The organism is Kineococcus gynurae (assembly GCF_042433995.1).
GTDB classification, from domain to species: Bacteria; Actinomycetota; Actinomycetes; order Actinomycetales; family Kineococcaceae; genus Kineococcus; species Kineococcus gynurae.
This window is the reverse complement of record NZ_JBHLUI010000008.1, coordinates 375,516-432,061: the sequence shown is the minus strand read 5'-3', so window position 1 is coordinate 432,061 and position 56,546 is coordinate 375,516. Positions and strand designations below refer to the sequence as shown.

Sequence of the window (56,546 nt, the reverse complement as noted above, 5' to 3'; positions counted from 1 at the left end):
GCGAGCACCGACGGCGGCGCCGGGATGCTCCAGGCGCTCGGCGCCCGGCTGCTCGACGCCGCCGGGCGCGAGCTGCCCGGGGGCGGGGGCGCCCTGCTCGACCTGGCCCGGGTGGACCTCGACGGTCTCGACCCGCGACTGGCGGGGGTCGGGTGGACCCTGGCCGCCGACGTCGACAACCCGCTGCTCGGGCCCCGGGGGGCGGCCGCCGTCTTCGGACCGCAGAAGGGGGCCGACCCCCGCGACGTCGAACGTCTGGACGCCGGTCTCGCCCGCCTCGCCGACGCCCTCGCCGCAGCGGGGGTGCCCGAGGCGCGCGACCTCCCGGGGGCGGGGGCGGCCGGAGGTCTCGGGCTCCCGGCCCTCGGGTTGTTCGGCGCCCGGCGGCGCCCCGGGATCGACGTGGTGCTGGAACTGGCCGGTTTCGCCGGACGAGCCGCCGACGCCGACCTCGTCGTCACCGGCGAGGGCTCCTTCGACGAGCAGTCCCTGGGCGGCAAGACACCGGTCGGGGTGGCCCGGGCCGCGGCGGCCGCCGGCGCGCCGGTGGTGGTGCTGAGCGGGCGGCGCGCGCTCACCGAGGACCGCTGGCGGGCCGCGGGGTTCGCCGCCGCGATCGCCCTCACCGACCTGGGCGAACCCGCCGAGACGTGCGTGGCGCAGGCGCGCCCGCTGCTGCACCGGGTGGCCCTGGACCTCGCCCGGGACCTGCTGCGGCCCTGACCCCTCCGGCCGGAGGCCCGCCCCGGACCGGCGCCGACCCGGTCGGTTCAGACCGGGCGCGGCTCCTGGCGTCGGACCAGGCAGGCCGTGCGGTCGTCCGACTCCCCGGGGGCGAAGTCGTCGACGAGGCGGGCGAGGAAGGTGCCGTCCCGCGGGTCGGGCTGGCGACCCAGTTCGACGGCCAGTCGTCGGATGCCCTCCTCCAGGTCGGCGTCGCGGTGCTCGACCACCCCGTCGGAGTAGACGAGCAGGGCGTCGCCCGGGTCCAGGTGCAGCCGGGTCACCGGGAAGGGCGGGTCGGGCAGCAGGCCGAGGGCAGGCCCCGCACCGGGCAGCTCGAGCACCGAGGGCCGTCCGGACACCAACCGGACCGGGGGCGGGTGGCCCGCGGTGGAGACGACGACGTCACCGCGATCGAGGTCGACGGAGAGGTGCACGGCGGTCGCGAAGCCCTCCGTCCAGCGTTGGCGCAGGACGTAGCGGTTGGCGGCCGTGAGGAACGATCCCGGGGCGACCGCTCCCAGCAACCCGCCGAAGGACCCGGCCAGGAGCAGGCCGCGCACCCCCGCGTCCTGCCCCTTGCCCGAGACGTCGACGAGGCAGATCTCCAGGGTCCGTCCGTCCGGGGCCAGGGTCGACAGGAGCACGTCACCGGAGAACGCGTCCCCGTGGGCCGGACGGCGCAGCCCCTCCACCGACCAGCCCTGCGGGGTCGCCTCCAGCGCGGACTGGTCGAGCAGACGCTCGCGCAGCTCCACCAGCATCGCCTCGCCGAGGAACCCGGCCAGCCCGAGCCGGCCCCGGCTGCGCGCGAACGCCAGCGCGAACCCGAACGTCAGGACCAGCGTGACGATGAGGCTGAGCTGCACCGGACGGGCGGTTCCCCACCGACCGTGCGTGACGAGGGCCAGGGCCAGCAGGGCGACGCCCACGAGCAGGAGCATGCGCTCCAACCGCAGGAGCGAGGCGCCGAGCAGCACGACCGGGATGAGCGCGGTGAGCGGGACCAGCTGGGTGCGGCTCGCGCCGAGACCGATGAGGACCGTCAGGACGGCGAGGACGACGACGGTCGGGTTCTGGGGCGGTCGGGCGAGCACGCGCCGGCCCCGACGACCCCAGGCGCGGACCTGGCGCACCACCGGGCGCCATCGCTCTGCGTGCACATCTGAACACTAACCGCGATCGGTCCGCGGGGTGGTCCGGCGGTCACCCCGGTTGGCAGCGCGGGCACCAGTAGAGGTGGCGACCGGCCAGGTCGGCGTGCGCCACCGGGGTCGAGCAGACCCGGCACGGCTCTCCCGTGCGTCGGTAGACGTAGTGGGCGTCGGCGCGGGTGACCCGCCCCGTCGGGCGGGACCGGTGCTCGGGCCGCGTCGTCACGATGCGCCCCGCCCGGACCCCGGTGCGCAGCAGCTCGCGCAGGTCGGACCAGAGCTCACCGAGGGTCTCCTCGCCGACGGCCCGACCGGGACGGTAGGGGTCGAGTCCCGCCCGGAAGAGCGCTTCGGCGCGGTAGACGACCCCCACGCCCGCGACGACCTCCTGCTGCATGAGCAGCCCGGCCACGGGGGCCCGCGACCGTCCGATCCGGGCGAGGGCCGGCCCCGGGTCGTCCCCGCGCAACGGGTCGGGACCGAGGCGCTCGTGGACCGCGGACACCTGTTCGGGCTCCAGCACCTCGCAGGCCGTGGGACCGCGGAGGTCGGCCCAGTGCTCGCCGTTCTCGAGCCGGGCACGCACCAGACCGCGCGGGGCGGGCGGTTCCCCCGTGCCGAAGGTCCATTTGCCGTAGAGCCCGAGGTGGACGTGCAGCGTGCGGGCCGGCTCGTCGGCCTCGTGCGCCACGTCGAGGAAGAGGTGCTTGCCGTGGGCGTCGGTGCCCACGACCTCCCTGCCGTCCAGCGCCCGGGCCCCGTCGCCGAAGCGGCCCTGCGGACTGCTCACCCGGACCGGGGCACCTCGGAAGCGCCGGGCCAGCTCCCGGGCGTGACGGTGGACGGTGTGGCCCTCGGGCATGGCACCCCTCGCGGGTCGGGCCCGCCCGGGTCAGGGCTGGGGCAGCGGCGGCAGCTCCCCCGTCTCGGCGTAGGCGGTGAGCAGGTCGATGCGGCGCTGGTGCCGGGCCTCGCCCGAGAACGGGGTCGTCACGAACGCCTCGGCGATCAGGGCCGCCTCGGCGAGAGTGTGCATGCGCGCCCCGATGCCCGCGACCTGGGCGTCGTTGTGCTCCCGGGCCAGCCGGGCCGTCTCGACCGACCAGGTCAGGGCGGCCCGGATGCCGGGCACCGCGTTCGCGGCGATCTGCTCGCCGTTGCCGGAACCGCCGAGCACGAGGCCGAGGCTGCCGGGCTCGTCCACGACCGCCTGCGCGGTGCGCAGGATGAAGGGGGGGTAGTCGTCGACGGCGTCGTAGACGAGGGCGCCGTGGTCGACGACGTCGTGCCCCAGCCCCCGCAGGTGGGCGACGAGGTGCTCCTTGAGCTCGAATCCGGCGTGGTCGGTGCCGATGTGGACGCGCATGGCGGGAGCCTCCCAGAGCGCGGGCCCCCGCCCTGCGGCGGGGTGTCAGTCGAAGATCGGGTCCTGCGTGCGGGTGCGCTTGAGCTCGAAGAAACCGGGGGTCCCGGCGACGAGCAGGCAGCCGTCCCACAACCGCCCGGCCGCCTCGCCCTTCGGGGCGGGGGTCACGACGGGGCCGAAGAAGGCGACGTCGTCGAAGGCCACGACGGGGGTGCCGACGTCCTGCCCGACCTTGTCGATGCCCTCCTGGTGGGAGGCGCGCAGGGCCTCGTCGTGCTCCTCGGAGGTGGCGGCGGCGGCCAGCTCGGCGGGCAGGCCGACCTCGGCCAGCGCCTCGGCGACGACCCGGTCGAAGTCCTTGTCCCCACCGGGGTGGATGCGGGTGCCCAGAGCGGTGTAGAGCGGCAGGACGACGTCGTCGCCGTGCGCGGCGCGCGCCGCGGTGACGACGCGGACCGGGCCCCAGCCCTTGGTCATCAGCTCGCGGTACTCCTCGGGGAGGTCACGCCCCTCGTTGAGCACCGACAGGCTCATCACGTGCCAGCGCACCTCGACGTCGCGGACCTTCTCGACCTCGAGCATCCAGCGGGAGGTCATCCAGGCCCAGGGGCACAGCGGGTCGAACCAGAAGTCGGCGGTGGCAGCACTCATGAGGGTCATCCTGCCCCCGCCCGCGCGGGGGGACACCCCGGGCCGGAGCACGTGTCGCAGGGGCGTGGCAGAGTGCGCAGCTGTCGCCGAGGAGAGGTGGCGGCACCGACCTCCAGGGCGGTGCCGGTCGGAGGAGAGGACGTGGGTGTGCCCGGGGAGAATCTGACGCGCGAGGAGGCGCGCCAGCGCGCCGGGATCGTGCGCGCGCAGTCCTACGACGTCGAGCTGGACCTGACGGTGGGGGCGGAGACCTTCCGCTCCCGCACGACGATGCGCTTCTCGGCCACCCCGGGGTCGGCGACGTTCGTCGACCTGATCGCCCCGCGCGTCGAGACGGTCCGGCTCAACGGGACCGAGCTGGAGGCCGCGGCCGTGTTCGACGGCGCCCGCATCTCGCTCGAGGGCCTGGCCCAGGACAACGAGCTGGTCGTGGTGGCCGACTGCGCCTACATGAACACCGGGGAGGGGCTGCACCGGTTCGTCGACCCGGTCGATGACGAGGTGTACCTGTACTCCCAGTTCGAGGTCGCCGACTCCCGGCGGGTGTTCGCGGTCTTCGAGCAGCCCGACCTCAAGGCGGAGTTCCGCTTCGACGTGACCGCCCCCGCGCACTGGCAGGTGTTCTCCTGCATGCCGGTCGCCTCCGTCGAGACTGTCGGCCCCCGCGACGGCGGGGACGCGCGGCGGTGGCGGTTCGACCCCACGCCGCGCCTGTCCTCCTACGTGACCGCGGTCGTGGCCGGGCCCTACGAGGGCCGCACCGGGGAGCTCACGAGCGCCGACGGTCGCACCGTCCCGCTGGGCGTCTACTGCCGTCGTTCCCTGCTGCCGCACCTGGAGGCCGAGGCGGTCATGGACGCGACCCGTGCCGGGTTCACGTTCTACGAGCGCGAGTTCGACCTGCCGTTCCCCTTCCCCAAGTACGACCAGATCTTCGTCCCCGAGTTCAACGCCGGGGCGATGGAGAACGTCGGCGCGGTCACCTTCACCGAGGCCTACGTCTTCCGGTCCAAGGTTCCCGAGGCCACGGTGGAACGTCGGGTGGTCACGGTCCTGCACGAGCTGGCCCACATGTGGTTCGGCGACCTGGTGACCATGCGCTGGTGGAACGACCTGTGGCTCAACGAGTCCTTCGCGGAGTTCGCCAGCACCCTGGCCACGGCCGAGGCCACCGAATGGACCGGGGCCTGGACCACCTTCGCCTCGCTCGAGAAGTCGTGGGCCTACCGGCAGGACCAGCTGCCGACGACCCACCCCATCGTCGCGGCGATCAACGACCTCGAGGACGTCGAGGTGAACTTCGACGGGATCACCTACGCCAAGGGCGCCAGCGTCCTGCGCCAGCTGGTGGCCTACGTGGGCCGCGAGGAGTTCCTGGGCGGGGTCCGCGCCTACTTCCGCAAGCACGCCTACGGCAGCACCGAGCTGCGCGACCTGCTGGTCGAGCTCGAGGCCACCTCGGGCCGCGACCTCGGCGTGTGGTCGCAGGAGTGGTTGGAGACGGCCGGGGTCGCCACCCTGCGCCCGGTGCTGGAGGTCGACGCCGACGGGGTGATCACCGCGGCCCGTCTGGAGCAGACCGCGCCGACCGCGCACCCGCACCTGCGCTCGCACCGGCTGGCGCTGGGCGCCTACGACCTGCAGGACGGTCGGCTGCACCGGACGCGGCGCATCGAGCTGGACGTCGCGGGGGCGGTGACCGAGCTGCCCGACCTGGTGGGGACCCGGCGTCCGGACCTGCTGCTGGTGAACGACGACGACCTCGCCTACGCCAAGATCAGGTTGGACCCCGCCTCGCTGACCACGGCGCTCGACCGGCTCAACGCCTTCGAGGACTCGTTGCCGCGGGCCCTGGTGGCGGCGGCCCTGTGGGACATGACGCGCGACGGGGAGTCCCCCGCCCGGTCCTACGTCGACCTGCTGCTGTCGACGCTGCTGCCGGGCGACCCGGGCAGCCGGCCGGACTCGACGGTGCTCCTGGTGCTGCTGCGCCAGCTGCGGACGACGGTCGACCTGTACGTGGCCCCGGCCGCCCGGGCCGAGGTCTCCGCCCGCAGCGCCGAGGCCCTGCTCGAGCTGCTCCGGACGGCCGAGCCGGGCAGCGACACGCAGCTGCAGTTCGTCCGGGCCCTCGCGGCGGCGGCCCGGGACGGGCAGCCGCTGGACACCGTGGCCGGGCTGCTCGCCGGGACGACCAGCCTGCCGGGGCTCGACGTCGACACCGACCTGCGCTGGGTGCTGCTGACCTCGCTGGTGGCCGCCGGGCGGATGGGTGAGGCGGAGATCGCTGCCGAGCAGGCGGCCGACAACACGGCCAACGGGGCGCGGGCCGCGACGGCCGCCCGCGCCGCGATGCCGACGGCCGAGGCGAAGCAGGCCGTCTGGGACCGGGTCGTCGAGCGGGGGGACCTCCCGAACGCCATGGCCGCCAGCGCGATCGCCGGGTTCACCCGCGTCGCCGATCCCGAGCTGCTGCGCGGTTTCGTCGAGCCCTACTTCGCCTCCCTGACCCGGGTCTGGGCGGACCGGACCAACGAGATGGCCCAGCAGATCGTGACCGGTCTCTACCCGCTGGAACTGGCCGACGCGGACCTGCTGGACCGGACGGACGCGTGGTTGGAGGAGCACCCCGACGCCGCGCCGGCCCTGCGCCGGCTGGTCCTCGAGAACCGTGACGGCGTCGCCCGGGCGCTGCGGGCCCAGGAACGCGACGTCTGACCTGAACGACACCGGCCCGCACCTCCGGAAGGAGGTGCGGGCCGGGTGCGTCGTGGGCCGCGTCGCCGGCCGCGTCGTCAGCCGGATGTCGGGCGCGGGCCGTCAGGCCGGCCGGACCGCCTCGTCGACGGCCTTGGCCAGCGACCGGGCCCGGGCGTCCGTCCCCAGGTCGTCCAGCAGGACGACCGCGCCGTCGGGGCCGCAGAGCGGCATCCGCCAGTTCGGGTACTCCAGCGCCGTCCCGGGTTGGTTCTGCGTGCGGTGGTCACCCACCATGTCGACCAGGGAGACCCCCAGCATCAGCGAGGGTGACGTCGCCAGGTACCGGTGCAGGGCCTCGACCACGGACTGCTCGTCCGGCCCCCCTTGACCGTCCGGGTCCGGGAGCGTGTCGAGGAAGCCGCTGCGCCGCACCCGTTCCAGGATGCGTTCCTGCTCGGCGCGATCGCGCGAGCGCTCCTCCTCGACGGGTCGCGTCAGCAGCCCGAGCCGTTCGCGCAGGGCCACGTGCTCCTGGGCGAGGTATCCCGCGGTGGGCGGGAGGTCGTGGACCGTGACCGTGGACAGGGCCAGCTCCCGGTAGCGCCGGGGGTCACGGGGTTCGTCGCCGTCGAACTCGAACCACAGCACCGAGGTCCCGAGCACCCCGCGCTCGGCCAGGTAGTCCCGCACCCACGGCTCGACCGTGCCGAGGTCCTCCCCGACCACGACGGCCCCGGCCCGCTGCGCCTCGAGGGCCAGGATGCCGATCAGCGCGTCGTGGTCGTAGCGGACGTAGGTGCCCTCGGTGGGCGGAGCGCCCTCGGGGATCCACCAGAGCCGGAACAGGCCGATGACGTGGTCGACCCGCAGGCCCCCGGCGTGGCGGAGGATGGTGCGCACCATGTCCCGGAACGGGGTGTAGGCCTGCTCGGCCAGGGCGTCGGGCCGCCACGGCGGTTGCGACCAGTCCTGCCCCTGCTGGTTGAACGGGTCCGGCGGCGCGCCGACCGTGACCCCGCGGGCGAGGGCCGGACCCAGCGTCCACACGTCCGCCCCGTCGGGGTGCACGCCCACGGCGAGGTCGTGCACGATGCCCGGTCCCGTCCCGGGCGCGGTGGCCGAGTCCTGGGCGTCGCGCAGCTGCTCGTCGCACTGCCACTGCAGCCACCGGTAGAAGTCGACCCGGTCGGCGAGGTCGTCCAGCGCCCCCGACGCCGCGGCGGCCTCCGGGGTCCGGGCCGTCGCGGGCCAGTCGGCGGTGGACAGCCCGTGGGTCTCGGCCAGCGCGCACCACTGCGCGAACCCGGTCAGCCCCGGGTCCTCCGAGGTGCAGTAACGACGGAACGCGGCCTCCCGGGCCGGACTGCGACCGTGGTCGAAGAGGATCTGCAGGGCCTCCCGCTTCGCCGTCCAGACCCGGTCCCGGTCGATCTCACCGGGATCGGCGTTGAGCGGACGCAGCTCGCGGGCCAGCGCCTCCACGGCGCGGCGGTCCTCGGGTCGCAGGTAGCCGTACTCCCGCACGTCCTCCACCCGCAGGTAGAGCGGGTTCACGAAGCGTCGGGTGGTGGGCAGGTAGGGCGAGGACTCCATCGGGGGGACCGGTTGGGCCGCGGCGAGCGGGTTGACCAGGACCCATCCGGCTCCCTGACCGGCCGCGGTGGCGGCGAGGTCGGCCAGGTCGGCCAGGTCGCCGACGCCCCAGGAGGCCCGGGAGCGGACGGAGTAGAGCTGGGCCTGGACCCCCCAGACGCGGCGCGTCTGCAGCAGGTCCGGCAGCTCCAGGACGTCGGGCGTCACCACGAGCGGGCAGGTCACCTCCCCGGCCGGGGAGTGCGCCCGCAGGACGTGCCAGCCCAGGGGCAGGTCGTCGGGGACCTCGAAGGTCGCCCGGCCGGTCAGTCGTCCGTCGACGTGGACGGGGTCGACCCAGCGCTCGACCTGGCGCAGGGGAGCCCACCCCTCGTCGTCCTCGATCTCGACGACGAGCTCCACCGGATCCCCGTGCGGCACGTGGACGGGGACGAGCGCGAGCTGTCCCTCCCGGACCACGACGATCGGCGGCAGGGTGCGTCGCCAGGGCCGCAACCGGACCTCCTCGGCGCTGGCCGCGACCGCGGCCGGGTCCGAGACGTCGAGGCCCATCGCCGTGAGCACGGCGGTGACGGTGCCGAGGGAGGCCTCGGTGGTGCGGCCCTGCCAGTCGGTGAAGGAGGTGGCCACGCCGAGGGACTCGGCCAGGGCGCTGAGCTGGGCGGAGGGACGTTCGGAGACGTCGGCGGCGGACGGCGATCCGGACCAGGCGTGCGACACGCGACGACTCTGCCAGAGCGACCCCGCAGCGGCGCGCCCAGCCCGCGCGGCGGCCGGGCGTGTCCCCGGTGAGGGAACCGGACGCGGCCGTGGTGTCGGGCCCCCTGCCTACAGTGACCGGGGTGAGCCAGCCCCAGGACACCCCCGCACCGCAGGACACCCCCCTCGCACCGCGCTCCGACCTCGTCGAGGAACGGCACGGGCACGCGGTGGCCGACCCCTACCGGTGGCTGGAGGACGCGACCGGTCCCCGCACCCGCGCCTGGGCGCAGGAGCAGGACGAGCGGTTCGCGCGGGCGATGGAGGGCCTTCCCGCCCGCGAGGCCGTGGAACGCCGGGTCCTCGACCTCATGGCGACCGGGTCGGTGGGCGCCCCGGTGCACCGCGGCGGACGCGTGTTCCGGACCCGGCGCGAACCGCAGGCCGAGCACGCGGTGCTGCACGTCGAGGAGGCCGACGGCGACTCGCGGGTGCTGGTCGACCCGATGGCGATCGACCCGGCCGGCACGACCACGCTGGACTCCTGGCGGCCCGACGTCGAGGGCGACCTGCTGGCCTACCAGGTCTCCGAGGGCGGCAGCGAGGAGAGCGTCCTGCGCGTCCTCGACGTGGCCACCGGTGAGCACGTGGGTCCCGCGCTGGACCGGGCCCGCTACTCCCCCGTCGCCTGGCTGCCGGTGGCCGCGGACGGCACCCGGGCCTTCTTCTACGTGCGCCGTCGACCCCCGGAGGAGCTGCCCGAGGCGGAGCGGCAGTACCACCGTCGGGTGGTGCTGCGCCGCTTCCACCCGCAGCGCCCGGAGGAGGCCACCGAGACCGAGGTCTTCGGTGCCGGGCGGCCGATGACCACCTACTACGGGGTCTGGACCTCGCGCGACGGACGCTGGCTCGTGGTCAGCGCCTCCGACGGGACGGCCCCGCGCAACGACGTCTGGATCGCCGACCTGGGGGCGGGCGACGCGGCGCAGCCCGTGCTCACGGAGGTGGTGGTCGGTCGCGACGCCCAGACCGGCGCCTGGGTGGGCCGCGACGGTCGGCTCTACGTCGTCACCGACCTCGACGCACCGCGCGGGCGGCTCGCCGTGGCCACCCCGCAGCGCCCCGGTCCCGAGCACTGGCGCGACGTCCTGGCCGCCGACGCCCCCGACCGCGACCCCGCGGCCGTCCTCGACGACGTCGCCGTGCTCGACGGTCCCGACCTCCCCGAGCCGCTGCTGGTCGCGGCCTGGACCCGGCACACCGTGGCCGAGCTGACCGTCCACGACCTGGCCACCGGCGAGCGCCGTCCGGGTCGCGCCGGCACGGTCGCGCTGCCCGGGGCCGGATCGGTCGGCGGTCTGCTCACCCGGCCCGAGGGCGGGCCCGAGCTCTGGTTCGGCTGGAGCGACACGACCACCCCGGCCGCGGTGCACCGCTTCGACGCCCGGACCGGTGTGCTCGAGGTGGTGGCCCGCCCGCCGGGGGCGGTGCGGGTGCCGGACGTCGTGAGCCGACTGGTGGAGTTCCGCAGCCGCGACGAGACGGTGGTCCGGATGCGCGTGGTGGCCCGGGCCGACGCCCTGACGGCCGAGGGCGGGCCCCCCCGACCCGCCCCGACCATCCTCTACGGCTACGGGGGCTTCGGGATCAGCCTGGCCCCCCACTACGCCCCCGACGCGCTGGCCTGGGTCGAGGCCGGCGGGGTCTACGTGGTCGCCAACCTGCGCGGCGGCGGCGAGGAGGGGGAGGAGTGGCACCGGGCCGGCATGCGCGAGCACAAGCAGAACGTGTTCGACGACTGCCACGCGGCGGCCCGGGCGCTGGTCGCGGGCGGTTGGACGACGCCCGAGCAGCTGTGCGTCTCCGGCGGCTCGAACGGGGGGCTGCTGGTGGGGGCCGTCTGCGTCCAGGAGCCCGCGCTGTACCGGGCCGTCCTGTGCTCGGCGCCGCTGCTCGACATGCTCCGCTACGAGGAGCACGGCTTGGGCGCGACGTGGAACGACGAGTACGGTCGGGCCGCGGACGCGGAGGAGTTCGGGTGGCTGCTCGGCTACTCCCCCTACCACCACGTCCGGCCCGGGGTCCGCTACCCGGCGGTGCTGTTCACGGTCTTCGACGGTGACAGCCGGGTCGACCCGCTGCACGCGCGCAAGATGTGCGCGGCCCTGCAGCACGCCACCACGGCCACGGCCGAGGAGGCGCCCGTCCTGCTCCGGCGCGAGGCCGACGTGGGGCACGGGTCCCGGTCCCTGACTCGCGGGGCCCGCCTGGTCCGCGACACCCTGTGCTTCGCGGCCGACCGGACCGGCCTGGACCTCTCGGTCCGACGGGACTGAGCGGGCCGGGAGCCGGCCACCCCCGAACGACCGGACGACCGCACGCACGACCGCACGCACGCACGCACGACCGAACCGACGACGCACCAAGGAGAACCCTCGACCGTGCTCGGCCTGACCCTGCCCGACGGAGTCCTCACGGGGACCGCCAGTCCGCTGGCCAACGACGTCTGCACCACCGACTCGCCCAACATCTGCGGGGTGGTCCACGGCTGGACCGGATCGAGCTGGGCCGGGTTGATCTCCTCGGTCCTGGTCCAGGTCCTGCTCATCCTCGTGATCGGTTTCGTCGCCCGCTACCTGCTGCTCAAGGTCATCGACCGCACGGTGGCCGGGATCGCGGCCGGCGGGGCGCGGGTGACCCGCAACGCCGGGCGCCGCAACGGTCTGATGGAGAGCTCCCCGCTGCTCTCGGAGCGCCGCCACCAGCGCGCCGAGACGCTGGGCTCGGTCCTGAAGAGCACGGCCACCCTCGTCATCGGGGTGCTCGTGGTCCTCATGGTGCTGGCCCAGCTCGACCTCAACATCGCGCCGTTCATCGCCTCGGCCGGGATCGTCGGGGTCGCGCTCGGGTTCGGGGCGCAGAGCCTGGTGAAGGACTTCCTGTCCGGCATCTTCATGCTGGCCGAGGACCAGTACGGCGTCGGCGACGTCGTGGACCTCGGGGACGCCTCGGGCACCGTCGAGGCGGTCGGGCTCCGGGTGACGCGGGTGCGCGACGTGAACGGGACCGTCTGGTACGTCCGCAACGGCGAGATCCTGCGGGTCGGCAACCAGAGCCAGGGCTGGGCCCGCGCGGTCATCGACGTCTCGGTGACCTACGAGTCCGACCTCTCCCACGTGCACGAGGTGCTGCAGCGCGTCGGGGACAAGCTCGCGGCCGAGGACGAGTGGAAGGCCCTGGTCATCGGCCCGGTCGAGGTCTGGGGCGTGGAGGCCATGGACACCGGCGGGGTCGTCCTGCGCCTGGTCGTGAAGACCGCCCCCCTGCAGCAGTGGGCCGTGCAGCGGGAGCTGCGCCGGCGCATCAAGGCGGTCTTCGACGCCGAGGGCATCGAGATCCCCTACCTGCAGAGCACCGTCTGGTTGCGCAACGAGGAGCGTCACCCGCCGCGGGCCCCGCGGGCCGGCGCGCGCGCCGCGAGCACCGTGCACGACGAGTGCCACCCGCCGCCGCCCAGCGAGGCCGACGTGGCGGCCGAGTCCGCCCAGGCCCCCGGCGGCCAGGGTCCTGCCGCGGGCGCGGGGTCGGCGGGCGCGAGCACCCCGACGGCCGACCGCGAGACCCCGGCGCCACGCCGCGGCTGAGCGGCGCCACCGGAGGCCGCGACGGGTGAGGACCGTCCCCCGTCGCCGCTGATCGTCTCGGCTCGCGCCCCGCGCGGGCGCGGCCGAGACTTCCGGCATGAGTTCGTCCCGGACCGCCAGCCTGGAACCCTTCGTCGACGGGGCCGGCCGTCTCGCGCTCGTGACCGGCGTGACCGGCTACATCGGGGGCCGTCTGGTCCCCGTGCTCCTCGAGAACGGGTTCCGGGTCCGGGCCCTCGCCCGGCGCCCGGAGTCCCTGCGCGACCGGCCGTGGATCGACGACGTCGAGGTCGTGCAGGGCGACGCCTCCGACCCCGAGCAGCTCCGTCCCGCGCTGGAGGGGGTCGACGTCGCCTACTACCTCATCCACGCGATGAGCGGGGGCGACCACTTCTCCTCCCGCGACCGGCGGACCGCGCGCACGTTCGCCCGCGCGGCGGCCGAGGCCGGGGTCGGCCGGATGATCTACCTGGGCGGGCTCTACCCCGAGGGCGAGGAGCTCTCGACCCACCTGGAGTCGCGACGCGAGGTCGGGGAGATCCTGCTGGACTCCCCGGTGCCGACCACCGTGCTGCGGGCCGCGGTCATCCTCGGCTCCGGCTCGGCGAGCTTCGAGATGATGCGCTACCTCACCGAGCGGCTCCCGGCGATGATCTGCCCGCGCTGGGTGAAGAACCGCATCCAGCCCATCGCCGTGCGCGACGTGCTGCGCTACCTGGTGGGTTCGGCCGACATGCCGCCAGAGGTGAACCGGGGCTTCGACATCGGGGGTCCCGACGTCGTCACGTACCTGGACATGATGCGCGGCTACGCCGCGGTGGCCGGCCTGCCCAAGCGCTACATCCTGCCGATCAACGTGTTGACCCCCCGCCTGTCGAGCCACTGGGTCGGCGTGGTCACGCCGGTGCCCAAGGAGATCGCCCAGCCGCTGGTCGAGAGCCTGGTCCACGAGGTGGTCTGCAAGGAGCACGACGTCGCCCGCTACGTCGCCGACCCGCCGGACGGGCTGATCGGCTTCGAGGAGGCGGTCGGGCTGGCCCTGCAGAAGATCTCCGAGGCCCAGGTCGTCACCCGCTGGTCCTCCGCCTCGGTCCCGGGTGCGCCGAGCGACCCGCTGCCCTCCGACCCCGACTGGGCCGGCGGCAACCTCTACGTGGACGAGCGCACGACGGTGGTGGACGCCCCGCCCGAGGTGCTGTGGTCGGTGCTGGAGGGGATCGGTGGGGAGTCCGGCTGGTACTCCTGGCCCACCGCCTGGTCGCTGCGCGGGATCATGGACCGCTACGCCGGTGGGCCGGGGCTGCGCCGCGGCCGCCGCGACCCCCAGCACCTCATCGTGGGCGACGCGGTCGACTGGTGGCGGGTCGAGGAGCGGGTGGAGAACCGGATGATCCGGTTGCGCGCCGAGATGCGGGTCCCCGGGCTCGCCTGGCTGGAGCTGCACGTCGAGCGGGACGCGCTGGGGCGCACCCTGTTCCGCCAGCGGGCCCTGTTCCACCCCCGTGGACTCGCGGGTCAGGCCTACTGGGCGGCGGTCACCCCCTTCCACGGCATCGTGTTCGGGGGCATGCAGGCGAACATCACCAAGACCGCGGAGGCCCGGTCGCGCGCGCTGGCCACCGGCGCCACCGACGCGGGGCAGCGGTCGGCGAGAATGGCCGGGTGAGCCTTCCCTCCCGCCCGCAGAACCTCCTCGGCCGCACGCCCGGCGGCGCCGGGGGCCGGACCGTCTCGTTCTACGACGAGGTCGGGGGGCACGACACCTTCGTGACCCTGGTCGACCGGTTCTACGACGGGGTGGACGGAGAGGGCGGGGTCGCGGCCGACGAGGTCCTGCGCCCCATGTACCCCGAGGCCGACCTCGGACCCGCGAAGCAGCGTCTGAGGATGTTCCTGGAGCAGTACTGGGGCGGGCCGGGGACCTACTCCGAGCAGCGCGGACATCCGCGCCTCCGGATGCGTCACGGGGGTTTCAAGGTCAACCCCGACGCGCGCGACCGGTGGCTGACCCACATGCGGGCGGCGGTCGACTCCCTCGACCTCTCCCCCGCCGCCCACGGCGTGCTCTGGGACTACCTCGACCGGGCCGCGCACTCGCTGCTGAACACCTTCGAGGACTAGGAGGACCTGCCCTCAGCGCGGGGCGTGGGAGTCCAGGAACGTCCAGACGTCGTTGTCGTCGACACCCGGGTGCGACCCCGAGGGCAGCGGCGCCAGGATCTGGCTGTGCAGCCGCGCGCTGGGCCAGGACCGACCCGCCCACCGCGCGGCGAGCTCGCCGTCGGGACGGCGGCAGCAGCTCGCGTCCGGGCAGGAGCTCTTGGCCCGGACCCGGGTGTCGCGGCCCCGGAACCACTTGGCGTGCACGTAGGGCACGCCGATCGTGATCGAGAACTCGCCCTCCCGGGTGGCCCCGGTCTGCGAGGAGCACCAGAACGTCCCGGCCGGGGTGTCGGTGTACTGGTAGTTCTCGGTCGTGCGGTTGCGCACCGAGAACACCTCGCGCGCGGTCCACCGGCGGCACACGGGTTGTCCCTCGATCGCCCCGTCGTTGTCCTCGACGAACGGGACGCCGTCGTTCTCGTAGCCGCGGTAGAGGACGCCGTCGTCGTTGACCCGGAGGAAGTGCACCGGGATCCCGAGGTGCGACGTCAGCAGGTTGGTCAGCCGGTGCGCCGCCGCCTCGTGGGTCACGCCGAACGCGTCGCGGAAGTCCTCGACGGCGAGGTCCTTCTCGGCCTTGGCGTTGGAGAGGTACTCCACCGAGGCCGACATCGGCATCAGGCAGGACGCGGCGAAGTAGTTGATCTCCAGCCGTTGCCGCAGGAAGTCCGTGTAGCTGCTCGGACGCTCGTGGCCGAGCACCCGGTGGGCCAGGGCCTGCAGCGCGAGCGAACGCAGCCCGTGGCCGCCCGGGATCGAGGCCGGCGGGAGGTAGATGCGCCCGTGGGCGAGGTCGGTGACCGTCCGGGCGGAGTGCGGCAGGTCCTCGACGTGGACGATGGTGAACCCCAGGTCGGCCGCCATCCGCGCGACCGTGCGGTGGGTCAGCGCCCCGCTGGTGTAGCCGGCGCTGCGCACGAGCTCCTCGGCGACCTCCTCGATCTCGGGGAGGAAGTTGTCCACCCGGCGCATGAGCTGACGGATCTCGATGTTGGCCCGTCGGGCCTCCTCCGGGGTCGCGTTCGCCGCGTCGTGCCGGCGGACCAGCTCCCGCTGCAGGGCCACCAGGGCCTCCAGCGCGTCGGTGGGCAGCTTGCGACTCAACCGCACCTCGGGGATGCCGAGCGTGCGGAACAGGGTGCTGCGCTGGCTGCGCTCCAGCTCCAGCTCCAGCGCCGTGCGGCGGTCGGTCGGCGGGGCCGCGTCGAGCAGGTCGGAGGCAGTGATCCCGAGGGCCTGGGCGACGGCGGTGATCAGGGACAGCCGGGGTTCGCGCTTGCCGTTCTCGATCTGCGACAGCCGGCTCTGCGCCGCGCCGATGCGGTCGCCCAGCTCGGCCAGCGTCAACCCCGCCGCCTGCCGGTGCTGCCGGATGCGCCGCCCCACGCTGAGGGCGTCGACGTCGGTGGGAGGCGCGACCACCTCCCGGTCCGGGGGTTCGGTCAGGCTCTCGAGGGCGGCGACGCGCAACGGCATGGCTTCACGATAAGTGAAGATCGGTCGATCTTCACCCCCCATCCGCCTTGTTCGGGGCTTGCGCTGACGTCAACGTTGAAGTCAAGCAACCGAACGACCGCCCGAACGACCAGGCAACCGACCGAGGGGACCCGCTGACGTGACGACCATGGCCGAGCGCACCACCGCCCGTACCGACCGCGAGCAGTCCTTCGAGGACTCCTCCGACCGGCCCACGCTCTCCGCGGCGCCGACGAGCAACCGGCGGCTGCTGGCCTGGGTCTCCGACGTGGCCCGCCTCACCCAGCCCGACCAGGTCGTCTGGTGCGACGGCAGCCAGGAGGAGTTCGACCGCCTGACCGCCGAGATGGTGGCCGCGGGCACCCTGATCCCCGTCCCCAAGCGCCCGGGCAGCTTCCTCGCCCGTTCCTCCAGCAGCGACGTCGCCCGGGTGGAGTCGCGCACCTTCATCGCCGCGGCCACCCAGGAGGAGGCCGGCCCGACCAACAACTGGCGCGAGCCCAACGCCCTGCGCGAGGAGCTCAACGGCGTCTTCTCCGGCTCCATGCGCGGCCGCACGATGTACGTCGTGCCCTTCTCGATGGGCCCGGTCGGCGGCCCGATCTCGCAGCTCGGGGTGCAGCTCACCGACTCCCCGTACGCCGTCGTCAGCATGCGCATCATGACCCGGATGGGCCAGGCCGCCCTCGACGCCATCACCGAGGACACCGCGTGGGTCCCCGCACTGCACTCGGTGGGCTACCCCCTGGTCGACACGCTCGGCCGCTCCCGTCCGGACATGGCCTGGCCGTGCAACGAGCACAAGTACATCGCCCACTTCCCCGATACCCGCGAGATCATGTCGTTCGGGTCCGGCTACGGCGGCAACGCGCTGCTCGGCAAGAAGTGCTTCGCCCTGCGCATCGCCTCGGTGATGGCCCGCTCGGAGGGCTGGCTGGCCGAGCACATGCTCATCATCAAGGTGACCTCCCCCGAGGGCCGCGTGCACCACCTGGCCGCGGCGTTCCCCTCGGCCTGCGGCAAGACCAACCTGGCCATGCTGCAGCCGACCATCCCGGGGTGGAAGGTCGAGACCATCGGCGACGACATCGCCTGGATGCGCCCCGGCCCCGACGGCACGCTGCGCGCCATCAACCCCGAGGCCGGGTTCTTCGGCGTGGCGCCCGGCACCGGCTGGTCCACCAACCCCACCGCGATGCAGATGATCGGTGAGAACACCATCTTCACCAACGTCGCGTTGACCGACGACGGCGACGTGTGGTGGGAGGGCATGACCGACGAGGTGCCCGAGCACCTCACCGACTGGCGCGGCAACGACTGGACCCCGGAGTCCGGGACCACCGCGGCCCACCCGAACGGCCGGTTCACCGTCTCCGCGGCCCAGTGCCCCTCGATCGCCGACGACTTCGACGCCCCCGAGGGCGTCGTCATCGACGCGGTGCTCTTCGGCGGTCGTCGCCGCAGCAACGTCCCCCTCGTCCTCGAGGCGCGCGACTGGGAGCACGGCGTCTACCTGGGCGCGACCATCTCCTCGGAGCAGACCGCGGCCGCCGAGGGCACCGTCGGGGAACTGCGGCACGACCCGTTCGCGATGCTCCCGTTCGCGGGCTACAACATGGCCGACTACTTCGCGCACTGGCTCTCGGTCGGTTCGTCCCTCCCGGACGACAAGCGTCCCAAGGTGTTCGGGGTGAACTGGTTCCGTCGCGGTGACGACGGCCGGTTCCTCTGGCCCGGGTTCGGCGAGAACTCCCGCGTCGTGGAGTGGATCTGCCGCCGCGTGGAGGGCTCGGCCGGGGCCGAGGAGATCCCGCTCGGCCTGGTGCCGGGGGTCGACGCGCTGAACCTCGAGGGTCTGGACGTCCCGGTCGGGGACCTCGAGGAGCTGTTCTCGGTCGACCCGACCTCCTGGAACGCCGAGCTCGACCAGCTGGAGCAGTGGTTCACCACGTTCGGCGAGCGGCTGCCCGCCGAGCTGCCGACCCAGCTGCAGACCCTGCGCGACCGCCTCCCCCGCGGCTGACCCTCCCCCGGGGAGACGAACGGCCCCCGCACGCCTGGCGTGCGGGGGCCGTCGGTCGTCCGGGGGCCGCCGTCCCGGGAGGGCGGTGCCGGCGGATCAGGCCACGAGGTTGCGGATCCGGGTCAGACCCTGCCGCATCTGGTCCTCACGACCGGCCTGACGCAACGCCCGCGCGGCGAACTGGGGCAGGTCCACCCCCACGGTGTGCCCCAGGTGCAGGGTGGGGTTCTTCCGGAGTTTCTGGGCCTCGGTGCCGCAGAAGGCCACCACGCACAACCGTGGCAGCAGCGGCAGCAGGTCCTTGAACGCCTTGAGCCCGCGGATGCGGCCCGCCGCGTCCGGGGCCTTGTCCGACCACCACGGGTACGCGTTCCACATCAGGACCCGGGTCTCGTCCAGCCCGGCCTCGTGCCGGAACGACCAGGTCAGCTCGGCCGCGTCGTCGTCGTTGTCGACCGACACGAACCCGGACCCGTCGGGCTTGGCCGCCCCCTGGGGCCGGTCCATCACGAACAGCACCTGGGCCCCGACCCCGGCCTCCGCCGGGTCGAACTCGGGCATCCCCTCCCCGACCCACCGGGCGTGCCACTCCCGCAGGGGTTGCACCTCCTCGCGGGTCTCGAGCAGCTGACGCCGCTCGTCCAGTCGATCTCCGACGAGTTGGCGCGGTGCGTCCAGGAACACGTCTTCCTCCTACCCCTTCGTCCCGGGGAGCGTCAAGACGACCTTCCCGACGGCGTCACCGGACTCCAACCGGGCGAAGGCCTCCCGGGCCTCGGTCAGCGGGTGCACGGAGTCGATCTCCGGCCCCAGGTCGGCGGTCTCGCAGAACCGGAGCAGGCGCCGGAACTCCGCCAGCGTCCCCATCGTCGAGCCGAGCACCCGCAGCTGGCGGAAGAAGACGTTCTCCAGCATCGCCGACGGGTCACCGCCGCTGGTGGCCCCGGCGACCACGATGCAGCCCCCCGGGACCAACGACTGCACGGAGTGCTTCCAGGTGGCGCGACCGACGGTCTCCACCACGACGTCCACGCGCTCGGGCAACCGTTCCCCGGTCGCGAAACCCTGCGCCGCCCCCCAGGCGAGCGCACGCTCGACCCGTTCGTGGGAGCGCCCGGCGACCCACACCCGCAGACCGGCCGCCGCACCCAGCGCCACGGCCGCGTTCGCGACCCCACCCGCTGCGCCCTGGACCAGCACGGTCTGCCCCGGCACGGCTCGCGCCTGCGTGAAGAGCATCCGGTACGCGGTCAACCATGCCGTCCCCACCGAGGCCGCCCGCTCGAAGGTCCACCCGGCGGGCTTCGGGAGCACGTTGCGGGCCGGGACCCAGACCTCCTCGGCGAGGGTCCCCGGGTGGTGCTCGGACAGCAGGGTCCGGCGTGGGTCCAGCGTCTCGTCGTCGCGCACGTCGTCGTCGGTGACGACGGCGTGGACCACCACCTCGGAGCCGTCGTCGGTGACGCCGGCCGCGTCGCACCCCAGCACCATCGGTAGTTCTCCGGCGGGCAAGCCCACCCCGCGCAGGCTCCACAGGTCGTGACGGTTGAGCGCGGCGGCGCGAACCCGGACCCGGACCCACCCCGCGGGCGGCGCGCCCGCCTCCCCCTCGCCGACCTCGAGCGCGGCCAACGGATCGTCGGGACAGGCGCGGACGGCTCTGGCGGCGAACACCGTCGCGACGCTACCCGCCCCCGGCTCCGGCGCGCGCGGGAACCCCCGTCGCGGGGGCCTGCCGCACAGGTCCGCGCCCGGCCCCTCACCGCCCCGGTGGCTGCGCGGCACCCCCTAGCCTCGCCCCATGACCGACGCCCCGACCCTGCTCGACGTCCTGGACGTGCGTCCGGTGCCCGGTACCGCCGACACCTTCTCCGGGGCGAACCTCCCCGACTGGCGACCGCGCCTGTTCGGCGGCCAGGTGCTCGGGCAGGCCGCGGTCGCCGCGGGCCGCACGGTGGACCCCGACCGGGCGTTGCACTCCTTCCACGGCTACTTCCTGCGCCCCGGCGACCCCGACGTCGCCGTGCACCTGGCGGTGGAGCGGCTGCGCGACGGTCGGTCCTTCTCCGCCCGCCGGGTCCAGGCGCTGCAGGACGGGGTGCCGATCCTCTCGGGCATCGCCTCGTTCCAGACCGCCGCCGAGGGCCTCGAGCACGCCGAGGCGGCCCCCGACGTCCCCGACCCCGAGGACCTGGCCCCGGACGAGGAGGCCATGGGCGGGGCGACCCCCGCCCGCCTGCTCGAGCACCTGGCCGCGCGGCCGGTGCAGATCCGCCACGTCGAGCCCCCGCTGTACCTGACCCCCGACCCGCACCCCGTCGACCGGCAGTCGGTCTGGTTGCGCCTGCCGCTGGACCTGCCCGGCCGCGACGACGACCAGGTGCTGCACCGGGCGGCCCTGGCCTACGCCTCCGACGTGACGATCCTGGAACCCGTGCTGCGCCGCTCCGGCCTGGCCTGGGCGACCCCGGGCATCAGCGTCGCGAGCCTCGACCACGCCATGTGGTGGCACCACCCGGCGCGCGCCGACGACTGGCTGCTGTTCGTCACCGCCTCCCCGGCCGCCTCCGGGGCCCGGGGCCTGGCGACCGGCCGGCTCTACGACCGCGAGCGACGGTTGCTGGCGACCGTGGCGCAGGAAGGGATGCTCCGGCTGCCCCGCCCGTGACCCCCTCCGCCGCGGGAACCCGTTGACCCCGCCTCGGCCTCGGGTTTAGTTTCACCGAGGTGGCGGTCTACACGTACCTCTGCCCGGTCGACGGGGTTTTCGACGTGCGGGCCCCGATCGGTACCGCCGAGCCCGAGCAGGACTGCCCGGCGTGCAGCGGCCCCTCCCCTCGCCGGATCCTGGCCCCGCGGTTGTCGCTGGGTGACCCGGCCGCCCGGACCCTGCTCGACCGGACCGCCCGCAGCGCCGCGGAACCGTTCGTGACGAGCGCTCTGCCCACCTCGTCCCGTCGCCCGCCGGTCTCGACGAACCCGTTGCACCGCAGGCTGCCCCGCCCCTAGGACCACCACCCGGATCCTGAACGGAAGGAATGTCCGATGCCCGAGGTCGTCTTCCCGCTGGATTCCACCCGGTCGTTCACCGACCAGTCGCTGGTCGGGCACAACCGCTGGCACCCGGACATCCCGGCCCAGGTTCACGTCCGGCCGGGAGACAGTTTCCGCGTCCACGCCCGCGAGTGGTTCGACGGCGCGATCCGCAACGACGACTCCGCCGACGACATCCGCGACGCGCCGTTGAACTCCGTCCACGTCCTCTCCGGTCCGATCGCGGTGGAGGGGGCGCGGCCCGGGGACCTGCTGATCGTCGACATCCTCGACGTGGGGCCGATCCCGCAGGAGGACTCCGGCCCGCTGGCCGGGCAGGGGTGGGGGTACACCGGGATCTTCGCGACGCAGAACGGCGGGGGTTTCCTCACCGAGCAGTTCCCCGACGCCTACAAGGTCGTCTGGGACTTCTCCGGTCAGGTCGCGACGTCGCGGCACGTCCCGCACGTGAGTTTCCCCGGCCTCGTCCACCCCGGCCTGATGGGGACCGCCCCGTCCGCCGACCTGCTGTCGCGGTGGAACGCCCGCGAGGGCGCACTCATCGCCACCGATCCCGACCGGGTCCCCCCGCTCGCCCTGCCCCCCCAACCCGACTCGGCGATCCTGGGCACGTTGTCGGGCAGCGAGTTCGACCGGGTGGCGGCCGAGGCGGCCCGCACCGCCCCGCCGCGCGAGAACGGCGGGAACCAGGACATCAAGAACCTGTCGAAGGGGACCCGGGTCTTCTACCCGGTCTTCGTGGACGGGGCCAACCTCTCGCTCGGGGACCTCCACTTCTCCCAGGGCGACGGGGAGATCACGTTCTGCGGGGCCATCGAGATGGGCGGGTTCATCGACCTGCACGTCGACCTCATCCGTGGGGGCATGGACACCTACGGCGTCGCCGAGAACGCCATCTTCATGCCGGGGACGACCGACCCGCGCTTCGAGCAGTGGCTGGCGTTCTCCGGCACCTCGGTGACCCTCGACGGCGAGCAGCGCTACCTCGACTCCCACCTGTCCTACCAGCGCGCCTGCCTGCACGCCATCGACTACCTGACGACGTTCGGCTGGACCCCGGAGCAGGCCTACATGATCCTCGGGGCCGCACCGATCGAAGGCCGGTTGTCCGGGGTGGTCGACATCCCGAACAGCTGCGCGACGGTGTACCTGCCGACCTCGATCTTCGACGTCGACATCCGGCCCTCGGCCGCCGGACCCGTCCGCATCGACCCGGGTCAGGGGGTTCCCCGCTCCTCGTTCTGAGGGCGCGGGGACGCAGCGGGCGTGGAACTGGACGAGGTCCGGGCCGTCCTGGACGCCCTGGTCCCGGTCGGACCGGTATGGGTGGCCGGGGGGTGGGGTGTCGATGCCCTGGTGGGGCGGGTGACCCGTCCGCACCGGGACCTGGACCTGCTGGTCCGGGCGGAGGACGAGCGCGCGGTCCTGGCCGCCCTGGACGGTCTCGGCTACGCCGTCGAGACCGACTGGCGGCCGGTCCGGGTCGAACTCGTCGCCCCCGGGCGGGGCTGGGTCGACGTGCACCCGCTGCGGTTCGACGCCGTCGGAGCCGCCGTGCAGGCCGGTCTCGACGGGGCCGAGTTCTCCTACCCCGCCGACTGCTTCGTCACGGGGTCACTGGCCGGGGTCGAGGTCGGTTGCCTGTCCGTGCGCCGGCAGCTCGCGTTCCACGAGGGCTACGAGCCCCGGGCGGTCGACCGGCACGACCTCGCCCTCCTGACCGACCTCCGGGGTCCCGACGTCAACCCGGGCGGAGCTCCCCGATGATCTCGAACTCGGCCACGTCGGCGGCCTGCACGGCGGCCGCCTGCTCGCCCTGGACGCCGTCGCCGCGGAAGGCGTCGAGGGTGGCGCGGTCCGCCCAGCGTTCGTCGACGCGGATGCGGCCAGGTTCCGACGGATCCGGGCTGAGGCAGAAGTCGAGGCAGCCCTCGGCCGCCCGGGCCAGACGGACCACCTCGGCCGCCTCGTCCAGGTAGGCGGAACGCCGGTCCGCGGCGACCGCGAGCCATCCGGCGACGATGATCATGGGTTCCTCCCGACGTCGTCCGGCGGCCGCACCGCGGCCGTCGGCAGGATCCGGTGCAACCACGGCAGGAGCAGCAGCGCGACGAGCGCGGCGAGGGCGACCGCCGCCCACGGCAACCAGGGTCGCACCGCGAGCAGGGCGACGAGCGCGGGGGCCAGCACCTGGGCGGCGTTGAAGGCGTACTGCACCGTCGCCAGGTAGCGGCCCCGGGCCGCGGCGGGCGCGGTGGCCTCGGCCATCGTGAGGACCCGGGTCCCCACGAACAGGCCCGCCACCGCGAGGACGACGGCACCCGCCAGCAACCAGGCCGGTCGGAGCCCGGGCGGCAGGACCGGGGCGAGCACGAGGGAGACCGCCCACCCCAGCAGCAGCACCGTGCCGACGCCGACGGTCACCGTGCGGGCCCACGTCCGGGTCAGCCGGACCACGGCCAGGGTCCCCGCGGCCGACACCGCCGTGAGCAGGGCCACCGCCACCCCGGGCAACCAGGCCGCGACCCGCAGTCCCTCCACCGCGAACACCGCGAAACCCAGCAGGAAGACGTCGGTGGCCAACCCGGTGAGCAGGATGACGAGGAGCAGCAGCAGGAACGGGCGGTGCCGCCACGGGGGGACCGGCCGCTCCGGCCCCGGTCGGGCGACGGGGACCGGGTCGACGCCGACCCGGGTGAGCACCGTCGCGGCGACGACGAAGCTCGCGGCGTTGCCGACGACCGCGGCCACCAACCCCGCCCCCGCCCCGGTCGCGACCGCTCCGGCGGCCAGCAAAGCCCCGAGGCCGAAGGCGCCCGAGCGGACCGCCTCGACCTGGGCGAAGGGGCGGTCGCGCGCGCCCGCCGGTGCGGTCGCCCCCACCAGGGTGAACAGTGAGCTGTAGAAGACCTGCGTCCCGGCGGCCCCGAGGAGCGCGGCGCCGCCGGCCGTGGCGACGACGAGCCCGGGGGCGGCACCCCGGGTCCCGAGGACCCCTGCGGTCAGGTACGCCAGCATGGCCAACCCCTGCACGAGCTGGGAGAGCAGCACGAGGCGACGGGGCCCCACCCGGTCGATCACCGCGGAGACGACGACGGGCACCAGCAGTCCGAGCGCGGTCGCCGCTCCCAGGACCGTTCCGGCGACGGCCAGCGACAACCCGGCCACCCGGGTCAGGTAGAGGACGGTCAGCGGGAGGAAGGCCCCGGACCCCAGGTTGTCCAGCGCCAGGGCCACCAGCAGGGCCCGCCAGGACCGTGCCCGGTCCGTCCTGCCACCGCCGGGGTGCTCCCCCTCAGGCACCGCGTCCGGCGGCGACGGGTCCGTCCGCGGCGGCCACCGCGACCAGAGGATCCACGGAGGCCAGCAGGGCGATCCCGGGACGGGAGGGACGCAGGACGACCCGCCGTCGGTCACCGACGGCGACCTCGCGGAACACCGCGCCGATCTCGACGAGGGCGTCGACCGTGCGGGTCGTCGTCGCCGGGCTCAGCCCGAGTTCCTCGGCGACCTCGGACATGGCCGGCGGCCGCTCCGCGCAGCCGGCGACGTGCGCCAGGACCCGCCACCGGTCGACGGTCAACCCGCTGTCCTGCAGCGCGGTCGAGACCCGCGCGGAGACCAGGGCGGCCTGCCGGAGCAGCTCGCGGACCTCGGCTGCGCTCACGCTCGTCCTCCCCCGGAACCGACTCCCGCCGGGACGGCGGGTGTGGGAATCTGCACAGCATGCCAGAACGACCCGCGCGGGGTGTCGTGCGCGTCGGCCTGCTGCTCCCCCGGCAGGGGCCGGCGGGCATGTTCGGGTTGTCCTGCCGGGCGGCGGCCGAACTCGCCGCCACCGAGATCGAGGTCGCGCAGGGTTTCGGGGGGCGGCGCGTGGAGCTGCACGACGTCGACGCCGGCGCCGCCCCGGAACGGGTCGCCGCCACGGTCGCGGAGTTGCTGCGGCAGAACCGGGTCGACGCCCTCGTCGGGTGGCACCTGTCCAGCGTCCGGCAGGCCGTGGCGCCGGTCGCGGCGGGCCGGGTGCCCTACGTCTACGCCACGGCCTACGAGGGCGGTGAGCGTCACGACGGCGTGCTCTGCTCCGGGGAGCTGCCCGCCGACCAGGTGGTCGCGGCGCTCACCTGGTTGCGGGCGGAGTTCGGGCTGCACCGCTGGGCGTTGGTCGGTGACGACTACGTGTGGCCGCGTCGGACCGCGCGGCGGGCCCGACAGGTGCTGCGGGAGAGCGGGATCGAGGTGTCGTCCGAGCACTGGGTGCCGTTGGGGACGGTGACCGACGCGGCCTTGGACGAGGTCGTCGCCCGGATCGGCCGGGCCGGGGTCGACGGCGTGGTCATGCTGCTGGTGGGCAGCGACGGGGTCCGCTTCAACCGGGCGTTCGCCGCCGCCGGGGCCGATGCCGAGCTGTTCCGCTTCAGCCCGTTCATGGACGAGACGATGCTGCTGGCCTCGGGCCCGGAGGCGACGCGCGGGTTGTTCGCCTCGGCCGGCTGGTTCGCGGGGTTGACGTCGGCCTCGGCCGCGGAGTTCTCCCGGGGTTTCGCGCACGCGTTCGACCTGGTCGCGGGGGCCGGGACCCTCGCGGCGGCGCCCGCCCCGGGGACCATGGCCGAGACGACCTACTCGGCCCTGCACCTGCTGGCCCGGTTGGGACGCGGCCGGGTCCCGACGGTCCTCGACGTCCGGGCCGCCCTGGGCGGGGCGGCCTGGGACTCCCCGCACGGGACGGTGGAGCTCCACCGGGGGCGCGCCGGGCACCCCGTGCACATCGCGGTGGCCGACGGGGTGGACTTCGACGTCCTGGCCCGGGTGAGCGGACCGGGGACACCGCCCCGAACCCCTCCGGGCCCCTGACGTTTCGGGGATGTTTCCAGCGCGTCAAATCTTGCCGATCCCGGAACTCTCCGCCGCGAACCGTTTGACGCTCGGAAGCGGGCGCCCCTAGCGTCCGAAGTGCTTCCAGATGGAAGCAATCCCCCTCCGCCCCCCGAGAGGTCCGCCATGAGCACCCCCGCCCCCGGCGCGACGCCACCCGCCGGCGACAGCCTCGCCCCCGGCCTGCACGTCAGCGCCGCGACCAGCGAAACCCTCGAGGACTACACCCTCCGCTTCGCCCCCCGGCACTACCGGCGCTGGGCACCCGGGGTCGTCGCCACCTCGGCCCTGGGTGGGATCGCCTACCTGGCCGACTTCGCCATCGGCGCCAACATCGGCATCGCCCACGGGACCACGAACGCGCTGCTGGGCATCGGGATCGCCGCGGTCATCATCTTCCTCAGCGGTTTCCCGCTGGCCTACTACGCCGCCCGCTACAACGTCGACCTCGACCTCATCACCCGGGGTTCCGGGTTCGGGTACTACGGGTCCGTCGTCACCAACGTCATCTTCGCGTCGTTCACGTTCATCTTCTTCGCCCTCGAGGGTTCGATCATGGCCCAGGGCCTGGAACTCGGTCTGGGGATCCCGGTCTGGCTCGGGTACGCGATCTCCACGATCCTGGTCATCCCGCTGGTCATCTACGGCATGGCCGCCCTGTCCAAGCTGCAGGTGTGGACCACGCCGCTCTGGCTGGTCCTCATGGTGATCCCCTTCGTCTACCTGGTGTGGGCGAACCCGAGCTCGGTGAGCGAGTTCTTCGCCTACACCGGTGCCGACGGTTCCGGGAGTTCCCTCTCGATGTCCTCCGCCCTGCTCGCCGCCGGGGTGTGCCTCTCGCTCATGGCCCAGATCGCCGAGCAGATCGACTACCTGCGGTTCATGCCGCCCCGCACCCCGGAGAACAGTCGCCGCTGGTGGACCGCCGTCATCACCGCCGGCCCGGGCTGGGTCGTCTTCGGGGCCGTCAAGCAGGCGGTCGGCCTCTTCATCGCCGTGTACCTCATCGCCAGCGCCGACCCGCTCGCCTCGGCCACCGCGAACGAACCGGTGCACCAGTTCCTCGGCGTGTACCAGGAGATGATGCCGGGCTGGCTGGCCATGACCCTGGCGGTGATCCTGGTGGTCATCAGCCAGATCAAGATCAACGTCACCAACGCCTACTCCGGCTCGCTGGCCTGGACGAACTCCTTCACCCGGGTCACCAAGCGCTACCCCGGCCGCATGGTCTTCGTCATCGTCAACCTCCTCATCGCCCTGGCGCTGATGGAGCTCAACATGTTCGACTTCCTCAACACGATTCTCGGGTTCTACGCCAACTGCGCCATGGCCTGGGTCTGCGTCGTCGCCACCGACATCGTGGTGAACAAGCACCTGCTGAAGATCTCGCCCATGCGTCCGGAGTTCCGCCGCGGGATGCTCTACGCGGTCAACCCGGTGGGCTTCGTCTCGGTCCTGGTCTCGGCCGGAGCCTCGATCGCGGTGTTCTTCGGAGCGTTCGGTCCCGCCATCCAGCCGTACTCCCCCGTGGTCGCCATCGTCCTGGCGGTCGTCCTGCCCCCGGTCATCGCGATCGCGACCGAGGGCAGGTACTACCTGCGGCGCACCGACGACGGCCTGGACCTGCCGATGACCGACGAGCACGGGAACCCCTCGGGCGTCGTCCTGACCTGCCACGTCTGCCGTCAGGACTACGAGCGCCCCGACGTCGCCCGCTGCGAGACCCACGACGACGTCGTCTGTTCGCTCTGCCTCTCGACGGATAAGGTCTCCGACCACGTGCTGCCCGCACAGGCGTGACGGCCGGGACCTGAGAGGAGATCCGCACGGTGCACATCGGTCCGGCGGACACCGAGAAACTCCTGCTGGCGGTCGCGGGCATGGTCGCCCGCGACCGCCTGGCCCGCGGGGTGCGGCTCAACCACCCCGAGGCGGTGGCCCTGCTCTCCACCTGGGTGGTCGAGCGGGCCCGGGAGGGGGCCCGGGTGCTGGACCTCATGGACGCCGGTCGCCGCGTCCTCACCACCGACCAGGTCATGCCCGGGGTCGCCGACATGCTGGCCGACGTGCAGGTCGAGGCCACGTTCCCCGACGGGCGCAAGCTCGTCACCCTGCACCACCCGATCCAGGACCCCGAGGGGGAGGCATGAGCGCCGGCGTCGGCGGCGAGGGCCCGGGGGCGATCCGCGTGGCGCCGGGCACGATCGTCCTGAACGGCGACCGGACGCCGGCGGAGCGTCTCGAGCTCGTCGTCGAGAACACCGGGGACCGTCCCGTGCAGATCGGTTCGCACCTGCACCTGCCCGACGCCAACCCGGCCCTGGCCTTCGACCGGGCCGCCGCGCGCGGGTTCCGCCTGGACGTCCCCTCGGGCACGTCGGTGCGCTTCGAACCCGGGGTGTCGCGTCGCGTCGCCGCGGTCGCCCTGCGCGGGCGCCGACGGGTCCCCGGCCTCCGCATCCGCCCCGAGGAGGGCCGCCTCGATGGTTGAGATCGACCGCCGCGCCTACGCCGCGCTCTACGGCCCCACCACGGGCGACCAGATCCGGCTCGGCGACACCGACCTGTGGATCGAGGTCGAGCACGACCTCACCGTCGGCGGGGAGGAGGCGGTGTTCGGGGGCGGCAAGTCGATCCGGGAGTCCATGGCCCAGGGCGTCACCACCCGCGCGGAGGGGGCCCCGGACACCGTCGTCACCAACGTCGTCGTCCTGGACCACACCGGGATCTACCGCGCCGACGTCGGCGTGCGCGAAGGTCGCATCTGCGGGATCGGCCGGGCCGGCAACCCCGACGTGGCCGACGGGGTCGACCCGGCCCTGCGGATCGGGCCGGGCACCGACGTCATCAGCGGCGAGGGCCGCATCCTCACCGCGGGCGGCATCGACACCCACGTCCACCTCATCTCCCCCAGCCAGGTCCACGAGGCGCTGGCCGCCGGGCTGACCACGATCGCCGGCGGCGGGACGGGCCCCAGCGAGGGCACCAAGGCGACCACCGTCACCCCCGGTCCCTGGCACCTGGCCCAGGCCCACCGCGCGCTCGACGCCCTCCCGGTGAACGTCCTGCTGCTGGGCAAGGGGAACACCGTGAGTGCCGCGGGCCTGGCCGAGCAGGCCCTCGGCGGGGCCGGTGGGTACAAGGTCCACGAGGACTGGGGTTCGACCCCCGCGGCCATCGACGCGGCCCTGCGCGCCGCCGACGAGTTCGGGTTGCAGGTGGCCCTGCACTCGGACTCGCTGAACGAGGCCGGTTACGTGGATTCCACGATCGCCGCGATCGGCGGACGCTCGATCCACGCGTTCCACACCGAGGGCGCCGGTGGCGGGCACGCGCCGGACATCATCACCGTGGCCGGGCTGCCCAACGTGATCCCCGGTTCGACGAACCCGACGCTGCCGCACACGGTGAACACCGTGCCCGAGCACCTCGACATGCTCATCGTCTGCCACCACCTCAACCCGGCGGTCCCCGAGGACCTGGCCTTCGCCGAGTCCCGCATCCGGGCCACGACCATCGCGGCCGAGGACGTCCTGCACGACCTCGGGGCCCTCTCCATCACCAGTTCCGACGCGCAGGCGATGGGCCGGATCGGCGAGGTGATCACCCGGACCTGGCAGGTCGCGCACGTCATGAAGGCCCGCCGCGGTCCCCTCGGCGGGACGTTCCCGGCCGACAACGAGCGGGCCCGGCGCTACGTCGCCAAGTACACGATCAACCCGGCGATCGCCCACGGCATCGACTCCCTCGTGGGGTCGGTGGAGATCGGGAAGCTCGCCGACCTGGTCCTCTGGGAACCCATGTTCTTCGGGGTCCGCCCCGCGGTGGTCATGAAGGGCGGATCGCTCGTGCTCGGCGCGCTGGGCGACCCGAACGCGTCCATCCCCACCCCGCAGCCGGTGCTGCTGCGGCCGGCCCTGATGCACCCGAACGGGGCCGACGTCTCGGTGTCGTTCGTCTCCCCCGCCGCGATCGCGGACGGACTGGCCGACCGGTTGGGCCTGCGCCGACAACTGCACGCGGTCGCCGACACCCGGGCGGTCGGCAAGGCCGACATGGTGCACAACTCCGCCCTGCCCGCGATCGCGGTGGACCCGGAGACGTTCGCCATCACCATCGACGGGGAACCGGTGGTCCCCGCCCCGGCCGAGGAACTGCCCCTGGCCCAGCTGTACCAGCTGTTCTGATGGCGGCCGACCTGCTGCTCGCCCTGCTGGCCGACGCCCGGTTGCCGGTCGGGGCGCACACCCAGTCCGGGGGCCTGGAACCGGCCATGACCCACGGCGGTCTCCGTGCGGCGGACGTCCCGCGGTTCCTCGTCGGGCGGTTGGCGACCTGCGTCCCGGTCGACGCCGGAACCGCGGTGGTCGCGCGGTCGCGCGGGCTGGGTGACCCCGTGGGGTTGCCCGCGGTGGAGGAGGCCTGGGCCGCCCGGACGCCGAGCGCCCCGCTGCGGGCCGCGGCCCGGGTGCAGGGCCGGGGCTACCTCCGGATGGCGAGCCGGTTGTGGCCGGACCCGCTCTGGGCCGCGCTCGGCCGCGAACCCGCCCGCCCGGTCGTGCTGGGCGTGCTGGCCGCCCTGGCCGGGTTGGACGCGGCGCGCCTCGTCCGTCTCGTCGCCCACGACGACGTCGCGACCGTCACCGCGGCGGCCCTGAAACTCGACCCGGCCGACCCGGTCGAGGCCGCCCGCTGGACCCTGCAGACGCACGACCGCATCGAGGCCCTGGTCCCGCGTCTGGCCCGGCTCACCGACCCCGAGCAGATCCCCGCGTCCTCCGCACCGTTGCTCGAGGAGTTCTCCCTCCTGCACACCCGCACCGACCAGAGGTTGTTCCATGCCTGAGAACCCCACCCGTTCGTTCCGCCTCGGCGTCGCCGGCCCGGTCGGCACGGGGAAGAGTTCCCTCATCGCCCTGCTCTGCTCGCGGCTGCGCGAAGAACTCCGGATCGGCGTCGTCACCAACGACATCTACACCGACGAGGACGCGCGGTTCCTGCGCTCGGCGGGGGTCCTGGAACCGGAACGCATCCGGGCCGTGGAGACGGGGGCCTGCCCGCACACCGCCATCCGCGACGACGTGACGATGAACCTCCTCGCGGTCGAGGACCTCGAGGCCGACTTCGACCCGCTGGACCTGGTCCTGGTGGAGTCCGGCGGGGACAACCTCACCGCGACGTTCTCCCCGGCCCTGGTCGACGCCCAGATCTTCGTCCTCGACGTCGCCGGCGGCGGGGACGTGGCCCGCAAGGGGGGACCGGGGATCGCCCGGGCCGACCTGCTGGTGGTCAACAAGACCGACCTCGGCCCCTACGTCGGGGTGGACGTCGAGCGGATGCGCGCCGACGCCACGGCGGCCCGCGGGGGACGCCCGGTCGTCGCGCTGTCGCGCACCGACGAGGCCTCGATCGCCGACCTCACCGGGTGGCTGCGCGGGGTCCTGGCCGAGTTCCGCGGTGGACGTCACGAACCGTCCGACCCGGGCCCGATGGCTCCGCACTTCCACGCCGACGGTACCTCCCACACCCACGAGCACGACCACCCGCACACCCACGCGTGACCCGCATCGCCCTGTACCGCAGTCCGTCCGGGGTCCGGGTCGAACTGTCCGGGGCGCTGCTGGTCCCGAAACTGCTGTCCCGGGAGGCGACGCTCGCCCGGGTGGCCCTCGTCGGGGCCCGGGCCCTGCTGCTGGCCGGGGACACCGTCGAGATCGACGTCGAGGTGGGGCCGGGCTGCTCCCTCGACCTGCGCGACGTCGCCGGGACGGTGGCCTACGACCAGCGCGGTGGTCCCCCCGCCGCCTGGCACGCCCGGATCCGGGTCGGCGACGGCGGGTCGCTGACCTGGGCCGGTGAGCCGTTCGTCGTCGCCGACGGGGCCGAGGTCACCCGGTCGACCTCGGTCGAGCTCACCGGTGACGCGGTCGCCGAGCTGCGGGAGACCCTGGTGCTCGGCCGGACCGGTGAGGACGGGGGTCGCTTGCGCTCGGCGCTGCACGTCACCCGCGACGGGCGACCGCTGCTGGTCGAGGACCTCGACCTCACCGACCCGGCCGTGCGCCGCAGCCCCGCCGTCCTCGGTCCGTACCGCTGCGTCGACACCCTCGCCGTCCTCGGCCGCCGCCTCCCCGAAGTTCGCGAGGGTGCGGCGACCCCGGCGACCCCGGCGACCCCAGAACCCGGCACCGGAGCGGTGACGCGGCTCGACCTCGACGGCCCCGGCACCCTGCTGCGCACCCTCGCCCACCACGCCCACACCTCCCCCCTCCCACCCCCTTCTCTCCCGTGATCAAGGAATTCGCGCGTCCCGAGGCGCCCGGATTCCTTGATCACGGGAGGATGGGGGCGGGAGGCGGGGGGGTGGAGCAGGAGACCGGGCGGAGGGGGTCAGCCGCGGGTGACGTCGAGGGTTCCGGGGCTGATGACCCAGAGGACGCGGCAGCCACCGGTCCCGGCCACGAAGGTGTGCGGACGCGTCGGGGAGAAGGTGAACGCGTCGCCGGTGGCGAGCTCGACCGAGGGCTCGTTCTCGAAGTGCAGGTCGAGGGTGCCCTCGAGGACGTAGGCGAACTCGACGTCACCGGGCAGTTCGTAGAGCTCCAGGCCGGCCCCGCCGCCCGGGGCGATCTCGGACAGCAGGGCCGAGATGCGTTGCTCCCCACGGGGGGTGAGCAGGTACTCCGTCATGTCGGTGCCGCCGAAGTTCACCCGGGGGTGGTTGCCGGCGCGGACGACCTCCCCCGCCGGGGCGGGTTCGAAGAGGCTGCTCACCCCGATGTCCAACGTCTCGCAGATGCGGATGAGGGCGGCGACCGAGGCGCCGGTCCGGTCGCGTTCGAGGCGGGACAGGAACCCCTTGGTGACCCCGCTCGCGGCGGCGACGTCCTCCACGGTCATCCGGCGGGCCTGCCGCACGGCGCGCAGCCGGGCTCCGATGGGTGCGTCGGCGCTCATCCCGCGGAGGCTAGCAGGACCGGAAACGTCTGTTGCCTGGTCGGAAGCGACATGAAACAGGTGTTGACCTAGGGGAAACCTTGGGTGAAAGATGGGGTGGCAACGACGCCCGAGCCGAGGAGTGCCCGCATGACCGCGCACGTCGTCAACACCGCGATCGTCCTGCTCTACATCCTCTCCATGGTCGGGATCGGCTGGTACGCCAAGCGCCGCGCCCGCACCCAGACCGACTTCCTGGTCGCCGGGCGTCGCCTCGGCCCCCTCCTGTACTCCGGGACCATGGCCGCGGTCGTCCTCGGGGGCGCCTCGACGATCGGCGGCATCGGCCTCGGCTACACCTACGGCATCTCGGGGATGTGGCTGGTCTTCGCGATCGGCTGCGGCATCCTCCTGCTGTCGCTGGCGTTCTCCGCCCGGATCAACCGGCTCAAGGTCTTCACCGTCGGGCAGATGCTGGACCTGCGCTACGGCAACGGTTCCCGGCTGGTCTCCTCGGTCGTCATGGCCATGTACACGCTCATGCTGGCCGTCACCTCGACCATCGCCTACGCGACGATCCTCTCCGTCCTCTTCGACATCGGCAAGGTCCCGGCCATCCTGCTCGGCGGCGGGGTCGTCGTCCTCTACTCCTGCCTCGGCGGGATGTGGTCGATCACCCTGACCGACTTCGTGCAGTTCCTGGTCAAGACCGTCGGGATCTTCGCCGTCCTCCTGCCGGTCGTGCTCTGGCGGGTCGGTGGGATCTCCGGGTTGCGGGAGTCGTTGCCGGACAGCTTCTTCCAGCCCTTCGCCATCGGTGGCGACACGATCGTCACCTACTTCGTCATCTACTTCTTCGGCCTCGTCATCGGTCAGGACATCTGGCAGCGCGTCTTCACCGCCCGCAGCGACGCGGTCGCCCGGGCCGCCGGGACCGTGGCCGGGGTCTACTGCCTCGCCTACGCCGTGGCCGGGGCCCTCGTCGGAATGTGCGCCGCCGTCCTCGCCCCGAACCTGGCCAACTCCGACGACGCCTTCGCGACCGTGGTGGAGAACGAACTCCCGGTCGGGCTGGCCGGGCTGGTCATCGCCGCGGCGCTGGCGGCGGTCATGTCCACCTCGTCGGGCGCGCTCATCGCGACCTCCACCGTCGTGCAGCAGGACCTCGTCGCCGCCTGGCGCCACCGGGGCGGGGCGAAGCCCGACGCCGAGGACTCGGCCGACGCCCACGACGTGCGGGGCAGCCGCCTGTACATCCTCGGGTTCGGTCTGGTCATGATCGTGCTGGCCAGCCTGCTCGACGACGTGGTCGCGGCGCTGACCGTGGCCTACGACATCCTCGTCGGCGGCCTCCTCGTGGCCATCGTCGGCGGCCTGGTCTGGAGGCGCGGGACCCGGGCGGGCGCGCTGGTCAGCATGGCGCTGGGGACCGTGGCCACCCTGGTCACCATGGCGCTCACCGACGTCCTGGCCAACGAACCGGTCTACGTCGGGCTGCTCGTCTCCGCCGTCAGCTACGTGGCCGTCAGCCTGCTCACCCCGCCCACTCCCGCCGCCGTGCTCCGGGAGTGGACCGCCCGCTCCGCCGGGCACTCCACCGTGGACCTCACCACCGATCGCAGCACCGACCGCAGAACCGACCGCACCGTCGACCTCACCGACGCCGACCGCCCGGCCCCCGCCGCGCGCCCCAGCAAGGAGTCCTGATGCCCCTCCGTCCTCCCGCCCGTGTGAACGCGGGCGAGTTCCTCGGCCCGGTCGACGCGGCCCAGGTCCCCCGCTACGGCGGGCTGCCCACCTTCGCGCGCCTCCCCCGCCTGGACGAGGTCTCCCGGGCCGACGTCACCGTCGTGGGACTCCCCTTCGACTCCGGGGTCAGCTACCGCCCTGGCGCGCGCTTCGGACCGGGGCACATCCGGAACTCCTCGAAACTGCTGCGCCCGTTCAACCCGGCCAACGCCGCCCACCCGTTCACGACCCAGCAGGTGGCCGACGCGGGTGACCTCGGGATCAACCCCTTCGACATCAAGGCCGCCCTGGAAGGCGTCGAGGCCGACCTGACCACGCTGTCGGAGGACGGCTCGAGCCTGCTCTGCCTGGGCGGGGACCACACGCTGGCCCTGCCCGCGCTGCGGGCCCTGGCCAAGCAGCACGGCAAGATCGCGGTCCTGCACTTCGACGCCCACCTCGACACCTGGGACTCCTACTTCGGGGCGCCCTGGACCCACGGGACCCCGTTCCGCCGGGCCAGCGAGGAGGGGCTGATCGACCTCGAGCGCAGCCTGCACATGGGCACCCGCGGCCCGCTCTACTCCCAGCAGGACCTCGAGGACGACGGCGTGCTCGGTTTCCAGATCGTGCGCGCCGACGACTACGAGACCGACGGGGTCGCCCGGGCGGTCGAGCGGATGCGGCGGCGCCTGGAGGGTGCCCCGGTCTACGTCTCGGTCGACATCGACGTCCTCGACCCGGCCGCCGCCCCCGGTACCGGCACCCCGGAGGCCGGCGGACTGACCAGCCGCGAACTGCTGCACACGCTGCGGGGGCTGCTGGGCCTGAACGTCGTCGGGGCCGACATCGTGGAGGTGGCCCCGGCCTACGACCACGCCGAGATCACCGGCGTGGCGGCGGCGCACGTCGCCTACGAGATCCTCTCCGTCCTCGCGCTGAACCGGACGAATTCCGTCGTTTAGCTTCCGCCCCGCCGCGGAACCGTGCATGATTCGGTTCCGCGGCGGGCCCCCTCCGTCGCCCGACCGACGGAGGGCAGCTGATGGCGCAGCCGGTGACCAACGAGACCGCGACCGGTTCCCGACCGCACCTGCAACGGGTGCTGGGCCTACCGGCCCTGGTGTTCTTCGGGCTCGCCTACATGGTCCCGCTGACGGTGTTCACCACCTACGGGATCGTGACGGACTCGACCCAGGGCCACCTGCCCGGGGCCTACGTCATCACGCTGGCCGCGATGCTCTTCACCGCCTACAGCTACGGGCGCATGGTGGCGATCCACCCCGTCGCCGGGTCGGCCTACTCCTACGCGCAGCGCGGGTTCGGGGGCCACACCGGCTTCATGGTCGGCTGGTCGCTGCTGCTCGACTACCTGTTCCTGCCGATGGTCAACTACCTGGTCATCGGGATCTACATGGCCGACGCGACCGGGATCCCCGCCCCGGTGTGGGTCGTCGGCTCGATCGTGCTGGTCACCCTCCTCAACGTCCTGGGGGTGAAACTCCTGGCCGGGGTCAACGTGGCCCTCGTCGGGATCCAGTTCGTCTTCATCGCGGTCTTCGTCCTGCTCTCGGTGCGGCACCTGTCGGGCAACGAGGTCCCCTCGCTCACCGAACCGTTCTTCACCGGCGCCGAGCCGGGTCTGCTGTTCGGCGGCGCCGCCGTCCTGGCGCTGTCCTTCCTCGGGTTCGACGCCATCTCCACGCTCTCGGAAGAGACCCGCGACCCGCGCCGGACCATCCCGCGGGCCATCATCATCGCCACCCTGACCGGCGGGATCCTGTACATCCTGCTGTCCTGGGTGTCGGCGCTGGTCTTCCCCGAGTGGCAGACCTTCAGCAACGTCGACTCCGCCTCGCTCGACGTCATGGCCCGGGTCGGGGGCGACTTCCTCACCACGTTCTTCACCGCGGCCTACGTCGCCGGGTGCTTCGCCTCGGCCATGGCCTCGCAGGCCGGGGTGTCCCGCATCCTGTTCGCCATGGGCCGCGACGGCACGCTCCCCCGGGCCTTCTTCGGGCGGTTGTCGCGACGTTTCGGCACCCCGGTGCTGGCCACCCTGCTGGTCGGCCTGATCTCGTGCAGCGCACTGTTCGTCGACCTGACGCTGGCCGCCGCCGTGGTCAGCTTCGGGGCCCTGGTCGCGTTCAGCGTCGTCAACGCCTCGGTGGTCAAGGTCTACGTGGTCGACGAGAATCACCGGAGTCCCGCGGACCTGGTCCGTTACGGGCTGATCCCGGCCGTGGGCCTCATCCTGACCCTCTGGTTGTGGACGTCGCTGTCCCGCACGACGTTCACGGTCGGGTTGATCTGGGTGGCCGTGGGCCTCGTCTACCTCGTCCTCCTCACCCGCGGGTTCCGCCGCCCGGCCCCGACCCTGGACCTGCGCGAGGAGTAGCTTCGCGGGCATGGCCGACCGCGTTCGTCTCCTCGTCCTCGACGACTACCAGGACGCCGCCCGTCGCTACGGTCCCTGGGACCGCGTCGCGGGGACCGTCGACCTGGACGTCGAGCGCCGCCACCTCGAGGGCGAGGAGCTCGTGGCCCGGCTGCAGGGTGCGGCCGTGGTGCTGGCCATGCGGGAGCGGACCCGCTTCGACGCCGCTCTGTTCGCCCGCCTGCCCGATCTGCGGTTGCTGGTCAGCACCGGCCCCGTGAACGCAGCCGTCGACCTGGACGCGGCCCGCGCGCACGGGGTGATCGTGTCGGGGACGGGCATCACCCAGCACCCCACCGCCGAGCTGACCTGGGGACTCATCCTCGGCCTGGCCCGGGGCCTCGCCGCCGAGGAGGCGAACGTGCGCGCGGGTGGGTGGCAGCTCGGGGTCGGCACCGACCTGGCCGGGCGGACCCTCGGCGTGATCGGCCTCGGCCGGCTCGGCCGCCGGGTGGCCCGGGTCGCGCAGGCGTTCGACATGACGGTGCTGGCCTGGTCGGCCAACCTCGACGCCGACGAGGCGCGCGGGCTCGGCTGCGAACCGGTCGGCAAGGAGGAGCTGCTGCGGCGCATTGACGTCGTGACGATCCACCAGCGGCTCTCGGATCGGACGCGCGGGCTGATCGGGGCCGCCGAACTCGCGCTGATGAGGCCGGGTGCCTACCTGGTCAACACCTCACGCGGCCCGATCGTCGACGAGGCGGCTCTGGTCGCGGCCCTGCACGAGGGCCGGCTCGGGGGTGCGGCGCTGGACGTCTTCGACGTCGAACCCCTGCCCGCCGACTCCCCCCTGCGCGCGACCCCGAACACCCTGCTCAGCCCCCACCTGGGTTACGTGACCGGTGAGACCTACGAGCGGTTCTTCAGCGACGCGGTCGCCGACGTGGAGGCCTGGCTGGCCGGGGCGCCGGTCCGCGTCCTGGGCTGACGTCGGAGAGGCCGTGCAAGGTGTTGACAAGTCTTGTACAAGACTTGCATCATCGTCTCCACACGCTCGAGGACGAGACCAGGAGGTGACCCCGTGGCCGTGACCCTCACCGAGGTGGCAGCCGCCGCCGGTGTCTCCCTGGCCACCGCGTCGCGCGCCTTCAAGGAGCCGGAACGACTGTCGGCCGGGACCCGGGACAAGGTCCGCGCGATCGCCCGGGACCTCGGCTACCCGACCGTTCCCAGCACCTCCCCGACGAGCACCCGTCCTCTCGGTGTGGTGGTCCCCGACATCGGCAGCGCGGTGTTCGCCGACCTGGTCCGGGCCGTGCACGACCGGGCCCTGCCCGCCGGACGACGCCTGCTGCTGGCCAGCACCCACGAGGACCCGACGTCGGAGCGGACCGCGCTGCGCGACCTCGCCCCCGACGTCGACGGGCTCCTGCTCTGCTCGCCGCGGCTGCCCGCCGAGGACGTCCTCGACGCGGTCGGCGACACCCCGCTCGTCGTCATCAACGGCCTGGTGCCGGGTACGCCGACGGTCCTCACCGACGTCCGCGACGGTCTGCGACAGGCCGTGGACCAGCTGCGGGCCCTGGGCCACCGGCACGTGGCCTACGTCCCGGGGCCGCAGGCCGCCTGGGCCTCCCGCCGGCGCCAGGAGGTGCTGGCCGACCTGTGCGCCGGCGCCGGTCTGGAGCTGACGGTGACCGGCCGGCAGGCCCCCACCGTCACCGGCGGACTCGCCGCGGCGGCCTCGGTCGTCGCCACCGGCGCCACCGCGGTCATCGCCTACAACGACCTCATGGCCGTGGGCGTCATGTCGGGGGCCCGTGCGCTCGGCGTCCGCTGCCCCGACGACCTCAGCGTCGTCGGGATGGACGACCTCGACCTCTCCGCGGCCGTGCAACCCGGCCTCACCTCCGTCCAGGTCGCGGTCACCCGCAGCGGCGGGTCGGCCGTCGACCTGCTCCTCGACCGGCTCTCCGGCCGTCCCTCGGCTCCGTCCACGCTCCACCTCGACAGCCAGCTCGTCGTCCGGGGCTCCACCGGCCCCGCCCCCCGCTGAACCCGTCCGTCCGCCCGTCACGGGCCCACCGCTCGAGAACCCGGGCCCGCCCGTACCCTCCCGTGAGGAACCCACCATGCCCCGCACGATCGTCGCCGCCGACGTCATCGTCACCAGTCCCGGCCGGAACTTCGTCACCCTGAAGGTCACCACCTCCGACGGTCTCGTGGGCTGGGGTGACGCCACCCTGAACGGCCGGGAGCTGGCCGTGGCGAGCTACCTGCGCGACCACCTGTGCGCGCTGCTCGTGGGTCGCGACGCCGACCGCATCGAGGACACCTGGCAGTACCTCTACCGAGGCGCCTACTGGCGCCGCGGGCCGGTGACCATGGCCGCGATCGGCGCCGTCGACCTCGCGCTGTGGGACATCAACGGCAAGGCCCTCGGGGTGCCCGTCCACCAGTTGCTGGGCGGACCCGTCCGGGACGGCGTGATGATCTACACCCACGCCACCGGGTGGGACGTACCCGAACTGCTCGAGGCCGTCGACGCCAAGCGGGAGCAGGGTTTCCTCGCGGTCCGCGCCCAGTTCGGGGTCCCGGGGCTCGACACCGTCTACGGCGTCAGTCGTTCCGGCGCGGCCTACGAACCGGCCGGACGCGGGGTCGGCCCGAAGGTCGAGGTCTGGGAGACCTCGGCCTACCTGCGCCACGCACCCGTTGCCCTGCAAGCGGTCCGGGACCACGTAGGGCCCGACCTCCACCTCCTGCACGACGCCCACCACCGGCTCACCCCCACCGAGGCGATCCGCCTGGGCAAGTCGCTGGAGGGGGTGGACCTGTTCTGGCTGGAGGACGTCCTCCCCGCGGAGAACCAGCAGCTGCTCCGTCAGGTCCGCGCGCAGACCCACGTCCCGCTCGCCATCGGCGAGGTCTTCAACTCCGTCTACGACAGCCTGGACCTGGTGTCGGAACGGCTCATCGACTACCTCAGGGTCGCGGTCGGTCACGTCGGCGGGATCTCGCACTACCGCAAGATCCTCGCCCACGCCGAGGTCTACCAGGTGAAGGCCGGGCCGCACGGACCCTCGGACGTGTCCCCGGTGAGCCTGGCGGGTTCGCTGCACGTCGGCCTGGCCACCCACAACTTCGCCGTGCAGGAGTTCATGGGGTACCCGGCCGAGACGTACGAGGTGTTCCGGCCGGGGTGGAGCATCCGCGACGGGTACATGCACCCCGGTGACGCCCCCGGCCTGGGCGTCGAGGTCGACGAGAAGGCGGCCGCCGCGTTCGCCTACGAGCCCGCGTACCTGCCCGTCGCCCGCAACCGCGACGGCTCGGTGAAGGACTGGTGAGCACGATGCCGATCGAGAAGACCCGCCCCGCAGCGGGAATCGTCCACCTCGGGCTGGGGAACTTCCACCGGGCCCACCAAGCGGTCTACACCGCGCACGCGATGACCGCCGAACCCGGGAACTGGGGGATCGTCGGGGTGGCCTCGAACTCCCCCCGCGTCGTCGACGCCCTGCGCGAGCAGGACCTCCGCTACACGGTCGTGGAACTCTCCCCCGACGGGGCCCGGTTCTCGGTCCCCGCGGTGCACACCGACGCCTACGTCGCCGCGCGAGAACCCGAACGGGTCGTCACCGACCTCGCGGCGGCCACGACCCGGGTCGTGACCCTCACGGTGACCGAGCACGGGTACCACTACTCCCCCCGCACCGGCCGCCTCGACGTCGAGGATCCGACGATCGTCGCCGACCTGGAGACCCTGCGGCGGGGTGCGGGGGCCCCGCGGTCGGTGCTCGGCCGGATCGTCGCCGCCGTGCGGCGACGAGGGGCCGAGCACGCCACCCCGCTCACGGTGCTGTCCTGCGACAACCTGAGCGGCAACGGCGACCACACCGGACGCCTCGTCCGCGAGTTCGCCGCCGAGCTGCCCGACGCCGAGGAACTCCTGGGTTTCCTGGAGCAGCGGGTGACCTTCCCGAACTCGATGGTCGACCGGATCGTCCCCGCGACGACCGACGCCGAGCGCGACCTGGTCGCCGCCGGGACCGGGTGGGCCGACCGCATCCCCGTCCCCGCGGAACCGTTCAGCATGTGGGTCCTGGAGGACCGGTTCGCCGCCGGTCGTCCCGCCTGGGACCGGGCCGGCGCGGTGCTCAGCGACGACGTGCACGCCTACGAGGAGCTGAAACTCCGGCTGCTCAACGGGACGCACTCGCTGCTGGCCTATCTCGGAGCGCTCACCGGATGCCCGACCATCCCCGACGCCGCGGCCCGCAGCGAGATCCGCGAGGCCGCGCACCGGGTCCTGCGCGAGGAGTACCTGCCCTCGGTGCGGGTGCCCGACGGTGTCGACGTCGACCGCTACGAACGGGAACTCTTCGAGCGCTGGGACAACTCGGCCCTGGGCCACCGGTGCCACCAGGTCGGCAGCGACGGGTCGGTCAAGCTCCGGCAACGGATCCCGGTGCCGGCCCTGGAGGCGCTCGACCGCGGTGCCGTACCCCACCTGCTCGCCCTGACCGTCGCGGGGTACCTGACCTGCCTGGCCCCCCTAGGGGGTTTCGACCCCGGGCCGGTGGCCGCCCGGATGGGCGACCCCGTCGCCGAACGGCTGCGGGAGGCCGCCCGGTCGTGCACCGGCGGGTCCGACCTCGCGGCCCTGGCCCTCACCGACTTCCACCTGCTCGGTGACGACCTCGCCGGGCGCGAGCAGTTCACCCGCCGGGTCGGCGAGCTCGTCGACCTCCTGCACACCGCCGGCCCGGCCGCCGCCACCGCCGAGGCCCTCGCGGCCCCCGCCCCCGTCCTGGGAGAGACCCGATGATCCCCACCAGCACCCGTGCCGCCGTCCTGCACGCCGCCCTCGACCTGCGGGTCGAGACCATCCCGCTGCGCGAACCCGGCCCCGGGGAGGTGCTGCTGGAGATGCACTCCGGCGGGGTCTGCGGGTCCGACATGCACTACTTCGCCGACGGGCGCAACGGCACCAACGTGCTGCGCGAGCCGATGGTCCTCGGTCACGAGGGGGCCGGGGTGGTCCTGGCCGCCGGGCCCGACGTCGACCTGCCCGTCGGCAGTTCCGTCGTGGTGGAACCCGCGACCCCCTGCGGGTCGTGCGAGACGTGCGCGAGCGGCCGCTACAACGTCTGCCCGCACGGACGGTGCCTCGGTTCCCCGCCCACGCACGGGTTGTTCGCCCAGCACCTCGTCATCGCCGCCGACCGGCTGCACGAGCTGCCCGCGGAGATCCCCACCGACATCGGTGCGGCGATCGAACCGCTGGCCGTCGCCGTCTGGGCGGTGCAACGGGCCGAGGTGCGTCCCGGGGACACCGTGCTGGTCACCGGGGCCGGGCCGATCGGGCTCCTCGTCCTGCAGGTCGCCAAGGCGGTGGGCGCGGCCCGGGTCGTCGTGACCGACGTCAACGACCACCGGCTCGCGACCGCGCGCCGCCTCGGCGCCGACGCGGTCGTGAACACCCGCGAGGCCGACATCGAGGCCCCCGGTCAGGGGTTCGACCGGTTGCTGGAGTGCTCCGGGGTCGTCCCGGCCCTGGCCGCCGCGATCCCCGGCGTCCGACCGGCCGGGCGGGTCACGGTCGTCGGGCAGGCCCGGCCGACCGTCGACGGGATCCCCCTCGGGCACCTGCAGCGCTACGAGATCGACCTGGTCTGCGCGTTCCGCTACGCCCATGCGTTCCCCCGGGCGATCGAGCTGGCCGCGTCGGGGCAGGTCGACCTGCGGGGCATCCTCACCACCCGGTTCGGGCTGGACCGGGCGGCGGACGCCCTGCGCGCCCCGACGTCCTCCCCGACCGAGATGAAGGTCCTCATCGATCCCCGGGTGGTCGACGATGCCTGAGCGCACCCCGGTCCTGGACGGTGCCGGGATCCTCGACCTGTCGCCCGTCGTCCCCGTCGTCGTGCTCGACGACCCGGAGTTCGCGGCCCCCCTGGCCCGGGCGCTGGCCGCGGGCGGGGTGGGCGTCGTGGAACTCACCCTGCGCACCCCGTCGGCGCTGGAGTGCGCCCGACGCATCCGCGAGGAGGTCCCCGAGGTGGTGCTGGGGCTCGGCACGGTGCTGACCCCGGCCGACGTCGACGCGGCCCGGGCCGTCGGCGCGCAGTTCCTCGTGAGCCCGGGGGCGACCCCGGCCCTGTACGAGGCCGTCGCCGGCAGCGGCCTGCCGTTCCTCCCGGGGACCGCGACCCTGTCCGAGGTGCTGACCGCCCTGGAGCACGGGCACCGCGCGGTGAAGTTCTTCCCCGCCGAGCAGAGCGGGGGGCCGGAACTGCTGGCCGCCTGGGCGGCCCCCGTCCCCCACGCCCGCTTCTGCCCCACCGGCGGGATCGGGCCGGAGTCGGCCCGGCGCTACCTGGACCTGCCCACCGTGGGGTGCGTCGGCGGCAGCTGGCTCACCCCGCGCGACGCCGTCCTCGCCCACGACACCACCCGCATCACCCAGCTGGCCCGGGACGCGGTCACCCGACTCCGCACCCCCTGAGACAGCACCCACCGCGACAGCCCCCCGCGAACCACCCGCGGGCCCACCGCAGAACCGCAACCCCCACGGACGGCCGATCGGCCGCTCCGCCGGACCGTCGCGCCCCGGCGCCGACGCGTGCAGCGAAGGAGCTCACCATGCAGCAACCCGGCAACGGCAGCGCCCCACCGACCGACGGGGTCGACCCGCAGTCCCGTCGTTCCACCAAGGACCTGTCCCGAGCGGCCGTGTCCGGCTGGTTGGGCACGGCGCTGGAGTACTTCGACTTCCAGCTCTACGCCTTCGGGGCCGCCCTGGTCTTCATCCCGCTGTTCTTCCCGGGTACCGCCCCGGGCATCGGGTTCATCCTCGCGATGGCCACCTACGGCGTCGGCTACGTCGCCCGGCTCGCCGGGGCGGTCTACTTCGGCCGCATGGGTGACCGGTTGGGGCGCAAGAAGGTCCTGTTCCTCACCATCGCCCTCATGGGTGGGTCGACGACGCTCATCGGTTTCCTCCCCACCTACGCCTCGGTCGGGATCCTCGCCCCGCTCCTGCTGGTCCTGCTGCGGATGATCGGGGGTTTCGGGGCCGGGGCCGAGATCGCCGGCGCGACGGTCATGCTCGCCGAGTACGCCCCGCGCCGACGCCGCGGACTCGTCGGTTCGCTCGTCGCCCTCGGCACCAACTCGGGAACCCTCGCTGCGGCCGGCACCTGGGCCGTGCTGCTGGCCGTCCTCAGCGAGGAGCAGCTGCTCGACTGGGGGTGGCGCATCCCCTTCATCGCCAGCGTCGGCCTGCTCCTCTTCACCCTCTGGTTGCGGCGCAACCTGAAGGAGAGCCCGGTGTTCGAGCAGCGGGCCGACGTCGTCGACGGTGTCGCGGTCAAGCGCGACGAGATCACCCAGGTCGCCGGCCAGGCCGCCGTCGAGCAGGCCCTGCACGAGAAGAAGGGCAAGGCGTTCTTCATCGCGGTCGGGCTGCGGTTCGGGCAGGCCGGGAACTCCGGGCTGATCCAGACGGTGCTGATCACCTACCTGGTCTCCACCCTCATGCTGGACCGCTCGATCGGCACCACCGCCATCACCATCGGTTCGGTGATCGGTTTCGCCACCGTCCCCCTCGTCGGGATCCTGTCCGACCGCATCGGGCGCCGTCCCATCTACCTCGTGTTCTCCGCCATCGGCGCGATCATCGCCGTGCCTTTGATGCTCGCGGTGGAGAGCGGCGACACCGTGCTCATCACCGTCGCCATCGCCCTGAGCCTCAACCTCGCGGTCCTGTCGTTGTTCGCCGGCGAGTCGGTCACCCTGGCCGAACTGTTCGGGGCCCGGAACCGGTTCACCCAGCTCGCGCTGGCCAAGGAGGCCGGGGGGATCGCCGCCTCGGCGATCGGTCCGGTCCTGGCCGCCGCGCTCACCGCGGCCACCGGGTCGTGGTGGCCGCTGGCGGCGATGATGATCGGCTACTCGGCGATCGCGTTCTTCTCCGCCCTCGTGGCGCCCGAGGTGCGGGGCCGGGACCTGCTGCGGCTGGACAACGCCGCGTGAGCCGCTACGTGCTCACCGCGGGCGAGACGATGGGGTTGTTCGCGGCCACCACGACCGGGCCGTTGGCCCACTGCCCCACCGCGACGATCGGGATCGGCGGGTCGGAGTCCAACGTGGCGATCGGCCTGGCCCGGCTCGGTACCGAGGTGGTCTGGTGCGGACGCACCGGGGCCGACTCCCTCGGTGAACTGGTGCGGCGCGAGCTGCGGGCCGAGGGGGTCCGGGTCGAATCGGTCGTCGACCCCGATGCGTCCACCGGCCTGATGGTCAAGGAACGCCCCCTGCCGACCGCGCAACGGGTGAGCTACTACCGGGCCGGCAGCGCCGGGTCGCGCCTGACCCCGGCCGACGTCACCGACGAGCTGGTGGCCGGGGCCGCGGCGGTGCACCTGTCCGGCATCACCGCCGCGATCTCGGAGACGGGGCGGGCCACGGTCCGTTCCGTGCTGGACCGGGCCGGACGGGCCGGGATCCCGCGCAGCTTCGACGTGAACCACCGCCGCGCCCTGTGGAGCGACGCGGCCGCGGCCGAGCACCTGCGCGAGGTCCTGCCCGAGGTGGACCTCGTCTTCGCCGGGGAGGACGAGGCCCGGCTGGTGCTGCCCGACGAGAGCGACCCGTCCGCGCTGGCCCGGGGCCTGGTCGGGCTCGGCGCCCGGGCCGCGGTCGTGAAGTGCGGCGAGCGCGGCGCGGTGGCCTGCGTGGACGGTCGCGTGACGACGGCCCCGGCGGTGCCCGTCCCGGTGCTGGACACGGTGGGGGCCGGGGACGCCTTCGTCGCCGGGTACCTGGCCGAGTTCGTCCTGGGTCGCCCCTTCGCGGAGTGCCTGCGGACGGCGACCACGACCGGGGCGTTCGCCTGCACCGTCCCGGGCGACTGGGAGGGTCTACCCCGTCGGGGCGACCTGGACCTGCTGGCCGGCGGGGACCCCGTCCGTCGCTGACCCGCTCGTCCCGGGGAGACGCGAAAGGGCCCCCGTCGACGGTGTCGACGGGGGCCCTTCGTACCGCTCCGTGCCAGCCCGAACGGGTCAGTCGCGGGTGAGCTTCCGGTAGGTGACCCGGTGCGGGCGGGCCGCGTCGGGGCCGAGTCGCTCGACCTTGTTGGCCTCGTAGCCGGCGAAGTTGCCCTCGAACCAGTACCAGTTCGCCGGGTTCTCCTCGGTGCCCTCGTAGGCGAGGATGTGCGTCGCCACCCGGTCCAGGAACCACCGGTCGTGGCTGACGACCACGGCGCAGCCCGGGAAGTCGAGCAGCGCGTTCTCCAGCGACCCGAGCGTCTCGACGTCGAGGTCGTTGGTGGGCTCGTCGAGCAGGAGGACGTTGCCGCCCTCCTTGAGGGTGAGCGCCAGGTTCAGACGGTTGCGCTCCCCGCCGGACAGGACGTTCGACGGCTTCTGCTGGTCCGGCCCCTTGAACCCGAACGCCGAGACGTAGGCGCGCGAGGGCATCTCCTGGTTGCCGACCTGGATGTAGTCCAGGCCGTCGGAGACGACCTCCCACAGGTTCTTCTTCGGGTCCAGACCGCCGCGCGACTGGTCGACGTAGGAGAGCTTGACCGTCTCCCCGATCTTGAGGTCGCCGCCGTCGAGGGGTTCCAGGCCGACGATGGTCTTGAACAGGGTGGTCTTGCCGACCCCGTTGGGGCCGATGACCCCGACGATCCCGTTGCGCGGCAGCGAGAACGACAGACCATCGATGAGCGTGCGACCGTCGAAACCCTTCTGGATGTTCTTGGCCTCGATGACGACCGCACCCAGCCGGGGACCGGCCGGGATCTGGATCTCCTCGAAGTCGAGCTTGCGCGTGCGCTCGGCCTCGGCCGCCATCTCCTCGTAGCGCTGCAGGCGCGCCCGCGACTTGGTCTGGCGACCCTTGGCGTTGGAGCGGACCCACTCGAGCTCGTCCTTCAGCCGCTTCTGCAGCTTCTGGTCCTTCTTGCCCTGGACCTCCAGGCGGGCCGCCTTCTTCTCGAGGTAGGTGGAGTAGTTCCCCTCGTAGGGGTAGCAGCGACCGCGGTCCAGCTCGAGGATCCACTGGGCGACGTTGTCGAGGAAGTACCGGTCGTGGGTGACGGCGAGGACGGCGCCGGCGTACTTGGCCAGGTGCTGCTCCAGCCAGGTCACCGACTCGGCGTCCAGGTGGTTGGTGGGCTCGTCGAGCAGCAGCAGGTCCGGCGCCTCGAGCAGCAGCTTGCAGAGCGCGACGCGACGCTTCTCCCCACCGGAGAGGTGGGTGACCGGGGAGTCCGGCGGCGGGCAGCGCAGCGCGTCCATCGCCTGCTCGAGCTGGGCGTCCATGTCCCACGCGTTGGCGTGGTCGAGGTCCTCCTGCAGCTGACCCATCTCCGCCATGAGGGCGTCGAAGTCGGCGTCGGGGTCCTCGAAGGAGGCGGTGATCTCGTTGTAGCGGTCCATCTTGGTCTTGAGCACGCCCAGGCCGTCCTGGACGTTCTCGAGCACCGTCTTGGACTCGTCCAGCGGCGGCTCCTGCATCAGCATCCCGACGCTGTAGCCGGGCGACAGGCGCGCCTCACCGTTGGAGGGCTGGTCCAGCCCCGCCATGATCTTCAGGACGCTGGACTTGCCCGCGCCGTTGGGTCCGACGACGCCGATCTTGGCGCCCGGGTAGAACGCCAGCGTGACGTCGTCGAGGATGACCTTGTCCCCGTGCGCCTTGCGGGCCTTCTGCATGGTGTAGATGAACTCGGCCATGCCCCCAGGCTAGTGGCCCGGCGGGCGGGGCCGTGACCGCGCCGACCCCGCGCCCCCTCCCCCGGCGCGTCGATGATCACGTGAGCTGCCGGACCGGACGCCCACCGGTAAAATCTTCAACGTCCCCCCGCCGGCGGGACGCGCCTCCGTAGCTCAGTGGATAGAGCACCGGACTTCTAATCCGATGGTCGCTGGTTCGAATCCAGCCGGGGGCACCCATCCTGACCTGCGACTCCGCCGTGCGGGGGGTCCTACGTCACCGCCGGACCGCTGCGCACTGCCGGGGCCCTGCCCGCCGCATCGCTGCCCGCTGCAGCGGAGGCGACCAGGACGATCGCGCGACCGTGTCCGGCCCGACCAGTCGCGCGCCGTCAAGACGCGACGGCACCGCTTCGGAAGGCGCCGTGGGACGGATCAGCTCTCCGGTTCCACGAGCACGACCTCGACACCGGCGGCGCGCAGCAGGTGCACCACATCACCCGGGAGTTCGCTCGTGGTGATGACGGTGTCCAGGTCGGCCAGGGCACCGAAGCGGTGCGCGGCGGTGCGCATGAACTTCTCCGGCGTCGCCACCAGCACCACGCGGCGCGCGCTGTCCAGGACGGCGCGCTTGACGTGCGCGTCGGCCCAGGTGGCCACGGTCAGCCCCGTGCCGGGGTCGGCGGCGCACGCTCCGACGACGGCGACGTCGAACGTCATCGAGCGCACGGCCTCCGCGGCCCCGGGACCCTGCAGCGTCAGGTCGTCGGGCTCGACGGGGCCGCCGGGGACGATGACCTGGTTGCCCGGCCGGCCGGCCAGGGCCGCCGCCGCGTGCAGCGACAGGGCCATCGCGGTCACCCCGCGCCCCACCAGGGCCGCCGCCACCGCGCAGGCCGTGGTGCCGTTGTCGATCACGACGCTGTCCCCGGGACCGATCAGGGCCGCCGCCGCGGCGGCCAGCCGCCGCTTGGTCTCGACCTGATCGTCCTGCCGCAGGGCGAAGGGGTAGCGCGTGCCGCGCCGGGCCAGCGGCGCCGCGCCCCCGCGCACGCGTCGCAGCATCCCCTGGTCGGCCAGCTCGCCCAGGTCCCGGCGGATGCTGATGGTGGAGGCGCCGGTCAGGGCGGCCAGCTCGTGCACCGAGCGTTGTTCCCGCTCGACCGCCCGCAGGATCACTTGGTGCCGTTCTGATCGTTGCACCTGATCAGTGTGGTCCATACGGTCACCCTCGTGACGATGTCCCCGCCCGCGGCGCCCCACCAGAGATCGTCGGCGAGGTCCGCCGCACGGTGCGAGCAGGGGCGCAGACCGGACGTCCGGCAGCGCCGGGCGGTCTTCGTGGACTTCGACGGCACCATCGCGGACCACGACGGGCACATCCCCGCCTCCGGCATCGAGGCGATCCGCACCGCGCGCCGACTGGGTCACCGGGTCTTCCTGAGCACCGGGCGCAGCCAGGCCGAGATCAGCCCCGAGGTCACCGGCATCGGCTTCGACGGCGCGATCACCGCCGGTGGCGGGTTCGCCACCGTCGCCGGCCGGCTGGTCCACGCGCAGGTGATGCCCGCCTCGATGTGCGAGCAGATGGTCGAGGCCTTCGTCGACCTGGGCCTGCCCTACTGCCTGCAGTACCGCGACCGCGTCTACGCCGCTCCCGGTCTGCTGGAGGCTTTCGCCGGCGCGGGCCGCGGCGGGCCCGCCGGCCTGCTGCCCCACCGACTCACCGAGCGCCTAGAGATGCACGGGGTGGCCAAGGCCGTCTTCGTCGGCACCCACCCGGGCGCTTCCTCCGCGGTGGCGTGCCGACTGGCGGAGAACTTCGGCGTCATCACCGGCACCCTGCCCGACCTGGGCGCCGGCAGCGGGGAGGTCAGTTCCCGGTGGACCCACAAGGCCGCAGCCATCCCCGCGGTGCTGGCCGCCGTCGGGATTCCGCTCTCGCAGACGATTGCCCTCGGCGACAGCCGCAACGACGTCGAGATGCTGCGGTTGTGCGGGACCGGCATCGCCATGGGTGGTGCCCCCGCCCTCGTGATGCAGGCGGCCGACGACGTGACCGGCACCGTCGGCGAGGATGGCCTGCGGACGGCTTTCGAGCGGCACGGGTTGCTGCAGCCATGACCATTCCGTCCAACCCCGCGACGAACCCGCCGCCGTCCACCAGGACGGGACCCCTTCCGCACCTGGGGCGACGCCGGACGGCGATCACCGCCATCTTCTTCCTGACCGGTTTCGCGCTGGCCTCCTGGGTGGCCAACATCCCCACCCTCCAGCGTCAGACCGGCGTCTCCCACGCTCAACTGGGCACGTTGCTGCTCCTGCTCGGGACCGGACAGGTCGCCGGCATGCAGTGGGCCGGACGCCTGAGCGACCGCCGCGGCAGCCGCCTGGCGTGCGCCGTCAGCATCGCCCTGACCGCCGTCGCGGTGAACCTGCCGGGCCTGGCGACGTCGGGGTGGCAGCTGGGAGCGGCGCTGCTGGCGTTCGGCCTGGGCTGGGGGGTGATGAGCGTCGCCGCGAACGACCAGGCCGTGGTGCTGGAACAGACCTACGCCCGCCCGATCATGGCCGGCTTCCACGCCTTCTTCTCCATCGGCGGGGCGACCGGAGCGGGCCTGTCCGCGCTGCTGCGCCACCTGGACGCCTCGGTGCACCTGCCCCTGGCCGTCGCCGGCCTCCTCGCCGTGGCCCTGGGCACCTGGAGCGTGCGCCACCTGCAGCAGCCCACGCATCATCAGCCGAGCACCGCGATCGCGGACGTCACCGGCGCCCCGGCGCGCACGGCGGTGGTTCGTCAGGCGATGCTGCTGGGCCTCATGGCCTTCCTGCTGATGCTGGCCGAGGGGACGGCCAACGACTGGAGCGCGCTGCAGGCCGTGGACCACCTCGCGGTGCCCGCCTCGGCGGCGGCGCTGGCCTACGCCGCCTTCTCGGCGGCGATGACCGTCGGCCGCCTGACCGTGGACCGCCTCGTGGCGCGCATCGGCCCGGTCGCGCTCGTGCGTGCCGGTTCCACGGTCGCCGGCGTCGGGATGCTCGTCGTCGTCACCGCTCCGGTGTTCGCCCTCACCCTGCTGGGCTGGGTCGTCTTCGGGCTGGGTCTGTCCGGCATCGTCCCGCAACTGTTCACCGCCGCGGGGGCGCTGCCCGTCGCCGGACGCGCCGTGGTGATATCCCGGGTCGTGGGCGCGGGGTACGTCGGGCTGCTGGCCGGGCCGGGCATCATCGGCTGGGTCTCCCGGTTCACGGGCCTGAGCACCGCCCTGGTCCTCCCGGCGATCTTCTGCTTCGTCGGGGCCGGCCTGGCCTCCTGCGTACGTCCCCGGCGGCCGGGTTGTTCCCCCACCCCCTGAACCGGTTCTCCCGACAGGGCCTCGCGGGTCGAGGTCCAGGTCCACCCGCGGAGAACTCACCGTCACCGTCCTCGAACTCCCCCTCCGCCCCACCCACGTCCTCCGTGAAAGGCCGCCTGCGCCGTGTACTCCCTCCTGCTGGCGATCATCTACGTCGCCTTCATCAGCCTCGGGCTGCCGGACTCCCTGGTCGGCGCCGGATGGCCCGTCATGCACCGCGACCTCGGCGTCCCGGTCGCCTACGCCGGCATCACCACGATGATCATCGCCGCGGGCACCATCGTGTCCAGCCTGTCCTCGGAGCGCCTCACCCGACGCGTCGGCGTCGGCGTCGTCACCGCCGTCAGCGTCGCCCTCACCGCGGCCGCCCTGATCGGCTTCGCCTGGTCCGGCTCGTTCTGGGCGCTGTGCCTGTGGGCGATCCCTTACGGCCTGGGCGCCGGGGCGGTCGACGCGGCCCTGAACAACTACGTGGCCCTCCACTACGCCGCGAAGCACATGAACTGGCTGCACAGCTTCTGGGGCGTGGGGGCCTCGATCAGCCCGTTCATCATGAGCTACGCGCTCACCTCGGGGCTGGGCTGGTCGCGCGCCTACCTGATCGTCGGGGTGATCCAGGTGGTCCTCACCGTCGCCCTGATCATCAGTGTGCCGTTGTGGGGCAAGGTCAACCCCACCGCACCCCGCTCCGGGACCGACGACGTCGACGGGGTCGTCAGCCAGGAACCGCTCCACCCGCAGGGTCACGTCCCGATCGCCCGGGCGCTGCGGGTGCGCGGGGTGAAACTCATCCTGGTCGCCTTCTTCGCCTACTGCGCCCTGGAGAGCACGACGATCCTCTGGGCCTCCACCTACCTCGTCACCGCCCGGGAGGTCGTCCCCGCGACCGCCGCGGCCTTCGCCTCCCTGTTCCTGCTGGGCATCACCGCCGGCCGGTTCCTGACCGGGTTCTTCGCCGACCGGGTCGGGGACCGGACCCTGATCCGCGGCGGTTTCCTCGCCGTGGGCACCGGTGTCCTGCTCATCGCCGTGCCCGTCCCGACCGACGTGCCGGCCCTGGCGGGACTCGTCGTCGCGGGCCTGGGCTGCGCCCCCATCTACCCGGCGATCATCCACTCCACGCCCGTGAACTTCGGACGCGACAACTCCCAGGCGATCATCGGCATCCAGATGGCGGCGGCCTACACCGGCTCCACGTTGGCGCCCCCGGCGTTCGGGCTGGTCTCCTCCTGGGTCGGGACGTGGGTGCTGCCGTTGTTCCTCGCCGTGCTGGTGGCGTTGGGTCTGCTCATGTCCGAGCGGTTGAACCGGCTGGTCGGGCACCGGGGCTGAGCCCTCCCCACCACGGGTGGGGAGCTTCGCCGCGCTGACGGGCCGTCGGTCAGGCTCCGGGACGACGGTGCCGACCGCGGCCTCGCCATCCCACGACGATCAGGCCGCCGACCGGACCCGGTCCACCTCGAGGTGCTCGTCCGCGAGGAGCGACAGCACCACGCGGTTCCGGCCCGAGTTCTTGGCCTGGTACAGGCAGCGGTCGGCGGCGGTGATGGCCGCCTCGAGTTCCGCGGCCCGGAGCCCACGACCGGGCGGTCGGGAGACGGTCAGGACCCCGACGCTCACGGTCACCGCCTACTCCCGCAACCACTCCGCGGCCCGCACGCGCAACGTCTCGGCGTACGCGCCGGCGTCGTCCGCGGGGGTCGAGGAGAGCACGAGGAACTCCTCACCCCCCATCCGGATGACGACGTCGTCGCCCCGGGTCCCCTCCCGGAGGCCGGCCCCGAGGCGTCGGAGGACCGCGTCACCGGCGTCGTGACCGAGCGCGTCGTTGACGGACTTGAAGTGGTCGACGTCCACCGTGAGGACGGTGGTGAACGTGGTGACGTCACCGAGCGCACCGTCGACCCGCTCCTGCAGGGCCCGGCGGTTCTGCAGTCCCGTCAGCGGGTCGGTGAGCGCCTGCCGGTGCAACGCCGTGACCGCGCCCTCCACGGAGCTGCGCAGGGCCAGCACCACCTCGACGGTCCCCAGGAACGCCACGGACGGCAGCAGGGTGAGGGTCGCCCACTGGAGTGCTCCGTCGGCGACGGCACCCATGACGACCGCGACGGCGACGACCAGCACCGCCAACACGACGCGGCACACCCGCCGCGCCAGGTGCACCGCGGCGTAGACCGCCAACGGCAGCAGCAGGACCACGTCGAGCATGCCGCCGCTGCGCGACTGGTTCGCCAGCACCGAGAGCACGACCACGCCCATGAGCAGGACGACGATCGCGGCGAGGACGGTGTCGGGCCACGACCGGCCCACCGTCAGCAGGGCGACGGCCGACGCGGCGCCGACCACCAGACCGAGGACGTACCCCAGGCTCCACCAGCCGGGCCGCAGCGTCGTCGGGTCGAGGGCGGCGGTGACGCCGATGACGACGGCGGCGATGACCAGCCAGGCCAGGACCCGCGTGCGGGCCGCGCGCTCAGGTGCCGGCGATCTCGCGCCTGCGCCCGTCAGGGACTCAGCCGGTGCGAGGGCAGCCGGGACGGGGCGCGGTCGCCACCTGGTTGCCGCGGTGGCGCCGTCGTCCTGGGTCGTTCCCCCGTCCATACCCCGGCATCGACCGGTGTCGGGGCCCGGTTGACCCGACGGCCGGCGCTTCACCCGGTTGTCGGCAGGGCCAGGGCCGCCCGGTCCGACGTTCCGGGACCACGGGGTCGGGTGCGGTTCCCGGCCCGTGGGCCCGACCCCTCCCCTGGCGGCCCCCACCCACCTTTGATCAAGGAATCCGCCGACGGATTCCTTGATCACGGGTGGATGGGTCGGGTCGAGGCCGCGGGACCCGTCCGCACCTGCGACCGCCCCGTCCGCACCCGCGGTCGCCCCGGACGCCAGGGGATCCGGTCCGCCCGCGAGGGCGGTGACGCACCCGCGGTGACAGGCTCGCCGCCGTGAGCATCGACAGCGCCGAGTCCCTCTACCGCGAGTACCTCGGGATTCTGAACGGTCGTCGCTGGGACCGGCTGGCCGCCGTGGTCCACGACGAGCTGACGCACAACGACCGGACGATGACGCGGGCGGAGTTCGTCGACCTGCTGCGCGAGGACCTGGCCGCGATCCCCGACCTGCACTACGACGTCCACCGGTTGCTGGTCCAAGGGGACCGGCTGGCGGTGCGGTTGTGGTTCGACTGCACGCCGGTCCGCCCCTTCCGCGGGGTCGACACCCGCGGGCAGCGGGTGGGTTTCGCCGAGCACGCCTTCTACGAGCTGGCCGGGGGGCGCATCCGGACGGTGGAGTCCGTGGTCGACGTCGACGCCGTGCGTCGTCAGGTGCGGCCGACCTGAGCCTGCCCGCGGGTCCGCCCCCGAGGCGTCACCCCTCCTTGCGGGGCCGGGGCGTCGACCGCGCCGGCCGCGACCCGGGCTCCTCCCCCAGCAGCGTCACACCGAAGCCGGCGACGACCGCCCGTACCTCGTCGAGGTAGCGCTCCGCCTGGTCGGTGAGCGGGATCGCGTCGTGGCCGATCCAGCCGATCTCGATGCGTTCGTCCACGTCGAGGGGGACGGCGACGATGGCCGGGTCGAGGTCGTCACTGATGATGCCCGTCGAGATCGTGTACCCGTCGAGCCCGATCATGAGGTTGAAGATCGTCGCGCGGTCCGAGACCCGGATCTCCCGCGCGCTGGACAGGGTGGAGAGGATCTCCTCGGCGAAGTAGAAGGAGTTGTTCGCGCCCTGGTCGAAGGTGAGGCGGGGCAGGTCGGCGAGGTCGGCCAGGGTCGCCCGCGGCTTGGCGGCGAGCGGGTTCTTGCGCGAGACGAAGATGTGCGGTTCGGCGAGGAAGAGCGGCCGGAACTCCAACCCGGAGTCGCGCAGCAACTTGTCGATGACGTTGCGGTTGAAGTCGTTGCGGTAGAGGATGCCGAGCTCGCTGCGCAACGTCCGGACGTCCTCGATGATGTCGAAGGTACGGGTCTCCCGCAGCGAGAACTCGTACTGCTCGCCCTCCGTGCGCCGGACCATCCGGACGAACGCGTCGACCGCGAAGGAGTAGTGCTGGGTCGACACCCCGAGCAGCCGTCGCGACGGAGCCCCGCCCAGGTAGCGCTGCTCCAGGAGCGCGACCTGCTCGACGACCTGGCGGGCGTACCCCAGGAACTCCGCCCCGTCGGTGGTGAGCGTGACCCCGCGGGGGGAGCGCACGAGGAGGGCCCGGCCGACGCGCGCCTCGAGCTCCTTCATGGCCGCCGACAGCGTCGGTTGGGCGACGTAGAGCAGGTCGGCGGCCGCGGTGATCGATCCCTCCGCCGCCACCTCGATGAAGTACGAGAGCTGCTGCAGGGTCACCCCGGTCGTCCGTCGCGCCATAGCCACCGACTATAGGACGTCATCCCGACTGCGTATTACCTGATGACCCCGTTCCGCCCCCACGATGGAGAGGTCGACGACCGCACCGGCTCGGTCGGGGCTCAGAGGGGGCAGGCATGACGAACGGGTTCGGGTTCAGCATCAGCACCACCCGCTTCGACGAGGGGTACGAGCCGTCGGCCAGCTCGCGGGCCACCACCAACTTCGCCAACCTGGCCCGGGGTGAACGCCGTCAGGAGAACCTGCGGCGGGTGCTGGAGATGATCGACCGCCGGTGCAACGACCTCGCGGGTCACCACGAACCGGGACGCGACCGGTACGCGGTGGAGCTCGAGATCGTCTCCGTCGAGCTGGGGTTCGCCGGCGAGGGGGACGACCAGCGCTTCCCGCTGCTGGAGATGCTCGACGTGGCGATCGTCGACCTGCGGGCCGGGCACCGTCACCGGGGCATCGTGGGGAACAACTTCTCCTCCTACGTCCGTGACTACGACTTCAGCGTGCTGCTGCCCGCGCTCACCGCGGCATCGGCGCGACCGACGGTCCCCGCGGACTTCGGCGACCTGCACGGCAAGCTGTTCCGGGAGTTCTGCGACTCCGAGGCCTACCGGGCGCGCTTCGCGCAGCTGCCGGTGGTGTGCATCAGCGTCTCGACGAGCCGGACCTACCACCGGACGGGCTACCAGCACCCCGTCCTCGGCGTCGAGTACCGCCAGGACGCGTACTCCCTCACCGACGAGTACTTCGCGAAGATGGGTCTCGACGTGCGGTACTTCATGCCGCCGGGTGCGGCCGCACCGCTCGCCTTCTACTTCCGGGGCGACCTCGTGCACGACCACACCGACCTGCAACTGATCGGCACCATCGCCACGATGGAGACCTTCCAGAAGATCTACCGCCCGGAGATCTACGCCGCGAACACGGCCGCCG

General features: G+C 73.2%; 52 protein-coding genes and 1 tRNA gene (2 of these 53 cut by a window edge). 36 read left to right on the top strand and 17 right to left on the bottom strand.

Annotated elements, in window-relative coordinates:
• Window positions 1–723, top strand: the 3' portion of a protein-coding gene (locus ACFFKU_RS08445; RefSeq protein WP_380137141.1) for a glycerate kinase. It extends 435 nt beyond the left edge of the window; the window shows 723 of its 1,158 coding nt (coding positions 436–1,158); its start codon lies beyond the left edge, outside the window; its stop codon occupies window positions 721–723.
• 47 nt (window positions 724–770) lie between these two features.
• On the opposite strand, the gene ACFFKU_RS18505 is transcribed toward ACFFKU_RS08445, so the two are convergent.
• Genes ACFFKU_RS18505 through ACFFKU_RS08425 form a run of 4 tightly spaced genes read right to left on the bottom strand, consistent with a single transcriptional unit; the run spans window position 771 to window position 3,894 of the window.
• Window positions 771–1,886 (bottom strand): PP2C family protein-serine/threonine phosphatase, encoded by a 1,116-nt coding sequence (locus ACFFKU_RS18505; protein WP_380155507.1) that lies wholly within the window; start codon window positions 1,884–1,886, stop codon window positions 771–773.
• A 43-nt stretch (window positions 1,887–1,929) separates the two neighbouring features.
• Window positions 1,930–2,739 (bottom strand): Fpg/Nei family DNA glycosylase, encoded by an 810-nt coding sequence (locus tag ACFFKU_RS08435; RefSeq protein WP_380137139.1) that lies wholly within the window; start codon window positions 2,737–2,739, stop codon window positions 1,930–1,932.
• Window positions 2,740–2,769: 30 nt separating this feature from the next.
• Complete coding sequence (locus tag ACFFKU_RS08430; protein ID WP_380137137.1) at window positions 2,770–3,243, bottom strand: ribose-5-phosphate isomerase; 474 nt, start codon at window positions 3,241–3,243, stop codon at window positions 2,770–2,772.
• Between the two features lie 45 nt (window positions 3,244–3,288).
• The gene (locus ACFFKU_RS08425) at window positions 3,289–3,894 is read right to left on the bottom strand and encodes a mycothiol-dependent nitroreductase Rv2466c family protein (RefSeq protein WP_380137136.1); all 606 of its coding nucleotides are present in this window, start codon (window positions 3,892–3,894) and stop codon (window positions 3,289–3,291) included.
• Window positions 3,895–4,041: 147 nt separating this feature from the next.
• Here ACFFKU_RS08425 and pepN point away from each other — a divergent pair, with 147 nt between their 5' ends.
• Window positions 4,042–6,612 (top strand): aminopeptidase N, encoded by a 2,571-nt coding sequence (gene pepN, locus ACFFKU_RS08420; protein ID WP_380137135.1) that lies wholly within the window; start codon window positions 4,042–4,044, stop codon window positions 6,610–6,612.
• Window positions 6,613–6,714: 102 nt separating this feature from the next.
• Here pepN and malQ read toward each other — a convergent pair whose 3' ends face one another.
• Window positions 6,715–8,907, bottom strand: a complete 2,193-nt coding sequence (gene malQ / locus ACFFKU_RS08415) for a 4-alpha-glucanotransferase (RefSeq protein WP_380137133.1) — start codon at window positions 8,905–8,907, stop codon at window positions 6,715–6,717.
• 122 nt (window positions 8,908–9,029) lie between these two features.
• Between malQ and ACFFKU_RS08410 the strand changes: the two genes are divergently transcribed.
• From ACFFKU_RS08410 to ACFFKU_RS08395, 4 genes are all read left to right on the top strand, one after another.
• On the top strand, window positions 9,030–11,222 hold the full coding sequence (locus ACFFKU_RS08410; protein WP_380137132.1) for a prolyl oligopeptidase family serine peptidase: 2,193 nt from the start codon (window positions 9,030–9,032) through the stop codon (window positions 11,220–11,222).
• 105 nt (window positions 11,223–11,327) lie between these two features.
• Entirely contained in the window at window positions 11,328–12,530 is a 1,203-nt protein-coding gene (locus ACFFKU_RS08405; RefSeq protein WP_380137130.1) for a mechanosensitive ion channel family protein, read from the top strand.
• A 97-nt stretch (window positions 12,531–12,627) separates the two neighbouring features.
• Window positions 12,628–14,196, top strand: coding sequence for an SDR family oxidoreductase (locus ACFFKU_RS08400; RefSeq protein WP_380137128.1), 1,569 nt, complete (start codon window positions 12,628–12,630; stop codon window positions 14,194–14,196).
• Window positions 14,193–14,651: a globin gene (locus ACFFKU_RS08395; protein ID WP_380137127.1), complete on the top strand. Its 459-nt coding sequence runs from the start codon at window positions 14,193–14,195 to the stop codon at window positions 14,649–14,651. The genes ACFFKU_RS08400 and ACFFKU_RS08395 overlap by 4 nt, the downstream gene beginning before the upstream one ends.
• A gap of 12 nt (window positions 14,652–14,663) precedes the next feature.
• Here ACFFKU_RS08395 and ACFFKU_RS08390 read toward each other — a convergent pair whose 3' ends face one another.
• Window positions 14,664–16,169 (bottom strand): helix-turn-helix domain-containing protein, encoded by a 1,506-nt coding sequence (locus ACFFKU_RS08390; protein WP_380137126.1) that lies wholly within the window; start codon window positions 16,167–16,169, stop codon window positions 14,664–14,666.
• A gap of 148 nt (window positions 16,170–16,317) precedes the next feature.
• Between ACFFKU_RS08390 and ACFFKU_RS08385 the strand changes: the two genes are divergently transcribed.
• Window positions 16,318–18,192, top strand: a complete 1,875-nt coding sequence (locus tag ACFFKU_RS08385) for a phosphoenolpyruvate carboxykinase (GTP) (RefSeq protein WP_380137125.1) — start codon at window positions 16,318–16,320, stop codon at window positions 18,190–18,192.
• A gap of 96 nt (window positions 18,193–18,288) precedes the next feature.
• On the opposite strand, the gene ACFFKU_RS08380 is transcribed toward ACFFKU_RS08385, so the two are convergent.
• Both ACFFKU_RS08380 and ACFFKU_RS08375 read right to left on the bottom strand, forming a co-directional pair.
• A complete protein-coding gene (locus ACFFKU_RS08380) occupies window positions 18,289–18,876 on the bottom strand; it encodes a uracil-DNA glycosylase family protein (RefSeq protein WP_380137123.1) in 588 nt (195 codons plus the stop codon).
• A gap of 9 nt (window positions 18,877–18,885) precedes the next feature.
• The gene (locus tag ACFFKU_RS08375) at window positions 18,886–19,866 is read right to left on the bottom strand and encodes a zinc-binding dehydrogenase (RefSeq protein ID WP_380137122.1); all 981 of its coding nucleotides are present in this window, start codon (window positions 19,864–19,866) and stop codon (window positions 18,886–18,888) included.
• Between the two features lie 127 nt (window positions 19,867–19,993).
• On the opposite strand from ACFFKU_RS08375, the gene ACFFKU_RS08370 reads away from it, so the two are divergent.
• From ACFFKU_RS08370 to ACFFKU_RS08355, 4 genes are read left to right on the top strand one after another with little or no spacing between them, the layout of a single operon-like run.
• On the top strand, window positions 19,994–20,860 hold the full coding sequence (locus tag ACFFKU_RS08370) for an acyl-CoA thioesterase (protein WP_380137121.1): 867 nt from the start codon (window positions 19,994–19,996) through the stop codon (window positions 20,858–20,860).
• Window positions 20,861–20,919: 59 nt separating this feature from the next.
• Entirely contained in the window at window positions 20,920–21,201 is a 282-nt protein-coding gene (locus ACFFKU_RS08365) for an FmdB family zinc ribbon protein (protein ID WP_380137120.1), read from the top strand.
• Between the two features lie 36 nt (window positions 21,202–21,237).
• Complete coding sequence (gene fmdA / locus ACFFKU_RS08360) at window positions 21,238–22,491, top strand: formamidase (RefSeq protein WP_380137118.1); 1,254 nt, start codon at window positions 21,238–21,240, stop codon at window positions 22,489–22,491.
• A gap of 21 nt (window positions 22,492–22,512) precedes the next feature.
• Complete coding sequence (locus tag ACFFKU_RS08355) at window positions 22,513–23,013, top strand: nucleotidyltransferase domain-containing protein (protein ID WP_380137117.1); 501 nt, start codon at window positions 22,513–22,515, stop codon at window positions 23,011–23,013.
• Here ACFFKU_RS08355 and ACFFKU_RS08350 read toward each other — a convergent pair.
• From ACFFKU_RS08350 to ACFFKU_RS08340, 3 genes are read right to left on the bottom strand one after another with little or no spacing between them, the layout of a single operon-like run.
• Window positions 22,988–23,275 carry a putative quinol monooxygenase gene (locus tag ACFFKU_RS08350; protein WP_380137116.1) on the bottom strand — a complete coding sequence of 96 codons (288 nt, stop codon included), beginning with the start codon at window positions 23,273–23,275 and terminating at the stop codon, window positions 22,988–22,990. The two genes, ACFFKU_RS08355 and ACFFKU_RS08350, sit on opposite strands and share 26 nt — an antisense overlap.
• Window positions 23,272–24,549: an MFS transporter gene (locus tag ACFFKU_RS08345; protein WP_380137115.1), complete on the bottom strand. Its 1,278-nt coding sequence runs from the start codon at window positions 24,547–24,549 to the stop codon at window positions 23,272–23,274. Before ACFFKU_RS08345 ends, ACFFKU_RS08350 begins: the two co-directional genes overlap by 4 nt.
• A complete protein-coding gene (locus ACFFKU_RS08340) occupies window positions 24,542–24,913 on the bottom strand; it encodes a MarR family winged helix-turn-helix transcriptional regulator (RefSeq protein WP_380137113.1) in 372 nt (123 codons plus the stop codon). The genes ACFFKU_RS08345 and ACFFKU_RS08340 overlap by 8 nt, the downstream gene beginning before the upstream one ends.
• A gap of 59 nt (window positions 24,914–24,972) precedes the next feature.
• Here ACFFKU_RS08340 and ACFFKU_RS08335 point away from each other — a divergent pair, with 59 nt between their 5' ends.
• The 8 genes from ACFFKU_RS08335 to ACFFKU_RS08300 all read left to right on the top strand — a co-directional run bounded on the left by ACFFKU_RS08335 (window position 24,973) and on the right by ACFFKU_RS08300 (window position 32,419).
• The gene (locus ACFFKU_RS08335) at window positions 24,973–26,106 is read left to right on the top strand and encodes a substrate-binding domain-containing protein (protein ID WP_380137111.1); all 1,134 of its coding nucleotides are present in this window, start codon (window positions 24,973–24,975) and stop codon (window positions 26,104–26,106) included.
• 147 nt (window positions 26,107–26,253) lie between these two features.
• Window positions 26,254–27,927: a purine-cytosine permease family protein gene (locus ACFFKU_RS08330; protein WP_380137110.1), complete on the top strand. Its 1,674-nt coding sequence runs from the start codon at window positions 26,254–26,256 to the stop codon at window positions 27,925–27,927.
• A gap of 29 nt (window positions 27,928–27,956) precedes the next feature.
• A complete protein-coding gene (locus tag ACFFKU_RS08325; RefSeq protein ID WP_380137108.1) occupies window positions 27,957–28,277 on the top strand; it encodes an urease subunit gamma in 321 nt (106 codons plus the stop codon).
• Window positions 28,274–28,618: an urease subunit beta gene (gene ureB, locus ACFFKU_RS08320; protein WP_380137107.1), complete on the top strand. Its 345-nt coding sequence runs from the start codon at window positions 28,274–28,276 to the stop codon at window positions 28,616–28,618. Before ACFFKU_RS08325 ends, ureB begins: the two co-directional genes overlap by 4 nt.
• Window positions 28,611–30,314 carry an urease subunit alpha gene (locus tag ACFFKU_RS08315; protein ID WP_380137105.1) on the top strand — a complete coding sequence of 568 codons (1,704 nt, stop codon included), beginning with the start codon at window positions 28,611–28,613 and terminating at the stop codon, window positions 30,312–30,314. The genes ureB and ACFFKU_RS08315 overlap by 8 nt, the downstream gene beginning before the upstream one ends.
• Window positions 30,314–30,973: an urease accessory protein UreF gene (locus ACFFKU_RS08310; RefSeq protein ID WP_380137103.1), complete on the top strand. Its 660-nt coding sequence runs from the start codon at window positions 30,314–30,316 to the stop codon at window positions 30,971–30,973. Before ACFFKU_RS08315 ends, ACFFKU_RS08310 begins: the two co-directional genes overlap by 1 nt.
• A complete protein-coding gene (ureG, locus tag ACFFKU_RS08305) occupies window positions 30,966–31,688 on the top strand; it encodes an urease accessory protein UreG (RefSeq protein ID WP_380137101.1) in 723 nt (240 codons plus the stop codon). The genes ACFFKU_RS08310 and ureG overlap by 8 nt, the downstream gene beginning before the upstream one ends.
• Window positions 31,685–32,419, top strand: coding sequence for an urease accessory protein UreD (locus ACFFKU_RS08300; RefSeq protein ID WP_380137100.1), 735 nt, complete (start codon window positions 31,685–31,687; stop codon window positions 32,417–32,419). The genes ureG and ACFFKU_RS08300 overlap by 4 nt, the downstream gene beginning before the upstream one ends.
• Window positions 32,420–32,517: 98 nt before the next feature.
• Here ACFFKU_RS08300 and ACFFKU_RS08295 read toward each other — a convergent pair whose 3' ends face one another.
• The gene (locus tag ACFFKU_RS08295) at window positions 32,518–33,084 is read right to left on the bottom strand and encodes a helix-turn-helix domain-containing protein (RefSeq protein ID WP_380137099.1); all 567 of its coding nucleotides are present in this window, start codon (window positions 33,082–33,084) and stop codon (window positions 32,518–32,520) included.
• Between the two features lie 129 nt (window positions 33,085–33,213).
• Here ACFFKU_RS08295 and ACFFKU_RS08290 point away from each other — a divergent pair, with 129 nt between their 5' ends.
• The 11 genes from ACFFKU_RS08290 to ACFFKU_RS08240 all read left to right on the top strand — a co-directional run bounded on the left by ACFFKU_RS08290 (window position 33,214) and on the right by ACFFKU_RS08240 (window position 46,152).
• Entirely contained in the window at window positions 33,214–34,770 is a 1,557-nt protein-coding gene (locus ACFFKU_RS08290; RefSeq protein WP_380137098.1) for a sodium:solute symporter family protein, read from the top strand.
• Entirely contained in the window at window positions 34,770–35,756 is a 987-nt protein-coding gene (speB, locus tag ACFFKU_RS08285; protein WP_380137097.1) for an agmatinase, read from the top strand. The genes ACFFKU_RS08290 and speB overlap by 1 nt, the downstream gene beginning before the upstream one ends.
• Window positions 35,757–35,836: 80 nt before the next feature.
• A complete protein-coding gene (locus ACFFKU_RS08280; protein ID WP_380137096.1) occupies window positions 35,837–37,189 on the top strand; it encodes an APC family permease in 1,353 nt (450 codons plus the stop codon).
• A 10-nt stretch (window positions 37,190–37,199) separates the two neighbouring features.
• Entirely contained in the window at window positions 37,200–38,156 is a 957-nt protein-coding gene (locus ACFFKU_RS08275) for a D-2-hydroxyacid dehydrogenase family protein (RefSeq protein WP_380137095.1), read from the top strand.
• Window positions 38,157–38,249: 93 nt separating this feature from the next.
• Entirely contained in the window at window positions 38,250–39,224 is a 975-nt protein-coding gene (locus ACFFKU_RS08270) for a LacI family DNA-binding transcriptional regulator (RefSeq protein ID WP_380137094.1), read from the top strand.
• A 76-nt stretch (window positions 39,225–39,300) separates the two neighbouring features.
• The gene (manD, locus tag ACFFKU_RS08265) at window positions 39,301–40,518 is read left to right on the top strand and encodes a D-mannonate dehydratase ManD (protein WP_380137093.1); all 1,218 of its coding nucleotides are present in this window, start codon (window positions 39,301–39,303) and stop codon (window positions 40,516–40,518) included.
• A 5-nt stretch (window positions 40,519–40,523) separates the two neighbouring features.
• The gene (locus tag ACFFKU_RS08260; protein WP_380138046.1) at window positions 40,524–41,999 is read left to right on the top strand and encodes a mannitol dehydrogenase family protein; all 1,476 of its coding nucleotides are present in this window, start codon (window positions 40,524–40,526) and stop codon (window positions 41,997–41,999) included.
• Complete coding sequence (locus ACFFKU_RS08255; RefSeq protein ID WP_380137092.1) at window positions 41,996–43,036, top strand: NAD(P)-dependent alcohol dehydrogenase; 1,041 nt, start codon at window positions 41,996–41,998, stop codon at window positions 43,034–43,036. Before ACFFKU_RS08260 ends, ACFFKU_RS08255 begins: the two co-directional genes overlap by 4 nt.
• On the top strand, window positions 43,029–43,679 hold the full coding sequence (locus ACFFKU_RS08250) for a bifunctional 4-hydroxy-2-oxoglutarate aldolase/2-dehydro-3-deoxy-phosphogluconate aldolase (RefSeq protein ID WP_380137090.1): 651 nt from the start codon (window positions 43,029–43,031) through the stop codon (window positions 43,677–43,679). The genes ACFFKU_RS08255 and ACFFKU_RS08250 overlap by 8 nt, the downstream gene beginning before the upstream one ends.
• 137 nt (window positions 43,680–43,816) lie before the next feature.
• A complete protein-coding gene (locus ACFFKU_RS08245; RefSeq protein ID WP_380137089.1) occupies window positions 43,817–45,208 on the top strand; it encodes an MFS transporter in 1,392 nt (463 codons plus the stop codon).
• A complete protein-coding gene (locus tag ACFFKU_RS08240; RefSeq protein WP_380137088.1) occupies window positions 45,205–46,152 on the top strand; it encodes a sugar kinase in 948 nt (315 codons plus the stop codon). The genes ACFFKU_RS08245 and ACFFKU_RS08240 overlap by 4 nt, the downstream gene beginning before the upstream one ends.
• An 87-nt stretch (window positions 46,153–46,239) precedes the next feature.
• Here ACFFKU_RS08240 and ettA read toward each other — a convergent pair whose 3' ends face one another.
• Complete coding sequence (gene ettA / locus ACFFKU_RS08235) at window positions 46,240–47,922, bottom strand: energy-dependent translational throttle protein EttA (protein ID WP_380137086.1); 1,683 nt, start codon at window positions 47,920–47,922, stop codon at window positions 46,240–46,242.
• A gap of 142 nt (window positions 47,923–48,064) precedes the next feature.
• Here ettA and ACFFKU_RS08230 point away from each other — a divergent pair.
• Window positions 48,065–48,137, top strand: a tRNA-Arg gene (locus ACFFKU_RS08230).
• A 199-nt stretch (window positions 48,138–48,336) separates the two neighbouring features.
• On the opposite strand, the gene ACFFKU_RS08225 is transcribed toward ACFFKU_RS08230, so the two are convergent.
• Window positions 48,337–49,122 (bottom strand): DeoR/GlpR family DNA-binding transcription regulator, encoded by a 786-nt coding sequence (locus tag ACFFKU_RS08225; RefSeq protein WP_380137085.1) that lies wholly within the window; start codon window positions 49,120–49,122, stop codon window positions 48,337–48,339.
• Window positions 49,123–49,242: 120 nt separating this feature from the next.
• On the opposite strand from ACFFKU_RS08225, the gene ACFFKU_RS08220 reads away from it, so the two are divergent.
• From ACFFKU_RS08220 to ACFFKU_RS08210, 3 genes are all read left to right on the top strand, one after another.
• Window positions 49,243–50,025, top strand: coding sequence for an HAD hydrolase family protein (locus ACFFKU_RS08220; protein ID WP_380137084.1), 783 nt, complete (start codon window positions 49,243–49,245; stop codon window positions 50,023–50,025).
• Window positions 50,022–51,257: an MFS transporter gene (locus ACFFKU_RS08215; protein ID WP_380137083.1), complete on the top strand. Its 1,236-nt coding sequence runs from the start codon at window positions 50,022–50,024 to the stop codon at window positions 51,255–51,257. Before ACFFKU_RS08220 ends, ACFFKU_RS08215 begins: the two co-directional genes overlap by 4 nt.
• 123 nt (window positions 51,258–51,380) lie before the next feature.
• Window positions 51,381–52,589: an MFS transporter gene (locus ACFFKU_RS08210; protein ID WP_380137082.1), complete on the top strand. Its 1,209-nt coding sequence runs from the start codon at window positions 51,381–51,383 to the stop codon at window positions 52,587–52,589.
• Window positions 52,590–52,688: 99 nt separating this feature from the next.
• Here the strand turns inward: ACFFKU_RS08210 and ACFFKU_RS08205 are convergent, their stop codons facing one another.
• Both ACFFKU_RS08205 and ACFFKU_RS08200 read right to left on the bottom strand, forming a co-directional pair.
• The gene (locus tag ACFFKU_RS08205; protein WP_380137080.1) at window positions 52,689–52,877 is read right to left on the bottom strand and encodes a hypothetical protein; all 189 of its coding nucleotides are present in this window, start codon (window positions 52,875–52,877) and stop codon (window positions 52,689–52,691) included.
• Window positions 52,878–52,886: 9 nt separating this feature from the next.
• On the bottom strand, window positions 52,887–53,858 hold the full coding sequence (locus tag ACFFKU_RS08200) for a GGDEF domain-containing protein (RefSeq protein WP_380137079.1): 972 nt from the start codon (window positions 53,856–53,858) through the stop codon (window positions 52,887–52,889).
• A 341-nt stretch (window positions 53,859–54,199) separates the two neighbouring features.
• Here ACFFKU_RS08200 and ACFFKU_RS08195 point away from each other — a divergent pair, with 341 nt between their 5' ends.
• Window positions 54,200–54,595 (top strand): ester cyclase, encoded by a 396-nt coding sequence (locus ACFFKU_RS08195; RefSeq protein ID WP_380137078.1) that lies wholly within the window; start codon window positions 54,200–54,202, stop codon window positions 54,593–54,595.
• 28 nt (window positions 54,596–54,623) lie between these two features.
• Here the strand turns inward: ACFFKU_RS08195 and ACFFKU_RS08190 are convergent, their stop codons facing one another.
• Entirely contained in the window at window positions 54,624–55,619 is a 996-nt protein-coding gene (locus ACFFKU_RS08190; RefSeq protein ID WP_380137077.1) for a LysR family transcriptional regulator, read from the bottom strand.
• A 116-nt stretch (window positions 55,620–55,735) separates the two neighbouring features.
• On the opposite strand from ACFFKU_RS08190, the gene ACFFKU_RS08185 reads away from it, so the two are divergent.
• Window positions 55,736–56,546 carry the 5' portion of a putative oxygenase MesX gene (locus ACFFKU_RS08185; RefSeq protein WP_380137075.1) on the top strand. 182 nt of this gene lie beyond the right edge of the window, so 811 of the gene's 993 nt are visible here — the first part of the coding sequence; the start codon lies at window positions 55,736–55,738; its stop codon lies off the right edge, out of view.

Excerpts from the sequence above, each read along its gene's own strand:
- ACFFKU_RS08430 (WP_380137137.1), bottom strand. The coding sequence starts at position 3,243 with ATGCGCGTCCACATCGGCACCGACCACGCCGGATTCGAGCTCAAGGAG.
- ACFFKU_RS08275 (WP_380137095.1), top strand. The coding sequence starts at position 37,200 with ATGGCCGACCGCGTTCGTCTCCTCGTCCTCGACGACTACCAGGACGCC.
- manD (WP_380137093.1), top strand. The coding sequence starts at position 39,301 with ATGCCCCGCACGATCGTCGCCGCCGACGTCATCGTCACCAGTCCCGGC.
- ACFFKU_RS08250 (WP_380137090.1), top strand. The coding sequence starts at position 43,029 with ATGCCTGAGCGCACCCCGGTCCTGGACGGTGCCGGGATCCTCGACCTG.
- ACFFKU_RS08425 (WP_380137136.1), bottom strand. The coding sequence starts at position 3,894 with ATGAGTGCTGCCACCGCCGACTTCTGGTTCGACCCGCTGTGCCCCTGG.
- ACFFKU_RS08290 (WP_380137098.1), top strand. The coding sequence starts at position 33,214 with ATGACCGCGCACGTCGTCAACACCGCGATCGTCCTGCTCTACATCCTC.
- ACFFKU_RS08370 (WP_380137121.1), top strand. The coding sequence starts at position 19,994 with ATGACCGACGCCCCGACCCTGCTCGACGTCCTGGACGTGCGTCCGGTG.
- speB (WP_380137097.1), top strand. The coding sequence starts at position 34,770 with ATGCCCCTCCGTCCTCCCGCCCGTGTGAACGCGGGCGAGTTCCTCGGC.
- ACFFKU_RS08335 (WP_380137111.1), top strand. The coding sequence starts at position 24,973 with ATGCCAGAACGACCCGCGCGGGGTGTCGTGCGCGTCGGCCTGCTGCTC.
- ACFFKU_RS08215 (WP_380137083.1), top strand. The coding sequence starts at position 50,022 with ATGACCATTCCGTCCAACCCCGCGACGAACCCGCCGCCGTCCACCAGG.
- ACFFKU_RS08255 (WP_380137092.1), top strand. The coding sequence starts at position 41,996 with ATGATCCCCACCAGCACCCGTGCCGCCGTCCTGCACGCCGCCCTCGAC.
- ureG (WP_380137101.1), top strand. The coding sequence starts at position 30,966 with ATGCCTGAGAACCCCACCCGTTCGTTCCGCCTCGGCGTCGCCGGCCCG.
- ACFFKU_RS08350 (WP_380137116.1), bottom strand. The coding sequence starts at position 23,275 with ATGATCATCGTCGCCGGATGGCTCGCGGTCGCCGCGGACCGGCGTTCC.
- ACFFKU_RS08245 (WP_380137089.1), top strand. The coding sequence starts at position 43,817 with ATGCAGCAACCCGGCAACGGCAGCGCCCCACCGACCGACGGGGTCGAC.
- ureB (WP_380137107.1), top strand. The coding sequence starts at position 28,274 with ATGAGCGCCGGCGTCGGCGGCGAGGGCCCGGGGGCGATCCGCGTGGCG.
- fmdA (WP_380137118.1), top strand. The coding sequence starts at position 21,238 with ATGCCCGAGGTCGTCTTCCCGCTGGATTCCACCCGGTCGTTCACCGAC.
- ettA (WP_380137086.1), bottom strand. The coding sequence starts at position 47,922 with ATGGCCGAGTTCATCTACACCATGCAGAAGGCCCGCAAGGCGCACGGG.
- ACFFKU_RS08225 (WP_380137085.1), bottom strand. The coding sequence starts at position 49,122 with ATGGACCACACTGATCAGGTGCAACGATCAGAACGGCACCAAGTGATC.
- ACFFKU_RS08385 (WP_380137125.1), top strand. The coding sequence starts at position 16,318 with ATGGCCGAGCGCACCACCGCCCGTACCGACCGCGAGCAGTCCTTCGAG.
- ACFFKU_RS08260 (WP_380138046.1), top strand. The coding sequence starts at position 40,524 with ATGCCGATCGAGAAGACCCGCCCCGCAGCGGGAATCGTCCACCTCGGG.
- ACFFKU_RS08295 (WP_380137099.1), bottom strand. The coding sequence starts at position 33,084 with ATGAGCGCCGACGCACCCATCGGAGCCCGGCTGCGCGCCGTGCGGCAG.
- ACFFKU_RS08435 (WP_380137139.1), bottom strand. The coding sequence starts at position 2,739 with ATGCCCGAGGGCCACACCGTCCACCGTCACGCCCGGGAGCTGGCCCGG.
- ACFFKU_RS08315 (WP_380137105.1), top strand. The coding sequence starts at position 28,611 with ATGGTTGAGATCGACCGCCGCGCCTACGCCGCGCTCTACGGCCCCACC.
- ACFFKU_RS08310 (WP_380137103.1), top strand. The coding sequence starts at position 30,314 with ATGGCGGCCGACCTGCTGCTCGCCCTGCTGGCCGACGCCCGGTTGCCG.
- ACFFKU_RS08400 (WP_380137128.1), top strand. The coding sequence starts at position 12,628 with ATGAGTTCGTCCCGGACCGCCAGCCTGGAACCCTTCGTCGACGGGGCC.
- ACFFKU_RS08200 (WP_380137079.1), bottom strand. The coding sequence starts at position 53,858 with ATGGACGGGGGAACGACCCAGGACGACGGCGCCACCGCGGCAACCAGG.
- ACFFKU_RS08190 (WP_380137077.1), bottom strand. The coding sequence starts at position 55,619 with ATGGCGCGACGGACGACCGGGGTGACCCTGCAGCAGCTCTCGTACTTC.
- ACFFKU_RS08280 (WP_380137096.1), top strand. The coding sequence starts at position 35,837 with ATGGCGCAGCCGGTGACCAACGAGACCGCGACCGGTTCCCGACCGCAC.
- ACFFKU_RS08330 (WP_380137110.1), top strand. The coding sequence starts at position 26,254 with ATGAGCACCCCCGCCCCCGGCGCGACGCCACCCGCCGGCGACAGCCTC.
- ACFFKU_RS08390 (WP_380137126.1), bottom strand. The coding sequence starts at position 16,169 with ATGCCGTTGCGCGTCGCCGCCCTCGAGAGCCTGACCGAACCCCCGGAC.